Below are 57,671 nucleotides of genomic sequence, written 5' to 3'. Positions count from 1 at the left end.
TAGCTAAAATGCGTCATTACATAGAAAATATGCATTAGGCTAGTATAAACTGGATAAAAAGGTAATTTAGGAGGAAGAAATTAAATGGCAAAAACAAACAAAGGTCGTAAATTATTCGCGACAACTGCAACTGCTGCTTTAGTAGCATCTGCAATCGTTCCGGTAGCATCAGCTGCTCAAATTAATGACTTCAATACAATTTCATCATACGCACAAGAAGCGGTACAAGATTTAGTAGACCGCGGTGTGATCCAAGGTGATGAAAAGGGTAACTTCAACCCACGTAAATCAGTTACTCGTGCTGAAGCAGCTACTATCTTAGTAAACGCTTTAGAATTAGAGTCTACTGGTTCAATCAACTTCACTGACGTTAAAGCAGGCGCTTGGTACTACGATGCAATCAACGCTGCTGTTAACAACGGTATTTTCCAAGGTCAAGGCGCTGGTAAGTTCAACCCATCAGGTAACTTAACTCGTTCTGAAGCTGCAATCATCTTAGTTGATGCTTTCGGTTTAGAAGGTTCTGCTAGCCTATCTCAATTCTCAGATTCAGCATCTGTTAAAGCTTGGGCTCAAGAAGCTTTAGAAATCGCTGTAGCTAACGGCGTAATCAAAGGTGACAACGGTAAATTAAATCCAAACGCACCAATCACTCGCCAAGACTTCGCTGTAATGTACTCTCGTACTGAGGGCGTAGAAGCTCCAGTATCAGGTGCAATTAAAGCAATTAACAATACTACTGTAGAAGTAACATTCGAAGAGCCAGTAACTGACTTAGCTTCTTTAGACTTCAAAATTGAAGGTCTAGAAATTACTGGTAAAGTAGTAAAACAAACTGATAACACAACTGTAGTATTAACTACTGCTGCACAAACTGCTGGAACAACTTATACTTTATCTTTAGATGGTGAAGAAGTTGGTAAATTCACAGGTGTTGCTTCAGTAATTCCAACTGCTGTTAAAACAGTTGTTGCTTCTCAACAAGGTGTTATCGGGAAAGAAGTAACTTTAACTGCTGAAGTAACAGTTGCAGAAGGTCAATCTAAAGCAGGTATTCCTGTAACATTCAATATCGTTAACGATAAGTCTACAAACGCTAAAATCGAAGTTGAAGCATTAACTAACGATAAAGGTGTAGCAACTTACTCTTATACTCGTTACTATAACGGAATTGATGAAGTAGTAGCTTACGCTACAAGCAAATCAAGCGTTAAAGATAATGCTAGAGTTTACTGGGCTAATGCTGCTCAATTAACTATTAAAGAAGCTAAAGAAGACAAATCAGTAGCTAACGGTTCTAAGAAAACATACGAAATCACTGGTGCTAAAAACTCAGTAGTATTTGTAACGTTTGAAGAAAACTTAGGAGTTAAATCTAACAAAGTTGCTGATGGTGTTGTTGTAACAAGTGCAGTTGGTTCTGTTGACGAAAAAGGAAACTATACACCATATACTGGAAGTAAAGGACTTACTCCATACGAATTATCAACTGGTGCTGCTCAATACGTAGCTATTGAATTAGACAAAAATGGTAAAGGTTCATTAATCTTAACTGGATCAGATGATTCTGTAACTCCAATTGTTTATGAAGCTACTATCGGTGATTTAGACACTGACAAACTTGATAAAGCTCAAGACAAGGTTAAAAAATTAAACCCTGCATACGGCAAATTACTTCTTCAAGACAAAGCTGCTACAGTTAAATTCGAGCAAAATGATAAACTTGAACTTGCTGTAAAAGCATTAGGAACTGAAGATGCTGCTGAAGCAGGCGTATTACCAGCTGCTGGAACTGAAATTGACGAAGAAAATGATTTCGGTTATGGTGGTCGTGAGTACGAAGTGACAGTTAAAACTAAAACAGGTGAATTAGCTGATGCAGGAACTACAGCTTATGTAACATTCCCGAAATTCGATGGTGCTAGCCAAGTTATTATTGACGGCAAAGTATACGACATTAAAAAAGATGGAGTATATGCAATTAAAGTAGCAGGAAAAGAAGGTAAAGCTTCATTCCGTGTTATTGGTAAAGGTAAAAAATCTTATGTAACACCAACTGTATTCTTAAACACTGACGGTAAAACTGGTGCAGATACAGCACTTGATAAAAAAGATATTCAAGTTGAAGCAGAAACTACTTACTTCACAGAAGCAGAAGTAAAAGAAGCAGTTATTAAAGTATTAAATGCTGAGTTTGGTGCTGAAGTAGCATCATTACAAGCTGGTAAAACAGCATATGCAGTTTATCAATCAGTGGATCAAAACGGATTCGCATATGGAACTGGTAAAAAATATGATGTTACATTCGAATTATCTACAACATTTGGTGAGTTAAAAGTACAAGGTGGTACTAAAAATGTAGGTAGAACTTATACATTCGAAACTACATCTGATGCAAATGGTAGAGCAGTAGTAGAGTTCACTGCTGATTCGGCAACAACAGTAGAAATTGACATTTTAGGTTCAAGAAATGTCCTACCTTCTAAAGCAGCAACTGTTAAATTCACTCAATTTGCAACAGGTGAAACAACAGGTGTAGTTGCAAGTAAGAATACAGCTAACGATACTTTAACTATTGGTACAAATGTATATAGCTATGCTGATGCTAAAGAATACCAAGAAAAAGGTTCGAAGATCTCTAAAGCTGCATTTGAAACATTATTAAGTAATGAATATGTTCGTGTAGCAGTTACTAAAGATGCTGATGGAAAATTAACATTCAACGTTCTTGAAGCGGGTGCTGCACCAGTTGTTCCACCAGTAGCAGGAGGCTTAATCTCTAAAGCTGAAGTTACATCACCAACAACTATCGTTGTAACATTTAGTGAAGCTGTAACATTTGCTGATGATTCTCAATTCTGGTTCGACCTTGATAAAGATGGTGTAGTTGATGCAAATGAAACTACTTTAACTTCGGCTGGTACACCTTCTTCTGCAACTCATACATTTACTGTAGCAGCAGGTACTACTATTACATCTGATATTGGTAAAGTAGTTTATACTCCAGCATTAGCAAGTGCTGATCGTTTAACTAAAACTACTGGATCTATTGTAGTGTCTGAAACTATTACTCTAGATGATGCTAAAACTACTTTAGTAGCAGCAACTAACCCATTAGTATTAGTGGCAGCAACAGGTACTACAGCAACTCCTTCATTAGGAACTGCTGGTACTGAGCAAGTTGAAGAATTAACTTTAACAGCAGCAGCTGGCTTAGGGGATGGAACATTTACTGCACAATTTGCAGCAACAGGTGTTACTGTAGCTCCAATTACAATCACTACAGTATTAAATGAATCTTTACCATCTGTAGCTTCTCGTCTTGTTACTGCATTAAATAGCGATACTAACTTCAATGCTAAATATGTGGCTTCTACATCAGGTGCTAAAGTAGTTATTTCTGCTAAAACAGCAGCAGCTGAAGACACAGCGTTAAATCTTTCGATTGCAGAAGTAAACTCTGGTATTTCTCCAGTAGCTACTTCAACTTTAGTAGGTACTCCGGCAGCAGGTACTTCAGCTATCGCAACGGCTAACGTTTCAACGCCAGCTCTTGAAGCAACAGCGTTTAACAAAGTTGCAAAAGTTCGAGTTGCTCAAACTTCTACTACATTAGGAAACTTTGATAAAACAATTGAAGTTCCAGTAACTGGTGTAGTAACTGCTGCTCAAACAGCAACAGCAATCGTAAATGCATTAAATGCAGATACTACATTTAATGCTCGTTTCACAGCAACAGTTGATACAACTGTTAATACTGCAGTAGTTGTAACTAATAAAGAAACAGGAGTTGTAACTGCTACTGTTATTGAAGTTGCTAACTAATCAATAATACATTTTGTAAACAATTTGGCTCTACATGGCTTCGGCTATGTAGGGCTTTTCATTTTACCCTTTAGCCTACGCACATGTTCAGAGCCGTAAGAACTTAACTTTCATATAGTTATTATAACTATAAAGTATGATTCAATGCCTTTCATTACTAATGTGAAGTGAAGGGCTTTTCTATTTTGAAGGAGGAGTAACAAATGGAAGAGAAGCAAAAGAAAGTACCTGCAAAAAGAATTCAGTTGGTAGATGTGGTGTTGGAGAGAAAGGGATTGCAATTGTTCTTAGGAAGACGTGTTCCATCACCAGAGGATGTAGCAAACATCATCCGAGATTTCATTAGGGAAACGTCAGTGGCTTGATAAAGTACATCTGCAACATAAGAAGATTTCTGTTTTTATTGGCATACAAAGTATTGACTTTCTTGTCGCAAAAGATATTCCAGTAACTTATCTAACATTAGGAAGATTTCAATCTTTTGAATATAACGTTAAAGATATTCATATGAATACGATTAAGCGTAATGAGGAACTACATGCATATTATCAACAGCATAGTAGAACCTATAAAGTAAAGAATACGTATAAAAAGTCAGTAATGCCTTCTAAATTTGACATTAGACGAAGGAGCTTCCACATTTCAAATTTAGAGTATTAGAATCTATTATCAAGGTCGTTATCTAGTCTTTAATTTTATCTAGTTCGTTATGAACTTATATAAAATATAAAACTAATTGAATAAAGGTAAAGAAAACAGTTAACAATAGTGTGAACACATAGTGGAGGTGTGAGAATGAAAGAAAGGAAGGTAACATATGACCAATCATACAAGTAAATATTGGATAAGTACCCATGAAGCAATTCCCATACAAACGAGAATGATATTAAATGAATACTTGCTAAGTTTAAAACTAGCAAATAAAGCGGAAACAACGATTTCAAAATATCGTTCGATCTTAGAACGATTTTGCAGCGAGTGTTTAGTTCCATTGAGCTCGTTAACTTCCAAAGATGTATTGAAATGGGTGAATAAATTTTCGATTGGGAAAAAGGAATCAACAATGATTATTATACTTTCTATTTTATCTTCTTTTTTTAAGTCCTGTCTTGCAGAAGATTTATGGATAGTATGGTGATGAGAAAGCGATGGGTGCAGATTTATTTACGTTTTGTGTGAAGGGTTATGGAGAGGAAAAAGCTACTTTAGCTGTAACATGATCTGTTACTGGTGCAACTGGTTTAGGTCTTGGTACATAAATAAATATTGACATTTCTGATCCAGAAACGCATCAATATTTTTAGGAAGCTGTGTAAAGGTACAGTTAAAAAGGCTAGACTCAAAATTTTAATCAATCAAGTATTAGTTTTTTAATCAGGTTTTTCCCACTAACAGCATCAGAGAAAACCATAAAAAACCTACAGTTGTTATGGTCATCATTAGTAATTGTCAATTAACAAGTTATTAATATATTAGCTTATTCTATTATGCCTTTAATTCTTTGTTTAATATCATTTGATGAATTTGAGAAAAATGATTAAAAAACTACCATAATTTTCATATTAAGTGTATAATGTAAGTTATAAAATATAGTAGGGGTGATAAAATATGGAAAAAAAGATGTTTAAAAAGGCAGGTAAAGTTATTGCTTCAACGATGTTTGCTAGTTTATTAATTTTTTCACAAACAACTGTCTCTGAAGCTGCTGTCGTGTCGAAAAAAGTTGAGACTAACCCACAAATTAAGATTCTAAATAATAATGTTCAAGTGTCTGGTAATGTTGATCCAATCGTTATCGATGGAACTACTTATTTACCTGTGCGCGCCTTATCAGGAGTACTAAACAAAATTGTTACTTGGGATGGAAGAACTAAATCTATTTATATTTCAGATACTGTAGCTCCAAATGATTTAAAGAACGAAATTTCCAATTTAGAAAGATTTATTAAAACAAAAGATGCTAGTATTGCTAATTTAGAAACTTCAGTTAAAACAAAAGATGCTAAAATTGTAGAATTAGAAAACGCAATTAAAACAAAAGATGCTAAAATTGCAGAACTAGAAGCACAATTATTAGCAAAATCAAAATCTACTGTTTCTTTAAAAGAATTGGATAAGCAATTGAATAAAGACTACGGAGATTGGAATGGTATGGAATTCGAAATCACACTCAAAGGTGATAAGGATGATATCGAGGTAGAAATCGAAATCGACTTAAATAAAAGAAGTTACTATAGAGATTGGTATAATCTATCATCTACAAAGATAGAAAGATTCATAAATAGTATCGTTGATGATATTTGGGAAGAATACGAAGATGCTGAAATTACGGGTGAAGTGATTGATATCGATGAAGACGAGACATTAGTTACATTCTCCGGTAATGATGGGGATTTAAAAAGAATTAGAGTTTATGAAGAAAAGTAATGAATAACGGTCATTAATAGATATCGTGCTTTGGATGCACAAATATTTTCGACAATTCACTATAATTCTAGAATTGTAGAAGGGCTCTACATGGCTAAGGCTGTGTAGGGCTTTTTTTTGCCATCTGCTTGTGTCATGTAAATGGCCGTAACAACTCGAATTTTTTCGAATTGTTAATATAAATAAATATGAAGATTCTATTGAAGAAGGAGTAACGAATGGAAAAGAAGCGAAAGAAGATCCTGCAAAAAGAAGAAAGTTAGGTATAGGATAAATTACATAAAAATCCAGTAACACTTTATAAACGTTCTTCCAAAACTTATAATAAAAGAGACAATAGTTTAAATAAAGGGAGTCACAGCATGAATAAAAGAAAAATAGCAATAACGATCGGGTTTTTAGCAAGCCTAGTAGTTATTGCTTTAGTAATCAAATACATAACAGAACCAAAAATAATGGCGCAGTCCTATGAAAAGCCAGTCGCAGTACAAAAATTTGATGAGCAATATGATGTCATTGTCATTGGTGGGGAACCAGAGGGAGTTGCGGCAGCGGTAATGGCAGCACGTAGTGGTTCGAAGACTTTACTTATTGAAAAGCGTGAGGATTTAGGGGGGCTCTTTACGTTTGGGATGCTGAACTTTTTAGATATTCCAAAAAGTAAGAGTACAAGACATCTGAGTCGTGGTATTTATAAAGAGTGGCATGCATTAGTTGGTAACGACAATAGCTTTAATATTGAAGATGCTAAGGCTGCATTTAAGCAACTTGTTTTTGCCGAAGAAAACTTAACCTTGTCCGTCAATACATCGGTTGAGGAGACAATCCTAACAGGCACTACATTAACTGATGTAAAAATTAAAAATGTAAATGGTACATATACGGTAAAGGGAAGCGCCTTTATTGATGCTACTCAAGATGCTGATATTGCTGTTATGGCGAATGTGCCACACTTTATTGGTGGCAAGGATATTGGCATTGAAGATAAAAAAATGGCTGTTACTTTAATGCTCCATTTAAGAAATGTCGATTGGAAAAAGGTAAAGGAAACAGCGAAATCCGAGAAATTTGGCGAAGCTGAGGTAAAGAAATCAGTCGCTTGGGGATTCACAAAGCTCCATGATATGTATAAGCCAGTTGAGGAAAATACCCGATTACGCGGGCTGAACCTTGTAAAAGTGGGAGACGACTATTATATTAATGCATTACAAATTTTTGATGTGGATGGCTTGAGTGAAACAGCGAAATCCGATGCGATTGAAAAGGGAAAGCGCGAGACGAAGCATATTGTGAGTTATTTAAGACAGGAATTTGGTGGCTTTGAAAATGCAGTAATTGCAAGTTATCCAACAGAACTGTATGTACGTGAAACACGTCACATTTTAGCAGAGTACCAGCTTCCGATGTCAGATGTGTGGAAAAATAGCGATCATTGGGATAATATCGGCTACGGTGCCTATCCAGTAGATGTACAGGCACAAACACCACAGGATTATGGTTATGTCATTTCAACACCCAATCAATATGCCATTCCTTTCCGTTCGCTTGTGCCACTTGAAGTTGATGGGCTGTTAGTAGTCGGGCGTTCGGCAGGCTATTCGTCATTAGCGGCAGGAAGTACAAGAATTGTCCCAACAGGTATGGTAACTGGTGATGCAGCTGGAATTGCGGCCTCATTGGCGATTAAAGAGGGTGTAACGTTCCGCGAATTAAGTAAAGATGAAGCATTAATTGAACAACTGCGTACGCACTTAAAACAGCAAGGCGCATTTGTAAAGCCGATAAAAGCTTCCTATCCGTATGAAGACGAATGGTTTGATCAATCTGTACAAACACTTATTAACTACGGCTTAGTTATAGGTGGCTACGACAATGATTTAGCGGTTGATAAGCCAGTAACGACGCATAATTTTATGAACATGCTTAGGGCTTCAATGAGTCGACCACAAACGGAAAAATCTGCTGAACGAAGCGAGCAATTACAAACAACGTATAATGGCGTTTTTTACAAAGAAAATGAACCGCTTGATTTACATAAGGCGAGTAATCTTTTAGCTGAAATTTTACTAGACCAACCAGCAGATGAAGGCAATTGGATGAGGTTAATCGAGGCAGGTATCATTAGTAAATCTACTTCCGAAAATATTGATTCAGCAAACCATAACTTGGCGGCCAAGGAAATGTACGCGATATGCGCAGATGTTATAAAATATATTAGTTTATAAATAATCCTGCCAACAAATAGTAATGACGATCACTCCAAAAGGAAGGAATAAAGCCAAAGACTTTATTCCTTCCTTTCAATGTGTGTTGAATTGGTTTTCAAATAGAAGCTAGTGCCATGCCGTACGTTCACTCACAGGTTGATTAGGATTTGAGGATTTTTGTCTAGTCTCATACTGAGGTGAGCCTGGATTTTGCTCCATACCTAATTCTTCTTGAGGGTTTTTTTGACTTCTACCATTCACCTGTAATTTAGTTGCAGCTGGCTCTTTCTTACCGTTAACTTTGTTACGTTTCGTATTCATATTTGAAACCTCCAACTCCATTAAATTTTTGAAAAGTGTTAATTACATTAGTTGTTTTAACACGATTCATTCAAAGGTTTGACCGATTAAAGTAGTTTTATAAATATTTTCAATAAATATGTACGAAATACGCTAACAAGACTGTTCTATTTCTCTTTACTCCCAATTACCAATGAAAATAATGGTAAAAAAGTATAAAATATTATTAGAGTATAAGAGGGAGTGATAAGGTGGATAGAAAAATTATAGGTGTAATAGTTATTTTTTTAATCGTTACATTAACAGGTTTTACGTCAAATACATATGCAAAATTCGAAAAAAACGTAATTGTTCAGTATAGCTCAATGGAAGGAAAGCAGGCAGTGCTATCAAGTGCAACTGAAGTTTTGCTGGATCTCGAACAATTACAGATACTATCTATTAAGATCGCTGATGAAAAAATGGACCAATTAAAGAGTCATCCTGAAATTATATTAATAGAAGAAAACCAAACATTTTCAATTCAACAGCAGTTTAAAGTGGCAAGTAATTCTTCATCTGAAAAGGATTTGTGGAATTTAAAAGCCATTAATGCCAATAATGCTTGGGCAGAGGGAATCACAGGAAAAGGAATTAAAATTGCTATTATTGACTCGGGTGTTTCAAAGCATCCGGATTTGAACATTACGGATGGTGTTTCCTTTGTTGGGGATCATTATAATGATGGGCACGGTCATGGTACGCATATAGCGGGTATTATCGCAGCACAGCATAACGATTTTGGCGTGGCAGGAGTAGCGCCAAATGCAGAGATATATGTGGTGAAGGCAATTGAAGATGATGGCTTCGGCGGGGTAGATAAAATTATTCAAGGAATTGATTGGGCAATCAATAAGAAGATGGACTTAATCAATTTAAGCTTTGGTGACTTAGAATCCAGTGTTGCCTTACATGAAGCGATTAGGCTTGCGAAGCAAAAAGGGATATTAATTGTCGCAGCAAGTGGGAATGAAGGAACGGATCAAGGGATTGGTAATACGATGATTTACCCAGCACGTCATGAAGAAGTCATTGCAGTATCCTCGGTCAATCAATCCTTCCAGCGTTCTACATTTAGTAGTACGGGTGCTGCTAATGATTTTGCGGCACCAGGTGAAGAAATTTATAGTACATATTTGAATGGCGGGTACGCGACTTATCAAGGAACATCGCTAGCTGCGCCTCATATTGTTGGATTATTAGCATTACTAATGCAGCAATATGCTTATTTGACTGCGGATGAACTATATGAAGGGTTAAAGCTATATGCTGAGGACTTAGGAACGGTAGGTTTTGATGAATTGTATGGCTTTGGTATGCCAAAGTATCAAACAATTACCCAATCGACTAAACTTTTTTCTCTAAATGAATCAAATAAGCAAGCAATTGAGCAGGCAGTACAGGCATTCAACCAAAAGCCTACTACTATACAATTCACCAGTATTATGGATAAGTTAAATCAAGTTCGAGATAAGGCTTTCCGAGATCAAAAACAGAAGGAAATGGAAAAGGCAGTAGCGATATTAAGTAAGTCTGCCGAAAAAGTGCTAGTGACATTTGAACGGAGTCCAACGAAATATAATTATACAAAGGCTAGTGAAGCGCTACAATCACTACCCGAAACAGCGACGAAAGTAACATTGGATGAACGATTACAGGCAGGACTACTAGTATTAGCGAAGCCTGCGATTGAAAAGCTTGAACGTTATGAAAATAGCAAAACAAAGAGTAATTACTCGCAAGCAAAATTAGCAATTCAGCGACTTCCCAAATCTCCATTAAAATCAGAATTACAAGTTCGATTAAATCAATCGTGACAACAAAGCAATAATGGAGCGTTTAAAATGAAATGGTACCCTTTGTAATGAATTTACAAAGGGTTTTTTAATACTTACTTAATGAATTAGTGTATTGCTATAGAAATTCCTTAATTTTCTATTATACTAAAAAAGTACTAATTATTAAGGAGTGTTACTATGTTGAAAAAAATTATATCAGTGGGATTATTGCTACTAATTATTGCATTTCATTTCAGTCCAAAAGAAGTAAATGCAAGCTCGTATGGTGTGGTAGAGGATAATACGAATCGTACCCTTGTTCCATTACGAATGATTGCAGAAACATTTTCTGTACCAGTTGATTGGAATAATCAATCCAAAACTGTAACCATCGACAATAAATATAAATTAACGATGGGCAGTAAAATGATTAAGCATGAGGGTACGACAATAAAGCAAATGGATACGAAGCCAAAAATGCTTCAAAATGCAGTGTATGTTCCCGTTCGAGAAGTGGCGTTTTTATTCGATGTCCCGATGAATTGGAATCAAGCTACAAAAGAAGTTTCTTATAAAGTAGGTGCAAATACATACAAGGTTTCAGTATATCCAGAGTCGGTAATCAACAAGCCAAAAGTAACAGTTTCGAAAAAGAATATGAATGCAGGTGGGAAAAGTTTATCAGTCAATGTCGTGTCGATGAACTTATTAGCACCGAATACCTCACTCCATGTAGAGCTTGCGAAAAATCAATTAGGTTCAGTGGCTTCACTTGCATCAATTGCAAAAGCGCACAATGCAAAAGTAGCGATTAACGGGAATTACTTCGAGGCCTATTCAAATAACAGCTATCGTACGGTTTACAACGGTTTAGTAATGAACGGTGAGCGCGTAAAAGTATTTGATCCGAAATTCTCTGTTTTTTATGTACTAAAGGATGGAAATGTAGGAATTTTACCTGGTGCGAAGTTTATGACCTTATTTGCCGAAAGAAATGTGCAAGAGGCAATTCAAGTTGGCCCACGTTTATTAACGAATGGTGCTGTCACAGTGGATCCTATTGCAGAAGGCTTCTCGAGTCATAAAATTTTAAGCTCTCCAGGAGCGAGAAGTGCAATTGGAATATTACCAAATCGTCAGCTTGTGTTTGTCACAACTTCAGGGGCAACGGTTCAGCAGCTTGCCTCTGTGATGAAGCAATTAGGGGCTGTCGATGCAATGAATTCGGATGGTGGCGCATCAAGTGGTCTTTATGCAAATGGCAAAAATATTACTACACCAGGACGTGATATTGCTGTGGCATTATTATTAAAATAGAGTAAAGATTTATCCGTGTTGGAGTATCGAATCCTTCACGGATAATTTAATTTACTCGTTCATGCGCAAAGGATTCAAAAATTTCACACTTATTCCAATCGTTTACCCAAAGCGCTTTAAATATTTGATAAGATAATGGATAGAAGTATATATGAGATGAGGAAGCATATGAGAGTTTTAAAAATAGTGTTAGGGCTCGTCCTTTTTAGTGCGTTATTTCCAAATTCGAAGGTGATGGCGCAAGAGGAAGAGTCACTTTATATGGTGAATGCACAGGACGGTGCAGTGATGACAGCAAGTGCGAACGTCAATGGTATGGTTGTCGCAAAACTAAAACAAGGTACACGGGTAAAGTTAGTGCGCGAGCAGGGTGATTGGGTAAAAATTGACTATAATGGAAGACTCGGGTGGGTAAAGGGAGAACTTATCTCACCATTTACAAAGGAACTACTACCGATTTATTCGAGTTATTATAAGCTACTACAAAGTTTAGACCATATTATTTATGCGTTAGTGGCCGATTTTACACAGGATGGTGTTGAGGATTTATATGTCGTGTTAGATTCGAATCCATCAAAAGGGCAATACGAGGAAACTATTTATAGTGGCGACCAAGTTATTTATCAAAACAATAATACAAATGGATTAACCATTTTTAAAAATGCCAACGACTATTTTTTATATCACCATACTCAAACCAACTCAGATAAAAAGTTTAAGCTTTCACAATTAAATGAGCAGGCTAAAACCGATTATTATGAGGTGAGTGGAGGCAAAGATACTTATGAGATTACGGCCAATACATATTTAAAATCGTATTTTGTACTTAGCTCTGGTAACGGGAATGTAAGTGCACAAACGATTACGCAGGAGCAAATTGCCTCAAAGGATTTTTATGGAGCTGAGTATAAAAACGAATATGAGGAATCTATTTACTTAGAAAATTATGCATTATCGAAGAACGGAAAAACAGAATCCTTATTAGAACATGATTTTAAAGAGCTTTTTTCAACCTATGAAAAATCAAAAATTGTAAAGGTTATTTACGATGATGATTACAAATCTGCTTCTCTAAATGAACGATTTACTTTTGATGTGGCTCGTGTCCAAAAGGAACTCCTTGATTTAGCAGCTGCAGTATTACCAAGGAAACAAATTGAGTGGGATGCTATAGAGCTAGAGGTACTTCAGCAAAAGCTTGCCCAATCAGTTCTCCTCGAAATGCCGTATAGTGAGGCAATTTCGCGCAACGCGTTGAGCTATTTCCAAATGGTCGAGCAAGGGCTACAACAAGGTTTTGTAGGCTATAGCTCAAATGATTTTGGGATGAATATAAGTGAAAAAGAGACATCGTTCAAGCGCGGACAGGTTGATGGGTTAATTTATGATTTTTATGGCTTGAAAATGAATGAGGAAGCGTTTAACCGGTTGGGGAATAATGAGGGGTATTTAGTGGATGATGAAAATTATTCTGCACCTCTAATAGACGCGGAACCAACAGAAACATATACATATCGTCAGCTACAGGCAATTGAATCATTAGAAAATAATTATGTCGCACTAAAATATCAAGATTATGAAATGCCAAAAAATGTGATTGTAGCGGAAGCGAACGAAAGTGTCATTATTGGAGGGAATGAGTTAGGTAAGGGCTATGTACTATTCAAGCGTCTTCCTTTTAAAACGGGTGTGAAATGGATTTATATTGATACAGTGGAGCAATTAGAATACTTAAACAAAGCGCAATATGCAACGTATGAAAATTCATTGGATATCATTCAAAAATTTATTGCCGAGCAAGAAAAACAAAATAATGATGAGGAACAAAGTGAAGAAAAACTAGCAATGCCAATCAAATCGGATCTTGTAACATCAGATGAACAAACAAATAAAGGGGTATTTAATTTTGCAATTGGTATTATATTTGCCGCATTTATAGCTGGATCGTATTATGTGTATCGAAGAAAATATAGTTAATCGAAATGACCGACATGGCAAATGAATTTTACACAAAAAGAATAAATTATGTCTAAATTGTGACATTACCATGGTTAGAAAATGAAATATTGAGGGCATGTGATTTTAATCGACTCGTTAAAAATCACATGCTTTTTTATTGCATATTGGTCGGTTTTAAATAGTAAAAATTTAGCACTGTATAATAGTAGAAAAGCTAATACAATAATTTTGGGATTATATAATATAACCTTTTTTAGTATTTTATATGTATAATAAGGATTCTATGGATAACTTGCAATATATAGATATAAATCCCTTAAAGTTAATTAATTGTATTAAATTACCACTGTTTTTGACAAAATTATCTTATGATGTGATGTTGTAAACATAAAAATATAATAAAAAATGTTAATTTTTCTAATGAGCTGTGCTATAATTCAGATGTAATCAATTATTTAGAATTTTTCTAGATTAATTTATTACAGTTTCTGTTAACCATTGTTTTTTTGGATACATATAAAAATATATTAATAATGGTTTAATTAACAATGTTTTGCAATCGTATTAACTGTTTACAAAACGTTAATCTTAGGAGGAAATTATAATGTCAAAACAAAATACAGGTCGTAAATTTTTCGCAACAGCTGCAACAGCTGCATTAGTAGCTTCAGCAATCGTACCAGTAGCTTCAGCTGCTGAATTCACAGATGCTGATAAAATCGCATCTTGGGCTAAAGAATCAGTAGAAGCTTTAGCTGCTAAAGAAATCATCACTGGTAACCCAGATGGTTCTTTCGCTCCACAAGGTAACGTAACTCGTGCACAAGCTGCAAAAATGTTCACAGTTGCATTAGATTTATCAACTGAAGGTACTGAAAACTTCACAGACGTTAAAGATGGTCAATGGTTCCAAGGTGCTGTAGTAGCTGTAGTTAACGCTGGTATCGTAAACGGTATGAGCGCAACTGAATTCGCTCCTAATGCTAACTTAACTCGTGCGCAAGCTGCAAAAATGATCGTAGAAGCTTACGGTTTAGAAGGCGAAGCTGATCTTTCTAAATTTACTGATGCTAAAACAGTAGCAGGTAAATGGTCTGAAGCTTACCTTTCAACAGCTGTAGCTGCTGGCGTTATCAACGGTAAAGGCGACAAATTAGCTGCAAACGACTCAATCTCTCGTCAAGAGTTCGCTGTAATGTTAACTCGTGCAATCGACGCTGCTGATGCAGATAACTCTGCTGAATTAGTAGAAACATTAACTGAAGCAACAACTGCTTTAGAAACTGCTGTTAAAGCTTTAGACGCTGAAGTTAAAATCGAAACTATTGCTGATTCAAAAGCTGCAGTAGCTGCTGCTAAAGCTGCAATTACTGAAGTAGAAGTTGCATTAGAAGCTGCTAAAGAAGTAATTACTGAAGAAGAAGCTGCTAAAGTAACAGCTGCAATTACAGCTGCTAACGCAACTGTAAAAGCTACTGAAGAAAAAATCGCTAAAGTTGAAGAAGCTGCAAAAGCTCCAAAAGTAGAATCTATTTCTGCAATTAACCCTGTAGAAGTTAAAGTTGCTTTCAACAAAGCTGTTTACAAAGAAAGCTTAACAGCTGCTGATTTTGTTGTAACTGAAACTGCTGCTACTACTGCAGTAACAGTAAATGATGTTCAATTAGCTGAAGATGGCAAATCTGCAATCTTATTATTAGCTACAAACGTTCCTGCAACAGGTGTAAATGTTGAAATCGCTGAAGGTGCATTATTAGATACATTCTTCAACAAATTTGAAAAAATTAAAGTAGAAGAAGTAAAAGTTGCTAAAGATACAACTGCTCCAAAATTATTATCTGCTGTAGCAGAAGGTGCTAATGTAGTATTAACTTTTGATGAGCCAGTTAACTTCGGTACAAGCTACACAGGTGCTTCTATCGACCAAACTACTGCTACAACTCAACCAGTAAACTCTTCAAAAGCTGGTAAATATGTTTACACAATCGCTGCTGCTTCAGTATTAGCGAACGGTAAGCACACTGTAGACTTAACAAATGTTACTGACTTCGCTGGTAACGTGGATGTATTAGTATCTACTGAAGTAACTGTTACTGCTGATAACTCAGCAACTAAAGTTTCTTCTGTTAAAGCTGAAGATGCTAACTCATTCATCGTTGAATTCAGTAAACCAGTATCTACATTAGCAGCCGCTAACCTTGAAATCAAAAAAGGTAACTTAACAATTGATGCTACAAACTTCAATGTAACTACTGCATTAGTTGATGAAGATGGTAATGCTACAACTGGTTCTTCTAAATTTGTAAAAGTTAATGTTGTTGAAACTTCATCTAACACAACGAACTTATTATATGGTAAAGACGAAACTTCTGTTGCTTTATCTGTAAAAGTATTTGGTTACACTGACGCTGCTGGCGTATTAGGTACTGAATTTGCAGGCGCTGTAACTTTATCAAAAGATTTAACTGCTCCAGCAATTAAATCAGAAAAATTAATCTCATCTACTGCTACTACTATCGTTGTACCATTTGATAAAGCATTAGATAGCACAACTGCCAACACTATTACTGTTAAAGAAGGCAATGTTTTAGTTGCTCAAACTGCAGCTGTTTCTGGTAAAGACTTAACGCTTACTTTTGCTGCTGATACTTTAAAAGCAGGTAAAACTTACACAATTACTTTAGCAAAAGGCGCAGTAGTTTCAGGTAACAAATCAAGCGAAGCTACAACTATTTCTTACACAGTACCAACTGATGTAGTTACTTATACAACAACTGCACCAACAGTTGCATCTTCAGTGGTTAATGGTAAGAATGTTTTAACTGTAACTTACACTGGTAAAGTTAACGATGCTGCTGGTTTAGCTACAGCTTATAAATTAAACGGTGCTGATTTACCAGCTGGTTCTGATGTTTACTTCTCAAACTCTGATAAAAAAGTAGTAATCATTGAATTACCAACTTCTTACCAAGTTAATGAAGAAAATAAAGCTGCTAAATTCACAATCAATGCTGATACTGTTAAATATGATGCTACAGTAACTGCTGAAGCTAACAAATTTATCTCTGGTTCAGCTACAACTTCTAAAGCTTATGAGTCTGCAATTACATTAAAAGATAATGTAGCTCCAGCATTAGATAAAGCTGAGTATGTGAAAAATGCTGCTGGTTTAGCTACTGGTGTTAAATTAACATTCACTGAGTCTATCAAAGATTCAACTGTAGATGCAGCTAACTTTGTAATCACTCAAAATACAACTTCAGTATCATACACTGTTGCTACTGGTGTTGCTGGAACTACTGATTTAGTAGATGACAAAGTATTAGTATTAACATTCGCTCAACCTGTAGCTGTTGATGCAACTGGTCTAACTGTTAATACAAACACTGATAACACAAAATTAACTTTAACTGATGCATATGGTAACAAATTAGGCGTAATTGCTCAAAAATTAGTAGTAAACGCTGCTAACTAATATTTGTTTCTATAATTTGTTAATATAAATTTTTTGAAACTCCTATCCTCTAAAGAGGGTAGGAGTTTTGTTTTTATTTCTTTGGAAATCGGTAAAATAACACAATAATCTAACTTTGTAGTATAAGGAACTTACATAAAACACACCAATAATTACAAAATTATTTCAAAAAAATTACAAATACATTTTAAGGTTTTCCTACCCTCAATTCAAAAGACTATGTTATCATAGGAAGGGACTTTAAAAGAGTGAGGGGCGTTACGATGAAAAAATGGTTTACAATATTACTTCTAGCAGTACTTGTGACAACCGTGTTCAATCACGACCAAAGCTACGCAGCAACGAACAATAAAAACATTATCGAACAAAATAATGTAAAAGTGATTATAAATGGAAAATATATAACATTTAAAGATCCAATTTTAAATAATTCAGGAAGTCTTTTATTGCCGATGCGTGATTTTTACGAAGCAATCGGAGCAAAAGTTTCTTGGAATCAAACATCAAAAGTTGCATCAAGCGTACGTAATAACCAAACAATTGATTTAACAATTAACTCAAAAACAGCACTAGTCAATGGCAATAAAGTTCAAGTTACTGTACCACCAATCGTTTATAAAGACCGCACATACATTCCAATGCGTTTCGTTAGTGAAAACTCTGATGGACAAGTGTATTGGGATCAAGTAAATAAAGTGGTGGAAGTTGTTTTAAATGAAGATGTGGATGATGGGCAAAGTCCTGGACCTGGAGATGAAACGACTGAACCGTCAATTCCAGAAGTACCAAAGATTGAATACACTCTATATATGAACAACCAAAAAATTAAGATGGATCACGAAGTAATTACAAAAGATGGCCGTATGTATATTCCTTCATCTTACTTTAGAGATTATTTACAGGATACATATGAGCAGTGGTCTGCAAAGGATCGATTAGAGTTAACAATCTCAGGATTACATTTTGTTTTTACAAACAACAGTAACAAAATATACGTAAACAGTGAGTTGTATACAGGGGCAGAAAAGCCGTTTATGCAATCTGGCGAAATGTATGTACCAGTAAAATTTATTGTTGATTCATTTAAAAACGGAGGTACCCTTCGTTATGTACAAGATACAAGAACAATTTATATTTCACTCTATGATTACATAATGACGAGTGATTTCTTACAAAAATCTTATGGTTTTTTACCAGTACCAAAATCTGTAGAAAATGCCGCATTAGATGGTAAGCGTGAGCTATTTGTAAGTGATAACCCGGAAGAATTAATTCCGACGATTATTAAAGAGGCGAATGAAACTTTAGCGGAATATAAAGTACAAGGTTTATCAACGACTAAAGAACACCGAGTTTACGGTTGGCACATAAACAAATTAGGCGATAGAGCATCGATCGGTATTACTATTCAAAATACGTCGTCAACAACGCCTTTAGAAATTACAAACTCAAAAGGATTGTCGCAAACTTCAAGTAACAGCTGGAGTACATTTGATGTAGGGTTACCACTTTCAGATGCGGTGTTAACAGGAACATTAAAAAATGCAAAAGAAAGCACAATGACAATTGCGCCTGGAGAAACTAAAGTCATTCAAGCCTACGATATTGGTGCAAACTATTTATTAGGTTTTACACATGACTTTGATGTACGTCCGGTTAATGGTCAAGCGAGCTATACATTACGTACAGTAATTAGCTTGGATGTGGAAGGAAATTTAGCTTCCATTCATTCGCCGGCTGTACCGATTAATAAATATGCAGCACATCCACGTGGTGTATGGCCAAGCTCATCTATTAAAGCAACATTGCCAGCATATACAGTAGATACAGAGCAGGTCGGATACAATATTTCGAATGGTAAAACAGATCATTTCTTAACACCTGAAAGTTCATTAGACCCAATGAATGGCACAGTTGGTAACCCAGGTCACTTTGGGATGACATACAAGGTCGATATTCCAATTGTGAATGACACTGGAAAATTAAAGTATGTAGTCGTAAAAATTACTGGTCGCGGTGGCTTATATAGTGGGGCAGTGAAGATGAATGGCCGTACTTACTTAATTCCTACATTAAAGCCAGGTCAAGAATATGTACAACTTCCAGTGTTAAGAACGTCAAAACGTTCTGACATGATTAACTTAGAAATTATCCACGCTGGCGGTAGTAATCTACCAGTAGCAGTGTATGTGGAAACACGATAATTTAATTCATGCACGTAAGGAAATAAAATTTAATTACTATGAACAGTCACTACTTTTTAAAAGTAGTGGCTTTTTTGATTTGCGTTGGAATTAGTGTAGTGAATGCATGTTGGTGGATTTGATGTAGCAGGTGGGGTGTTATGTATGTGTCTTCAGTAGTGTAGGTTGCATTGGGTATGATGTGTGGGGTTGATATCGAAAAATAGCCTCAAATAAAGAAATTACAAGGTATCCCTAAATATTTAGAAACTATTAATTTTAAGTTACGTTTGTTTCAATTATAAGAAAACAACCTCTTTCTGTCATAATTATGATATATTCATTGAGTATCTTTAATTTTCATAAGATGGGAGAGACTAACATGTACAAAAAAATAGCTTCAGCAAGTTTAGTATTAATGGCTTTACCGGCCACAGTATATATAGCAGAAGGATCTGCAGCATTTGACCAAAAAGTCGATAGTAAGCAAACTACTATTTCACCAGGCGTTCAATACATAAAAGAGCAATATGAATCAAGTAATACAAAGGAAGTTGTCAACTTTTTAAATGTTGATTTGAATAATAGCTACACGTCATTAGAAATTGGTATTCCAGATCCAATTAATTCTTTAAAAACAACATCAGCAATTTCGAAAATACATAATTATGAAGGTCACCGCGTAGTAGGTGCCACAAACGCCTCTTATTTCCTAGGCAATGGTTATCCAGCGAATCTTTTAGTTAACAATAACGTCATCGTCAATTATGGGATTTTAGGTGAAAATTCAAATAGTCCAACGCAACAGCCAGTCGCATTTGGTATTTCAAAATCTGGACAAGCAATTGCAGATTATTACAAAACAGATTTATCGTTCACTGTAGCAGGTCAAAAATTTGAAATAAATCGAATTAATACCGAGCGTACAACTGCAACAACGGTTTTATATACAGCGAGTCAAGCATCAACAAACACAAATAACTGGGGACTTGAAATTGTCGTAACAGGTGCGTCTAAAAGTACAAAATCATTAAGCTTTGGTGATTCCATTTCAGGTACGGTAGCAAGTATGACAGAGTACGGTCAATCAGGGAATTCTGCGATTCCTGCAGATGGCTTCGTTCTTTCTGTGCAAGATAAAGCACTTGCAGAACAGCTAAAAGCTTCGATTCAAGTTGGTGTACCTATTCAAGTGGACTTAGCCATTGATGCAAAATGGCAAGATGCAAAATTTATTTTAGCAGCAGGACCTTTACTTGTAAAAGACGGACAAGTGAATATTTCAATGCCGAACAATGAATCTTTTGCAACAACACGTAGTGACCGCACAGCTATCGCAGTAGATGCGACAGGAAAAAAGGTGTTTATGGTAACTGTTGATGGTCGTCAAAGTGGATATAGTAACGGTGCGACGTTAAAGGATCTAGCTTCGTACTTAATTTCAAAAGGTGCTAAATATGCAATTAATTTAGATGGTGGCGGCTCTACTACAATGGTAGCGAGAACTCCGGGTATGGAGGCACCTGCCTTAGTGAATAGGCCATCGGGTGGTAGCGAGCGCCGAGTTTCTGCGACGTTACAAGTAGTGAATACAGCGCCGGCAGGAACGTTAAAGGCATTTTCAATTCAAGGTTTACCAAATTCAATGACCGTAGAAACATCCGCAAATGTGAGTGCATCGTTAGCCTACGATGAATATTTAAATCCAGTTGCTATACCCCAGGAAAATGTTAAATGGACGGTTGAAGGCGGTATTGGTCAAATGAATGGGGCAAACTTTACTGCCATGAAAATTGGTTCAGGGAAGATTGTAGCAACCTATAATGGCGTCCGATCAGAATTCCCAATTCAAGTAACAAAGGCACCAGAAGTAGTTGAAATGATTGATTCATTTGATGTGACGACAAACTGGGCAGTGAATACAGCGAAAGCTGCTGCGACAATTGTTAACGCATCAAAAGCAGAGCCATTCCGTGAAGGGGCTTCGTCGTTAAAATTAAACTATGATTTTACAACGGCTGAATCAGGAACAAAGGCAGCGTATGCAGTTGCGCAAAAGCCAAAAGCAATTGAAGGCTTACCGAAGCAAATTGGTGTATGGGTCTATGGAGATGCAGCGAAGCACTGGCTACGTGGTGTGATTATTGATGGTAAAGGTGAAAAACATACGGTAGATTTCACAGAACAAGGAAAGCTTGATTGGTCTGGTTGGAAATATGTAACAGCAGCTGTGCCGCAAAGTCTTGCATTACCGATTAAATTTGACCGTATTTATATAACAGAGCCAAATGCTACTAATCAAAACAAAGGCGTATTATATTTTGATAAGCTACAGGCGGTGTATAAGGATGGATATAAAGAGCCACTTTACACAGATTTAAAGGCATCGCACTGGGCAAGCTCGACAATTGAATATTTAAATACGAATGAATTAGTAAAAGGTTATCCAAACGGGACATTTAAGCCTGAAAGTACGATTACTCGCGCGGAAGCAGCAACAATTATTGCTCGTGCACTAGGTCTTTCAAAAACAAAGAATCCAGCATTTACAGACGTAAAAGCAAATCACTTCGCTTATGATGCGATTGCGGCAGTATCAGAAAAAGGCATTATTACTGGACGTGAGGCGAGCAAATTCAGTCCAGATGGGAAGTTAACACGTGCAGAAATGGCAACTATATTAAAACGTGCTTATAATTTATCAGGAACAACGGCGTTACCATTTAAAGATGTTCCATCATCTCACTGGGCATATGAAGCCATTCAAACTGTGTATCAAAATCAGTTAACAGGTGGGTACCCGGATAATACATTTAAGCCAAACAATAGTATTACACGTGCAGAGTTTGCTACATTCTTAACTAAAATATTGCAAAAACAGTAGATTCAAAACGAACCGTGGTAAGCTTGTTAGAGAATAGATGACTGGCGGCCACGGGGGAGAGGAAGATTGCATGAAATTAACTAAAAAACGATCACACTATTTTGCTGCGATGCTCGTGTTACCAGTGACAGTAGCGTTTGTCATCGATGCGCCGGCAACAGCTGCGACAAACCCTTACTCAGATGTAACGGTGAAGGATGGTCATTATGATGCAATAATCGAATTAACAGAGCAAGGGGTTGTTACAGGTGTAACAAAAACACTTTTTCAATCAACAAAACCGGCAACCCGCGGTGAAGCAGCGTTATTTATTGCGAATGCGTTAGGCTTTGATCAAACATCTGGTAAAAATCCGAATTTCAAAGATTTAACAACGAATAGTCCGTATTATGGGGCAGTCGTAGCATTGTATGAGCGAAATATAATTGGCGGCTATACGGACGGAACATTCCGACCTAATGCCATATTAAAGCGTTCAGAAATTGCCAAAATGCTGACGTTAGCGTTTGAACTAGAAGTAGCAAATGTAACGAAGACGAAGTTTGCTGATGTCAATGCAATTAAAGATGCAAATACAAAGCGTTATATTCAAACGTTAATTGACTATGGGATTACTATGGGTACAACAGCAACAACATTTAGTCCGTATGCAACATTAACACGCGGTCAGCTAACAACATTTTTACATCGTGCAATAACAGCGACCGATGATTTCACGATTATTAGTGTGGAGTAAAAGAGTAACTGAATTAAAAGAGATCGATTTACCATGCAGCGTTTATTTGGGGCGCTGCATGGTTTTTTGTGTTTTCAGGGTGTGGTGATTGAGGTACGGGCAGTGTGTATTGAATCTTACTTTGTCTGTATAAAAGAAAAGCATTGTGATTGTTAAGTTATATTTTTGTGTTTGCATAGTGTTGATGCTTGGAAAAAGATAAAGTTTATGTCTTTTATCAAGAAGAAATAGGTCGTTAATTAGAATATTTCGTCTTTAAAATCCGTCTTTGTCCATTAAATGTTAAAGATTGTCCTTTTTCGGATTGAAAATGTCCTAAATGACTCGAAAAATTTCTATTAACCAAAGAAAAAGTACCTTAACTATAAGCTTTTGTCTATTAAAAATTATCAGGTTTGCAAGAGAGGAATTGCTTGTCAAAATAACGATGCTATCGCCTGATTTTTGTCTAATATTGAGGAGCGTATGTCCACTAATCATATCATTTGGTCCAATACTGCCCTACACAATGCACCATCCAGCATTTAGCCCATTAAATACCCCCTCTTTATACAAGAAACCTCCAAAACTATAAAATGTAACATTATAAATAATTCCATTTATAGAATAAAAATAGAAACAATCCAAATTCAGTGTATTATTTGTGTGATTTTTGATAAAATGGTAGTTAATTATTAGCTGAGGGAGGATCACAGCGTGTTTATAAAGAAAATCAGCTTCATGTTAACGGTCATTGTCTTATCATTTTTCACAATTCACAGTGCACAGGCAGCAAACATTTCCTTTAAGGATCTTTCTTCATCGCATCCAGCGTATAAAGAAATTATGTATTTAGTAGAGCTTGGTGTCTTAGAAGGTTCTTTTGAAAACGGCAAGCGTGTATTTAAACCTTCTGAACAAGTAACCCGTGGACAAGCTGCAAAAATGGTGGTGGTAGCAACAGGGAAAACCCCATTAGTGGTGACGAAATCATCCTTCACGGATATTGATTTAAAAACGAATGCGGCATTATCAGGCTATGTTGAGCGGGCAGTGGAGCTTGGCTATTTTAGCGAATACTCTCCAGGCAAGTTTGGGCCGAAAGTTGCTTTATCTCGAAATGAAATGAGTAAAGTATTATCAAAAGCGTTCAATCTAAATATTGAAATAACAGCAAATTTAGATTTGCCGTTTACGGATGTTGCCAAAAACGATCCGTACTATAAGTATATTTCGGCAATCTACTATAACGGAATTACCAATGGTACTGGAGATGCAACAAAGTATAGCGCAAATGCTCCGGTAACAAGAGCCCAGTTTTCATCATTCGTTGCACGTGCATCATCTGAAAAGTTTCGATTAGATCTTCCGGTACATGGTGGACCAGCTCCGGATGTAGCGAATGCGATTGGGAAAGTTATTGTTGCAGTGGACGGATTAAATATACGTTCAAGTGCTGCAAGTGATAATAAAACAAATATTTTAGGTAAAGTAAATACTGGAAAAGAACTTTCTGTATTTGAAGATCAAGGCTATTGGTTAAAAGTTGCTTACAATGGTCAATTTGCCTTCGTTGCAAAGGAATATACGAAAACTGAAGAGCAAATTAAGCAAGAAAATCCTCCGTCAGAACAAAAGCCAACTGAACAAAAGCCAGCCGAGGAGCCAACAACAAAGCCAACTGAACCCGAGGTTGAAGAGCCAACAACAGCTCCGACGGATACAGAAAAACCGACTGAAGAGCCGAAAGTGGATATGCCACCTGTCCAAACATCGTCTATCGGTATTGCAACAGTTAATAACTTAAATATTCGAGAGCAAAGTTCTTCTAGCTCGACGTCCCTTGCCAAAATTAACCGCGGAACAGTTGTAGATGTATTATCACACAATGGCTACTGGGTTGAAGTATATTACGAAGGTACGGTTGGATATGTGGACAAACGTTATTTACGTTTAAAAAATACGGTTGGGAATGCTGTACAGGATCGCATTATTATCATTGACCCAGGTCATGGTGGGAAAGATCCTGGGGCAGTCAGTGGACAAGCAGTTGAAAAATCAATTGTTTTCAAAGTAAGTAACTTGGTAAAACAAAAGCTTGAAGCAGACGGAGCAAAGGTATTAATGTCACGTACGGGCGATACATATCCATCACTTGATGACCGGATAACGTTTGCAAAGAGTAATTATGGTGAAATGTTCATTAGTCTTCATGCCAACTCTTCGACGAATACATCACCAAAAGGCACGGAAACATATTATAGCATTACATCAAATGATAATGAAAAAGAAGATGTTGTTTTAGCGACAAATATTAATAATCAAATCGTCAAAAATGCCAACATGAGCAATCGTGGTGTTAAGCGTGAAGACTTTAAAGTTATTAGAAGCTTAACAATTCCAGCCGTGTTAGTAGAGCTAGGATTTGTAAGTAACGCAGAAGACCGCTCGAAGCTATTAGACGACCAATATATTGAGATTTTCGCACAGTCCATTTACAACGGCATTGTAGAATATTACGCGAGAAACTAATGAACAATCACTCTACTTTCATTTAGTAGGGTGATTTTTTAATTGAAAAATAGGAATATTTGTCGATATAACTGTTAGAAGTCTGAATATAAAGAACGTTTACATAGAACGAGAGGGTGACACGATGAAGAAAAATATGAAAATTGGCTTAATGGCCGGCCTATTAATTACACCGGCAGTTGTCGCACAAGCTGGAGAAGCAGAAGCAAGTGGTGCAGTTGCAGCAATTGGAGTAGATGCATTATTAAATCAAATTACTAATTTAAATGAGAGTACTAGTGCAACAGCGATTCAAGAGGCAAAACAATTATATAATGCCCAAATCAATGCAGATCCAGCAGCTATTAATGCAGATCTACAAACGGTTATTACAAAGAAATTTGCTTACTTAGAGGCTTTTATTGCTTCTAATCCTACAGGCAAGGCAGAAAGTGTAATTGCTTCAATCAAAGCCGCAAATTCAGATATTGAAGCAGCTAAAACGGCTGTTACAAATTTTGAGTCGGATTTTAACACATTAATTGCTGATTTAAGAGCTGTGCAAACAGGTGCAGGTGAGGAAGCATTAAAGATGTTATCAGCTTTAAAATATTTCGATGCAACAGCTGGTACTCAAAAGTATGTAACAGACTATATTAAATCAATAAATATGACTAGCTATAATACGGCAATGGAATCATTTGATGAAATCACTGCTGTCAAAGCATTAATCAATCCTTTGTTACCTACGAATAAAGAGACTGTTGATGTTGCAGGTTATAAAACTGCAGTCAATGACGCTGTTACAAAAATGAAAACAGCTAAAACAATTGTGAAAAATCAGCTGGTTTCAGTAAGTGATACAGAAAAAAAGACGATTTCAACGATTGTGGATGAAGCAAATAAAGAGCTTTCTGCCGCAACGACGTTAGAAACAGAAATTAAAAATTTCAGCACAAATATGCCTTCAACAGTAACGACGTATTTGAGTAAAGTGACTGATTTGGAAAAGAAAAGTGCTGCTTTATCAGAGTTCCAAAAGCGGTTTATAACTAATATTGGTGATGTTGAAAAGCTTACAAAAGCTAAAGCTGTAGTAAATCAAATTAAAGATTTAGATACGAAGCCCTTTAATACAGCCGACTACCGTACGAAGGTAACAGATGCGAGAACAGCCTATAATGCGCTGGGGAGTGAAGCACTTCAGCCACTGGTTATTAATACAGCCAAGCTAACGGAAGTAGAAAATATTATTACTGATGTAAAAACGGTGGAGGATAAAGTAGCAAGCGTTACAAATGGTAATTTAGCAACAGCGATTCCAGAGGCAGTAAAAGCTTATACAGGTCTTACTTCAACAAAGCAAGGCTATTTATTAGAAGACAAGCTTGCAACGTTAAAGAGCTGGGATACAGCAGTAAAATCTTCTGCAACGGTAATCAAGGATATTGATGCCATTTCAACAAATAATTTTGCTACGTGGGGTTCTGCTACGACAACGCAAAAAGTATCCACAACGAAAAGCTTTGTGTCAAAGGTTAATAGTGCCTTTGCAAAATATAATGCAATCGTATCCCCGACTTCTGAAGGAAGTATTGACCCGAAATCGCTTGTGACGAACAGTGCGCGTTTACTGGCATTAAAGGAAATTTCAGATATAGCGAATTCGATCGTTACGTTAACCGCATTAAGTGCACGAGATGAAGCAACATTGACAACTGCTAAAACTGTCTTAAATGGCTTTAAGTCTGATGCAGCTGGTTTATCAAATGAAGATAAGCTAAATCTACCTAATTTACAAACTTTCTTAGGGACAAATTTACAAGAAATTGAAGACGAACAGTTACGTATTAAAGAAGTAGAGAGCCTTATTGAAGGATTAAAAACAACGGTTGATTTAGTGAACTTAAGCAAGGCTCGTGAAGAATACAACAAATTATCAAGAGAAGGTCAAGGGTTAGTAGCAAATTATGCTACGCTGACGAATTTAGAGAGGGATTATAAAGTTGCGCTAACGGTAGTAAACCAAATTGAAGCATTAGATCCTACAGCAAAAGATTTTGCACGAAAAGTAGTATCTGCACAAATTGCTTATGATAAATTAGCAACGGCTTCATTAAAGGCAGCAGTTAGCAACTATTCGACATTGCAACAATTGCAGCCTATTGCACAGTTAATGCAAGAAATCGATGCATTACGTACGAACGCAAAAGAATTCCGAGCAAATCTGGAAAAGGCACAAAGTACTTTCAATACTCTCACAGCAGGTACGACGGCACCAGGAGAGGGCGCAGAGCAAACTGTACTAGACAAGCTAACAAGTGCAAAACAGCGCCTTGTTTCGGAATATGGCCCAAAACTTATTGCATTCCAGGAAATTATTAAAAAAGCAGATGAAATGGTAAATAAAATAACGGCATTAGGGTCAAAGTCTGGTAAAGAGTTTATGGATGAGCTTGCCCTAGTATCGGCAGAATACAAAAAGCTAGAGTCAGCGGTTAAAGGGAATGTTAGCAACGCAAGTGATTTAACCGCACTTGAAAAAGACTTCAATAGTTCATTAAAGGTTTATAATTTAATTGAGCAATTACCGGCTAATTCAGATAAGTCCTTTTCAAAAAAAGTAGTTGCAGCAGAGAAAACGTATCAAAAGCTGACAGAAAAGCAAAAAGCAAATGTCTATAATTATACGAAGCTAAGCCAAGTGCTTAAGGCAGCCGACCTAATTGAACGTATTGAAAAATTAAAAATTGGCAGCAAAACGTTCGAGATGGATGTAGCGGCTATTCGCGGGGAATTTAATGCATTATCAACAGCAGATCAAGCGTTAGTGCATAATATTGCAAAATTAACAGCGGCCGAAGACAATATGACGAGTGCAGAGAAAGTGATTGCACTTATTAATGAAGCTGTCCCAACTGCAACGAACTATATCGAAAAGCTAACAGAAGCACGTAAAGCGTTTGATGCATTAGATCGTTCGCAGCAAAAGCTAGTAACAAATGCAAAAGACTTAACAACACGCGAACGTTCTGTGAAACCAGTGTTAAAGCTAGATGAAGATATATTAAAGCTGGATCCTTCTAATGCTAAAACATACGTATCGAAATATAATAGTGCATTAAAGGCTTACGAAAAACTTTCATTAGTTGAACGTGGATTATTGTTAAATGCGGAGGCGTTTACCGGAGAACTAAAAACAATTTATGAAGTAATCAATGCCATCAACTCGATTAAAAATTCAAGTAAAACATTCATTGCAGATACGAAGGCTGCACGTACATTATATGAAGCTTTAACAGCAGAACAAAAAGCGAAAATTTCCAATTTATCTGTTCTCCAGGATCATGAGTTAAATGTGGAAGGTGGCGCAAAGGTTGATGAAATGATTCGTGCACTCAGCTCAGTCGATCCCCAGCAATTTATTGCAAAGGTAAAAGAGGCGAGTGATGCGTATAAAGCATTAAGCTCTACAAATAAAAAAGCCGTTTCGTTAATTAATGAGCTTAAGGCGCAGGAAAAATATATTAAGCCGGTTGAAAAGGCCATTACTGAAATTGAAGGCTTAAGTAATCCGAGAAATGATTTAACGCGCCAATTTACAAAGGTGAATTCTACATTACAAAAGTTAGATGAAAAGCAACGAAGCTATATTACAAATATGGACAAGTACTCGAATTTATCAAATGTTATTCATGTTTACCAATTAATCGATAAATTAAAGCCAAGTGACCGTTATTACCAGGGGAATTTAGAGGCAGCGAAGTTAGCTTACGATCGATTAACTCAGGATGAAAAGTTAAAAGTAACGAACTATTATAAATTACAAGAAGCACAAATGAATGTAGCTGAAGCGCAAGTGATGATTAATTTAATTGCTTCGTTATCAAGAAAATCAAGTACGTATGTTGCTGACGTGGAAAATGCACTTAAACAATATAAAGAATTACCTTCAGCATTAAAAAAGCAAATTTCAAATTATGATGTATTAAAACAAGCGGAGAAAGATATAAAGGCCGCTCAAAAAGTCATGAAGCAAATAGAAGAGCTTGATGCGACAGCAAGAAGCTATGAATCAAGAGTAAAATCAGCGGTAAAGGCGTATGAAAAATTAACAGAAGAGCAAAAGCAATTAGTTGCTAACTATAATCTACTACAAAATGCGGTATCTGAATTAGGGTTAGAGATATAGGAAGAATTACTTGTGTTTTTGTAAAACTTTGATACTATTAGAGGAGCATTTTCAGAAGTGAAATGGGCGCTCCTTTTCATTTGAAAAAGAGAATTTTAGCGGAAGTTGCCTTTTGTAATCTGTTACAGAGGGCATCTTTTTCTGATTTTTAATCATATCTATTTACGAATAAATTATTATTAAACATCAAGAAAATAGTTGACGTTTTTTAAGGGGATGTTATGGATGAAACGAATTTTAATTGCAGGATCAATGATTGTACTATTGATGCAATCAATTCCATCAATGACAGTGGCCGCAAATACAAACCAAATGTTTCGTGATGTTAAAAGCACACATTGGGCAGCATCAACGATCCATGATTTAGTGAATAAAGGCTATATGCAAGGATATCAAGACGGTACCTTTAAGCCGAATCAAATGACAACGCGCGGAGAAGCGGCTGTCATTATTGCAAGAACAATGGGGGTAGACCTTACTACTGAATTTAAACCGAAATTTCAGGATGTAACAGAGAATCATCCTTATTATAAGGCAATCAGTAAATTGACCGAAATAGGTGTGCTCGAAAATGGCAATAATTTTTATCCAAATGCGCCATTAAAGCGTTCTGAAATCTCAAAAATGATTGCACTTGCCTATGAGGTAGCAGTTGATAATAAAAATAAAACGCAATTCAAAGATTTACCAAAAACCTATTGGGCGAAGCATTATATCGAATCATTAGCAGATGTATCCATTGTACAAGGATTTACAGCAACAACTTTTGAGCCAAATCAATATGTCACACGCGCGCAAATTGCGTTATTAACGAAGCGTGGTATGGCTTTTAAAGGACAAGTGGAAAAGTTAGAGCTCATATATGACTTTTTACAAAAGGATTATATCAATACGACGAATAATTATAAAAGCTGGGAGCAAAAAATTGCTCTTTTAGTAAATGATATTCGCGCAAAGAACCAATTACAGCCAGTTCAATTAGATCCTCAGCTGACGCAAGTAGCGATTATTAAAGCGAAGGATATGGTAAAGCGGAATTATTTCGAGCATTATTCTCCGGTTTATGGGAACCCATGGGATTTAGCTTCGTTATTTGACTATGAGTATACGAGCTTCGGTGAAAATATTGCCCGTAACTATACAACACCAGAAGCGGCTGTTGATGCATGGATGGCGTCAACGAAACACCGCGCCAATATTTTAAAAAGTAGTTATACGTATATGGGAATTGGGATTGAACAAACAAAAAACGGAAAATATTACCTAGCGCAGCATTTTTCGAGTAAATAATTTGGTAAATAATAGTTTGTTATATTACAGTAATATTACACTTCATTTGCCTTTTGTAAGAATATATTAATTAAAGCACTGAATCTCTGCATTTTAGCAGGAATTCAGTGCTTTTTGTTTTTAGTGTGATTTTCATGTAACTGTTACAGAAGTGAAAAATTATAGTACAACAATATATGTTACCCTATTTGTAGGTTAAAAAAACCTGATTTTTGAAGGGAGTATCATCTAACGTGAAAAAGAGAGTCTTATTACCGATCTTTGCGGCATTAATGATCTTTGCAGGGACGGATACAAATACAGCACAAGCGGCATCAGTTTCAGAATTAACAGCAGTAGCTTCTAAATATATCGGTATACCATATGTATACGGAGGAACAACAACTAAAGGATTGGATTGCTCGGGCTATACACAGCTAGTATTCAAACAATTAGGTTATGATTTAAATCGTACTTCAGCAGCACAATACAAGCAAGGTACAGCAGTTTCTAAAGCCAACTTAAAAGCGGGAGACTTAGTATTCTTTAATACATCAGGTAGTGGCGTATCACATGTAGGGATCTCATTAGGAGGTTCTAAATTTATCCATGCTGGTGTAAGCACAGGTGTTACGGTAGCAAGCTTAAACACTTCTTACTGGAGCAATCGCTATATCGGTGCAAAACGTGTAGGTAGCTTTGGAAGCGGAGATAAAGTTGTTGCAGCTGTAGATAATGCAGAAGTAAAAGACTCAGCTATCGACTTCACAGTCTACGCATCTCGAGGTGAAGTAGCACTTCAATTAGCGAATGCATTAGGTCTTAATACATCTGATAAAAAAACAGTATTCCCAGATGTAAAAACTTCATCTAAATATGCAGGCGCAGCAAAGGCATTACACGATTTAGGAATCTTCACAGGTGATGAAAACGGCAAGTTTAATCCAGGTTCTCCATTAACACGTGCACAAATGGCAAAAGTTTTAGTAGCGGCATATAAATTAGAACAAAAACAATCATCATTAACATTTTCTGATGCACCATCATCACACTGGGCGCATAAGGACATTAAAATTTTAGCATCGCATGGTATTACAGTAGGTCTTGGTGACGGTACATTTGGTGTTAATCAAAATGTAAAACTAAAAGACTTAGCAACATTTATCAAACGAGCTCAGCAATAATAAACATCGCTTCTTTCTTTCTATCAATACATAGTAAGATGAATAGCAAAATGTAAATTGAATATGAGATTAATTATATGAAAAAGAAGAAAACGCAAATGTAGATTTGTGTTTTCTTCTTTTTTAGGTTCTACAATATTTGTTGGGGTGTTCATACAAATTCACATAAAAAAAGCACAAAATCACACTTTTTTATATACTTGAATTGACTAGAAACAAGATATAGAAAGGTGATTTGTGCTCTATGAATTTTACCATGAACATCCCAGGATTAAAAGAAGTAATCATCAATGAAATGACGGAACAGAAGAATCTAATTGTTCTCCATGTTTCGATGCCTCAAAAAGAACATACTTGCCCAGATTGTGGTCAATTAACAGATAAAGTTCACGATTATCGTATTCAAAAAATCAAACATTTAAAGTGGTTTGAACGTTTAACCGTTCTCTTTTATAAAAGACGCCGTTACCGCTGTTCTTGTGGCAAAAGATTTTGTGAAGATTCCCCTTTTGTCGAGCGTTACCAACGCTTTTCAAAGGAATGAAATCAGGTTGTTCGTATTCGTTCGGTTAAAGCGAAAACTTTTAAAGAAGCAGCAGATGTACTTGGTACATCTTCATCAACAGTGATTCGACGCTTTAAACAGCTTGTTCATCAATTACCAGAAAAGGTACGTTTACCAAAAGCGATTGCGATCGATGAATTTAAAGCAGATACAGATGCTGGAACTTATCAACTGATAATCGCAAACGCAGATACACATGAACCTATTGATATTTTGCCAAATCGTAGAAAAGAAACAATTAAACACTATCTTCAAGAAAATGGGGCAGATGTCGAAATCGTTGTGATGGATATGAATCCTAGCTTTAAAGCAGCAGTAAAGAAGGCTTTAAATCGTCCTGTTATTGTGGCTGACCGTTTTCATTACTGTCGCTATATTCATTGGGCTGTGGATGAAGTACGTCGGAAAGTCCAAAATGAATGGAATTCTTATGACCGTAAAAAGGCGAAGCGAATGCGCTATGTCTTGCATAAGGATGAACACAAATTAACCGAAAAAGAACGTTGGTACTTAAATCGTTATATCAATATGTCCACTGAATTGAAGGAAGCACATGAATTAAAAGAACTTTATAAGAAGTGGCAACGAGAATCGAAAAAAGAAAGTGTATCAGAAGTGAAAGTGAAATTATATGACTTCTACCGAAAGGTTGAAGAAACAAAAAATCCAGCCTTTTTAAAAGCAATAAAAACGTTTAAGAACTGGCAAAAAGAAATTCTAAATAGCTATGCATTTGGTTATTCTAATGGATTTTTAGAAGGGATTAAAAATACCTCCAAAGTATTAAAAAGGAATGCCTATGGATTCCGTAAATTTGAACACTATAAAGCAAAGATATTACTAAATCATGTATATAAAAATGTAGGGATTCACCTTGGTTAATAGAGAGTTGATTGGAATGGAGGGCGGCAGACTCCAGCGGGAACAGCACGACGCCTGAGACTACAGGCTCAGGCCGTGCCCGCGGAAAGCGTCCGCCCGTAATGGAAATCAACGGACTATATTAGAAACAACAAAAAGAGGCAGTGCCAATTGAAGAATCAATATGACACTACCCCAACATTTGACTTAGAACCTTTTTTATTGGGTGTTAATATCCGTTGATTTCTCTATTATGGGGGACCCGTTTCCCGCAGAAGTTGCCCCTATATTCCAATTAAACCTCTGTTAGCAAAGAAATGGAATTAAGTATTATTTAATAGAAGTATTTTTAAAAAGGCGATAGTTCAATGTGGTTCTTTAGAAACTAAAAGCCACTAGCATAGTACCTAAAGGAACTGTTTGCTAGTGGCTATTTTAGTTATTGAATTAGTTAGCTGTAAAAGGTTTTACTAGGTCTGAGCGTACCCATACGTATTTACTTGGTGGGTTGGCATCAGATAATAGCTTGTACCAAACGTAGCCGTCTGAGCCAGTTGTTTCTTCAACGATCACAACAGGATAGCCGAATGTTTTTGTTTCCCCAACATTTTTTGCCTTGTACGTATATACTTTTTCAGAGCTCGTTGTCGCGTCAGCACGTGTGTTAACTAAGTCTCCGTTGTTAATAACAAATGCTAATTTGGCTTGCTTGTAATCTTTGTTGCCGAATCGATTATTTATACGGAACATATGTCCAGCAATTTTACTGCCCCAGAATGGATCTGATGCATAGTGAACATTCATACCAGACGTTTTATTACCTGGCGCTGCACCTTTAGCGAAACCGCCAGATTGTGGAACATAGTTTAAGTTTACATAGTGATTTAAGAAGGCCATGACGCTGTCGTCACGTGATGCATAAGTTGTACCTAATGTTGTATCAGAATCGAATACTTTAATACCGAAAATGTTGTTTTTTTGCAAAGAGTTTGTACTAATTCCATAGTCACCCTCATGCATTGATGCTGCTAAAATGAAAAGCGCGTTAACGTTATGAGATGCCTCAACCTGCTTTAATAAAGCACCCATCCCGATTAGACGAGATTCCGTAGTTGCATTTGCATAGCGTGCTAAACCAGTTGCTTGACGCTCTTGTAATAATGTCATAATGATCGTATCCAATTCTTCTGCTGAATAGTTCGATGGCTGACGAACCGAAGCAAATTGGAAGTATGGATAATACGTACCGACTTGTGAAGTTAATAAAAAATCGCTATAAAAGTTCACACCATCTTGGCTGTAATAATTGACACCAGATTTCATAAACGATGGTGCAGGGCCAATTACATATTCTCCAACATACGCTTGCGTAATATGGTTATAAATTTTATGCGTTAAAAAGCCGCCAGCAATATAATAGTAGTTTTGCCCTTTTAATAAGCTAGAAGGGGTAAGTGTTACTTCATCTATTTTCGCGTAACCCTTTGTGTCTGCTAGTCGGACGATTGCATACTTATCATTACTTGAGTAATACTTAAATTCGCTACCTTCTACAGCATAGGTTAAAGCTGTTTTAAAGTTAGAATCAGCATAAATTGATACGGTATTGGCAGTAGTATCAGCGGCAGACACCATCCCACTTGGCATTTTAATAATCTTATCCCCTTTATAAATAAGATTTCCCTTTGAAGCATTTAGAGCTGCCTCTGCCTGCTCATACGTAAAGTAGATTGTAGGATTTTTTGTTACTTTTCCATTAGATATATTGCCAATATAATAATTCGATGGGTTAGCAACTGGTGGTGTTTCAGGAGTTTCCACTGAGTTGTCCGTGCTATATTGGTCGATTGTTGTATTCATACGGTATAAAAACGCTGCCGCATGGGCAATTGTAGCAGATCCTTTAGGCTCAAAGTAGATTCCCTTAGCTGTTTGAGATCCGCGAATAATATTGTAATAAACATTTGCAGCAACAGCAGGCTTAAATTCATTTCGGATTTTCTCGTTATCCTTGAAAGTAAGTGGAGCACCGTTTAATGGTACATTTTTATAAGTTAACGCTCGCAGTAATAAAGCTGACATTTGCTCACGCGTTATTTTTTCGTTGGGACGGAATGTTCCATCAGGATATCCACTTAAAATATTTGCACCAGCAGCAGCTTGAATTTCATTTGTAAGCTCCACTCCTGGTTTTAAGTCTTTAAATGTATGCGTGTCAGAAACAGGCAAATTAAGTATTCGTGCAATATAAGAAGCAAATTCTCCACGAGTTACTGCACGGTTCGGATTGTAATTTCCTTTTGCATCTGGACGAATTACATTTAAGCTGGACCAATAGGTAAGTTCATGGACCATTGGGTGATTTTTAATATCATTGGCATACGATGTAGATGGTATTGTCATGGACATCATTAAAAGGCAAATGACTGCTAAACTAATAATTTTTTTTGTCACAAATTAACACTCCCTTCATTCATTCCCTATTATTTTAACAATATTTTGTAATAAATAATAGATTGAATGTTCATACAAAATAATAAAAAAATACTTTTTTTCATTTTTTTATTAGTTCTTTTATACTATAAAATATCCATAATACTTTTAATTATTATATTTGAACTACTAAATATAAGGTAAAATGTTATTTTTATGACAGAAAACTTTATTTCGAAAAAAATTTAATATATAATAAATGTTAAATATTTGGTAATTACTGAGTACCAAACATCTAAAATAGAGATAGGGTGGAGAGGTATGGCAAGAGGACGTCGAGTTAATTCTAGTGGAGAGAAAAGTAAGAAATTATTATTAGAGAAAGCAATTGAGTTATTTTCTACATATGGCTATCATCAAACAAAAATTAGTGATATTGTGAAAGCTGCAAATTTAACACAGCCAACATTTTATTTATACTTTCATAGTAAAGAAACACTATTTAATGATTTAAATGAAAAGTTTCAAAATGATTTAATTGAGATTATGAATTGTAAGGGTAATTCAACAAATGGAAGTAAAGCAAGTGAAGTCATTCAAGGGCAATTAGAGCAAATTTTAGATTACTTTGTAGAGAATCCAAATTTAACGAAGATTGGGTTTTATGAAGCGGAGCAATCAGTTGTTGTAAAGCAAATGCTTGTGTCCAAATTAGAAGATATGGTTAAGACTGATCTACAAAATTCTGCTGTAGGAAAGCATGTTGATACAAATGTGCTTGCAGAAAGCTTGGTTGGATCAATTGAACGGTTAACTTTAACGAATTTATTATCGGAAAAATCAAGTGCGCATAAACTAGCAGAAGAGATTTGTAACATTTATTTTTCTGAAGAGCGAATGCTTGTACTTCAATAATTAGTAGATAAAAAAGAGACTCGGAATTTGCCACAACGGCTTTCCTAGTCTCTTTTTTTGAACTGGAATTATACAAATAGAAACTGTCATACAAACATTTTTATTTTGTAGCTGTCGTAATGTGCAAATATGCACCTTGCTTTAAAGTTTTTCCACTACTGTTCTTTACGTTTGGTTGAACAATTAGCATATATTCTTTTCCTGCAATTAATGAACTGTTCGGTGTAACCGATAGTTTTTGACCAGTCTGTTTTATTGTTGCTGCAACAGTATGACCACCTAATTCTACTAATTGAACAGAACTAGGATCAATTGACGAAGCAAGTTGTTTGGAGAAGTTAATTGTAAATGTTTTATTTAATGCCACATTTTTTAAGCTCGTAAGTTCTTTATATTTCGTTAAATTTGATGCAATCGCATCATAATGGGCCTTAAATAAAGGGTTGGTTACTGTCGGAATATTTGGCTTCACACCAATTTCATTAATTTGAGTATTGTTTGGGCCATAAAAATGACCAACTGTTAATTTTAAAAAGCTTCCATCCTCAAGCTCGAAAAATGCTTGCATAGAGCCTTTTCCATAAGTCGTTTGTCCGTATAACTTCGCTGCATTTTGATCAAGTAATGCAGCAGCTGTCATTTCAGAAGAGCTTGCACTGGATTTATTAATAAGAACTTTCGTATTAGTAGGGAAGGTTGTAGCTTGTTTTAATGAACGAATCGTTGAAATGCCGGCATTTTCTTTTAATTTATAAGCGTTTACCGCATTTGGAAACATCCCGATTAATTGCTCTGCAGCTGTCACATAGCCACCACCATTATTTTGTAAATCTAATATATAGGATGTGGCCCCTTGTTTTTTCAATTGTTGAATCGCTTTTGACATTAAGCTAGCTGTATCATTTGAAAATGAGGCTAATGAAATATAACCTACATTTCCATAAAGTAATTGCGTTGTACTGTTCGGTAGTGAAAATGCTTTACGCGTTAAGGATTTTGTCAAAATAGAGCCATCTTCGCGTAAAATTGTCACCGTAACAGCCGTATTTTCCTTCCCTTTAATGCGAGAAGAAGCTTGGTCGATTGTCAATGCTGCTATGGAAGTTCCGTCCACCGCAGTAATTATATCGCCAACCTTTAACCCAGCACTTTTTGCACTACCACCATCAATTAGCTCAGAAATTTTAACACCTTGATCGATTTTTTCGATCACAATTCCGATACCAACGGAAGTTAATTCAACGGAGTTAATAAAAGCTTCAAATTCTTCTTCTGTAAAGTACGTTGAATAAGGATCTAACATATCCATTAATGCTTGAACACTAGTTGCATGATCTAAATTGCCATTTACTTTTCCAACATAATGTTCCTTCACAATTTGCTTTGCTTCATCTAGTGGCGCTGCAAGTATTGTGAAAGGAGCCGTTAAACATAAAACAAAAAAGAGCAATATAGACAGTTGTTTCTTTAGCATGAGCTCACCTCATATTTTATTTGCTTACTATTATAATAGTTTATCACTTTAGTCTATAAAAACTATTCATAATTGTACATTTATGGGTAAAATTTAAAATTTTTTTGTGAATAAATAAATTAATAAAAAGGTTGTTAATTTAACCGAAGTGAAATTAACAACCCAAAAAGTAACCTATTCTAAATGCTATTTACGTTTTGCTAAATAGATGATATAGCCGATAACACCGCCTACTAAAGCAGGGACAACCCAGGCAATTCCTTGTTCATAGAACGGGAAAATAGAAAGGAATTTGTCATAGGCTTCAATTTTGAAGCCAGCTTGCTTAATTCCATCATATAAAGCAACAACACCTGTAAAAATTAATGCAACACCGTACACGCTAGGTGCATGGTTAAATAAGTTACCGAATAATGCAAAGACCATTAGTACGATCGCAATTGGATAAATTGCTACAAGTACTGGTAATGAAATATTAATTAAATCTGCTAAACCGAAGTTAGAAACCGCAAAACTAAATACCGCGAAAACAACTAAGTACACTTGGTACGAAATTTTCGGGAAAATTTTGTGGAAGAATGTCGCGTTTGCAGATAATAAACCAACCGAAGTTGTTAAACAAGCTAAAATGATTGTAGCCGATAAAATAATGTTACCAGCCTGTCCGTAAAGTTGCTGAGCGGCTAATGAAATAATTGTACCGCCGTCTTCATGGAAGCCGATTGCTGTTGTACTTGTTACACCAATATATCCTAGTGAAACATAAACGAACGCTAAACCTAAAGCTGCTACAATACCTGCGAAAATTGTAATTTTAATTTGTTTTGCTTTATCTGTAACCCCACGTGCTATTAAGGATTGAACGATTACTATTCCGAATACTAATGATGCAAGTACGTCCATTGTTAAGTAGCCTTGGATGAATGACTCACCAAATGCGTTATTAATATATGTTCCTTGTGCTTGACCAATTTCGCCCATTGGTGTAATAACCGCTTTAATTGTTAATAAGCAAATAACGATTAATAAAGCAGGTGTTAAAATTTTGCCAACACGGTCAACAATTTTCGTTGGATTATACGCCAAATAGAATGTAAGACCAAAGAAAATGAGTGTTGTAAAGAATAATGGAATCCAGCTTTCCTGCATTGCCTCAGATAAGAAGGGAGCTACACCGATTGAATAAGATACGGCACCTGTACGAGGAATTGCAAAGAAAGGACCAATCGATAAGTATACAATTGACGTAAAAATAATGCCGAAGTATGGATTAATACGTCCAGCTAGAACTTCTAAATCCCCGCCATTTTTTGCTACGGCGATTATACCTAAAAGAGGTAAGCCTACCCCTGTAATTAAAAATCCTATCATTGAGACTAAAATATTTTCCCCTGCTAATTGACCTAGCTGTGGTGGAAAAATGATATTACCTGCCCCTAAAAATAACGCAAATAACATAAAACCTATTGCGATATTCTCACGGATAAAAATTGTATTGCTCTTCATTTTTATTGTACTCCTTTAAATTTTAAAAATACTAAAATTTCTAAAAATTTTAACCATCACACAAGAACTCATTTTATCATAAAAATATTAAACATCAACCAGTAATTTTAAAAAAATTAGTTATTAATAGGAATGATGTGTTTTCGAGAAGAAATAAAAAAAATCGATTAGAATCATGTTATGAGACAAAATGTAAATATTTATACAAGAATCCACCTATTAGCATGTTGTTAAATTAATAGGTTATTAAGTAAAATAGAAGGGAGTATAAGTTTCACAGATAAGGAAGGAGTTTTCAAAATGAAGAATGGATGGAAAGTAATGCTTGCAGGAGTAGCTGTTTCTTCTATCGTATTTGTAGCGTCTACTGTAGAAGCAGCGTCGTATACAGTAGAAAAGGGAGACACTTTGACTAAAATTGCGAAAGCTCACAACACGACAATTCAACAGTTGAAACAATGGAATAACTTATCAAATGATCAAATCTACATTCAACAAAAATTAATCATTGCTTCTATTAATAAAGTAACTCCAACTAATAAAACAACAACAACGAAGGATAACGTTAAAGAGAATATTAATGTCGAAAAAAAAACTGTTATATATGTCGTGGCAAAGGGAGATAATTTAACGAAAATCGCAAAGCAATATAATACGTCCGTCAACGAATTGAAACAATGGAATGGCTTAAAATCAGATGCGATTAGTGTAGGGCAACAGCTTATGATTGAACAAAATGCAAAGTTAGTATCTCAGACGAATAAACCTAGTAATATTGGAAATGTAGATGGAACAAAGGCTGTTGAAAATGTTGAACCGATAATTCAATTTAAAGAAACAGCAGATGAAGCAATTGCGCGAAAATTAGCAAGTGAAAAAGAAATTACATCGAGTATTAGTGCAGCAACTGCAAGCAAATATGAGCAGCTTCTTTTAGTTGCCGAGCAAGCTTTAGGCATTCCATATAAATATAGTGGATCGACAATTGAAGGTTTTGATTGCAGTGGTTTTGTAAGCTATGTTTATAATTCAGTTGGCGTCAATTTACCAAGAAAGAGTAGTTTAATGTATTTTGAGGAAGATACGATAAAAGTAAAAAATCCTTTACCTGGGGATGTAGTGTTCTTTAAAAATACAATCATTCCAACGATTTCTCATATGGGAATTTATATAGGGAATGACGAATTTATTCATGCAGGAACAAATGGAATTGCGATCGCCAACTTAAATACCAAATATTGGTCAGAGCGTTTTGTCGCATTTAAGCGATTGAATGCATTGCAGTAAGAATTATTATTATGAAAATAGCATGCCTTCGGAATACATTGAGGGTATGCTTTTTCAATTGATTATTACAATTGTTACAAAAAATGTATTATATAACATTAATGTTACATTCAATTTCGGTTAAGCGTTAACAAAAGTAGGGAATTACCGTTATTTTACAAGGTATTTAGTAATATGTATATTAATTACATGATAGTATTTATGTAACTCTTTTGTTACATAACTGTAATGTTATAAAGTGGAATATCGTGTTAACCTTAAAACAATCAAGTTTTCAGAAAATTACCGAACGTTGGAGGAACACGATGAACTATTTTAAATTTATACGCAATACGTTATTAACTATTGCAGCAGCATTCGTCATATTCTTCGCTCCAGGAAATGAAAACGACGCTTCTGCAGCAACTGCATACTCAGTTGACGAATTAAAAACAATTTCTTCTAAATATATAGGTGTACGTTACGCGTATGGCGGAACTTCTTCTAAAGGATTTGACTGCTCAGGTTATGTTCGACATGTATTTAAGGAATTAGGCATTACATCATTAGATCGTACATCTTCAGGCATGTATCAACAAGGTACAGCAATTAAGAAAGCGGACTTACAGCCAGGCGATTTAGTATTCTTTAATACAGCTGGTAATCGTGTATCTCATGTAGGTATTTACATTGGTTCAGGAAAGTTCATTCACGCTTCTACAAGTAAAGGTGTAATTAAAACAGACATTAACGATAAATACTACTGGGGAAATAAGTACGTTGGTGCTAAACGAATCGCAAGCTTCTCAGCTTCAACTGTAGCTGCAGTAGAAGACCATAGCGATGTAGATAATACTCCAGAAGCAGAATAATACATAGCTTAGACACACTACAATTTAATCTTGCAGCCTAATTAATAGGTTGCGAGATTTTTATTTTGTTCAAAAAAGGGCTCATCTTGAGATAAAAATCAAGATGAGCCTTTTAGAATGTTATTGAGGTACGCGTGCAGTCCAGCGTGATAAGTCGATTCCTTCAGGAGTTACAAGCTGCTCTGGGAAGATGAATGTCCAAGGTTTCGTTGTATTTGGCTGTACAGTTAATACAGGGTTTAATTTAAATGACCCCTTTGCTACAACTACACCGCGAGCGTCCATAATTTCTAAAGGTAATTGCTCTAAGTTAATTGCCTTGTCATGACCATTACGGATGAAGATGGAAGCGTGTAAGCTGTTATCTTCATTTAACTTAGCTTGTAAGCCCGTAAAGTTTACTTCTGTTTTACCTAGCTTTGGTAATGTTTTTACGATTTCCGCTAATTTTTCCTGTTCTGTTTCAGGTAATTGCTTTTTCCATGTATCATCAAGATCTAATTGGTGCCCACGTAATGACAGTAGGTTGAATGAAATTTTCCAACCTTCTGCTGGTACTTCATCTGCAGTAATAGACGATTTAGGGAAAGTGAAAATCCAAGGACGTGCACTTTCTGCTGGAATGACACCAAGCTCTTTAAAATCAAAGTAATGTGAGGCTAAGCGATTATCATCTTTATCTAAAATTAAAAGCTCAATTTCACCAAGCTCAATTGCTTCTGCTAATGAAGAACGGAAAAAAGCTTTTACATTCCAAGAACCATTTGCTGGCTCAATATTGATAGCAGATAACGACAATTGATTTGGTTTTAATGGTGCTAGATCATTTGCTAAGAAATTAAACACATACTTTTGTTCTTGCGGTACATTCCAATCTGGATGGAATGAAAGCTTTGTTACGACATCACGATTTGCATCTTTGTTAGACGTTTTCGCTGATGATTTTACAACCGATGTTGAATCAACGGCACTATCTTTTCCGACCTTATCGCCCTTTTTAAATAAATCGAATAAACCCATGTTTTATTCCTCCACGTTTAACGTAATATTTTTCATAAATGTAACAAGCTCTTCTACAATTTGACGGCGAAGCTCTTGATAGTTTTTCCCGAATAGCTCTAAGCCCTCACGTTGATAAATTCGCATTGGATCCTCTTGTTGGTAATGACGAAGGCCGATTCCTTCTTTTAAGTGAGCCATTTGCTCTAAATGTCTTACCCACATGCGATCAATGAAGCTTAGCATTACTTTAGGGATGATCGCCATAATTTGTTCGTTCTGTTCGAATCCTTCAATAACTTCAGTTAGCTCTTTAATAGATGGATTCATAGATTCTAATAGCTTTTTCACTTTCGTTTCATCGCGATTTACTGTTACCGGTGTTAGGAATAATGAGTTAACTGTACGCTCCATTTTATCAAAATCCCACTCTAGAATATCTTTATCTTCCGGAGCATTTTCTCGTACAGCGAAATCAACTGTTTCTGTCATCATTTTCACTAATTGCTGAAGTAATTCTTCGTTTTTAAGAACTCTATCTCGCAAATCGTAGATAACGCGACGTTGATCATTAATAACATCATCTAATTTTAAGTTATACTCACGCATCGAGAAGTGCGCACCTTCAACAATACGCTGTGTACGATCAATTAATTCGATGACATCTTTATTTTCAATACGACCGATTTCGTTTGCCGTCATTTTCTTACGGAATTTTTCTACATCATCTTTGGCAAAGCGCTTAAACATATCATCTTCAATCGATAAAATGAATTGGCTTTCACCAGGGTCACCTTGACGTCCAGAACGACCTCGTAATTGATTGTCAACACGACGACTTTCGTGCTTCTCAGTACCGATGACATAAAGGCCACCTAATGCTTCTACGCCTTCTCCTAGTACAATATCCGTACCACGGCCGGCCATGTTTGTCGCTACTGTAATCCGATTTTTTTGCCCTGCTTCAGAGATTAATTCAACCTCTTGTTCTACGGTTTTAGCATTTAATAGTTGGAATTGAAGTCCATATTTTTTTAAATAGCTTGCTACTTTTTCAGATTGTAAAATAGAAGTTGTCCCAATAAGAACGGGTTGCCCTTTTTCGTGTCGGCGCAATGCTTCTTGCGCAACAAATTCGTATTTTTGTTCAATCTTTTCAAATACAATATCCGTTTGGTCCATACGTCGACGCGGACGATTCGTTGGAATTTGGATTACGCGCATGCCGTATACTTCTAAAATTTCTTTTTCTTGTGTTTTCGCAGTACCAGTCATCCCTGATAATTTCGGGTACATGCGGAAGTAGTTTTGGATCGTTACTTGTGCTTGTGCTTTATTTTCTTCAGTAATCGTTACGCCTTCTTTAGCTTCAATAGCTTGGTGTAGACCATCTGAAAGGGAACGTCCTTCCATAATACGGCCCGTAAACATATCGACTAATTCAATTTTATCTTCGCGCACAATATAATCGACGTCGCGCTCGAACATTACATGGGCACGAACAGCCTGAATTACGTAATGATAAAGAGTTTGGTGCTCTAAATCATATAAATTATCGATTCCAAATGCTGCTTCAACCTTTTCGATACCTTGATCGGTTAAAGAAGTTGCTTTCGTTTCATCGTCAAAATCGTAGTCTTCATCAATTTTGAAGCGTTTTGCTAGTGTAGAAGCGATATGGTGCAACTCTTCATTTGCGCCCATTTTACCTGCGATAATTAACGGTGTTTTTGCTTCGTCAATTAATACTGAGTCAACTTCATCAATAATGGCAAAGTGATATGGACGTTGAACTTTATCGCCAATTGTATGTGCCATATTATCACGTAAGTAGTCGAAGCCAAACTCTGTTCCAACACCATATGTAATATCTGCATTGTATGCTTCTTTTTTTGCATCAGGCTCCATCATTGGTACATTTAATCCAACTGTTAAGCCGAGGAAACGGTGAATTTGTCCGATTAATTCAAAGTCACGCTTTGCTAAGTAATCGTTCACTGTGATGACATGAACTCCTTTGCCTTCTAATGCACGTACATAGGAAGGTAGGGAAGCAACTAATGTTTTCCCTTCACCTGTTGGCATTTCAGCAATGTTTCCTTCTGTAAGTACAAGACCACCGATTAACTGTACATCAAAGTGGCGCATGTTTAATACACGTTTAGAAGCTTCACGAACGACTGCAAACGCATCAGGGATAATTGCTATTAGCTCTTCGCCATTTTCTAAACGTTCCTTAAATTTAAATGTCATATTTTGAAGTTCTTCATCAGACATAGGGCTATAAGTTGCTTCAAGCTTATTAATTTGTTCTACGGTTTTGTAGTACTTCTTTAACTCTTTAGCACTTGTCTGTTCTGTGTTACGTTTAAATATTGAGAACATGCTTTTACTCTCCTTTAAATTGGGCTACTTTCATATAGTAGACACACAATTATTTTATCAAATTTTCCTGGGTATGACTACTAGACAATAGGGAAATCATAGGAATTAAAGAAATAATATGGATTTATTAGTAACAAAAAGGTGATGTTTTTTTGATGTTAGTCGGAAAATTAAAAAAATCCTATTATTAAGATGAGTTGAAAAATGTGTGGAAAGTATTTGCAACCTTTTTGGAATGATTTATGTCTATATTTTATGAAGTGTACGTGCTATACTTATTTTGAATAAAAATGTAGACTTATTTGCACGAGAAGTAGTGAAATAAGGAATGGATACTACTATATTAAGGAGGAGAGACATGATTTACGTGTCTTTAATCGTGGCATTTGTTGCTGCCATTTTACTTACTCCGCTTGTGAAACGATTAGCGTTTCGTATTGGCGCTGTAGATGCCCCAAACTATCGAAAGGTTCATGCGCGCATAATGCCACGACTAGGTGGTTTAGCTATTTATGGTGCGTTCATGATTGGCATTATTTTATTAAAGGTTGTAACAAACTTCGAAAGAGATTATTTATATGCGATCTTACTCGCTGCTTCCATTATTGTATTTACTGGTATTATTGATGATATGCGCGAAATATCAGCTAAGGCAAAGCTACTAGGGCAAATTATTGCAGCCTGCATCGTAGTATTTGTTGGAGGCATTCAAATTGATATGATTAACCTACCATTCGGTGCAGGGGAGCTTGTATTCGGTTGGTTAGGAATTCCATTAACAATTATTTGGATTGTAGGAATTACAAATGCCATTAATTTAATTGATGGTTTAGATGGTCTTGCTGCAGGTGTTTCAACGATTGCGTTAATTACGTTAGCAGCGATGGCGATGATTATGGGGAACGGGATTGTCATTGCGATGGCAGCTATTTTAGCTGCTGCGACAATCGGCTTCTTATTCTTTAACTTCCATCCAGCGAAAATTTTCATGGGTGATACAGGTGCATTATTTTTAGGATTTATGATTGCAGTACTTGCATTATTAGGGTTTAAAAATGTCGCAATTATATCGTTCGTAATTCCTGTTATTATGCTAGGTGTACCAATATCTGATACATTCTTTGCAATTGTACGACGTTTACGTATGAAGAAAAAATGGTCAGATCCGGACAAGTCACATTTACACCACCGTTTATTAGATTTAGGATTCTCACATCGTCAAACGGTGCTAATTATTTATGCGATGGCGTCAGTGTTTGGGGTAGTTTCGATTTTATTCTCAATGTCAACAGTTTGGGGAGCAATTTTAATTGTTGCGGTATTACTAGTGGCAATTGAGTTGCTTGTAGAAATTATAGGTTTAGCAGGTAAAAACTATAGACCGCTGCTCAATTTAGTGAAAAATAATAATAAATAATCAAAAAACCGTTCACTAATTAGTGTGAGCGGTTTTTTTCTTGGTTCTATAATATTTGTTGGGGTATCTATTCAATTTGTGCAAAAAAAAGCACAAGATCATCCTATTCAAATGGTTTTTTAGAGGGCATTAATAACACTTCAAAAGTCATCAAGCGTAATTTATTTGGTTTTAGGAAGTATGACCACTTCAAAGCAAAAGTACTATTAGTAGAGTATATAATGAAGTAGGTATACACCTTTGTTAACAGAGAGTTGATTAGAATGGAGGGCGGCAGACTCCTGCGGGAACAGCATGTGCGGAAAATCCACTACCAACGGGACGCACCCCGTTGGTAGTTAGTTGGAGTCGTGCCCGCGGAAAGCGTCCGTCCGTAATGGAAATCAAAGGACTTGTTTAGAAATAACAAAAAGGTAGTGCCGATTGATGAATCATTATGACATTACCCCGACATTTGACTTAGAACCCTTTTTTATTAAAATAGCCTCTACACGATTAGTTGTAGAGGCTTTAAATGTATTTGCTATTCCGCAATATTCAATGAATTGTTTTCTGTTTGTGTCTGTTCAGAGTTTGATGAAGAATCTGTGCTTGAAACATCTGTTGAATCAGGAATTAACCCTAAATGGCTTTGTAAAATATGCTGTGTTTCATCTAAAGCTTCTTTATCTAACTTGTAATAATACGTTCCAGTAGACATATCGTCGTAACCTGTTAACGTAAGTGTGTCGATTCGAGGCATTCCGTCTGTTAAATAACTAAAGAACGATTTCATTTCGCTAAATGACATGTCAGTCTTCATATTATTTCCAACTGCTTCAAGTAAGTCATCGTATTTTGTAATGGATGAGAATGAAGCTGCTTTACTAGCAATCGCTTTTATAATCTCCTGTTGACGTTTACCACGTTCAATATCACTATCGAGCTTACGTGTGCGTGCTAAAGCTAATGCCTCACTACCGTTTAATTGTTGGAGACCTGGCTCTAAATTAATAGTACGTTTGTCGAATTCGTCTAACTCCACTAATTTATAAGGTACATCTGCTTCTATACCACCAAGTGCATCTACTACATCGATGAATGCTTCAAAGTTTAAGCGGAAATAGTAGTCAATTGGTATGTTAAATAATTCTTCCACAGTTTCAATTGTAGCTAATGTACCACCGAAAGCGTGAGCGTGATTGATTTTGTCGTTATCACTAATGTATGGGATATAAACATAGGAATCACGAGGTATACTTAAAAGCTTTACAGTTTTTGTCTTGTTATTTAATGTAGCAAGTAATAATGCATCTGTACGTGAATGTTCAGCACCTTGCCCGCGCTTTTCACTATCATCCACACCTAAAAATAGTATCGAAACATTATCTGTTGCAGGTTCTACTTTAACTTGACGCTTTTCAGGAGTTTTTCGATCTTCAATCTCTTCAAAAGCTATATTTGCAGTGTGCTCCGCTTTCTTTGTTAAATATACACCATATGCTGATGCAGAAATTGCTAAAGAAAGTGTAAGAAGCATTGCTACTTTTAAAAATAGCTTGAATTTCGATGACCCCTTCTTTTTAAATTGCCTATTTGCCATAAAAATTCTCCTCTAAGTTAGGATAATAAATAGATTAAAAAATAGATTTTAGTCGAATAAAAGAAAAAGTTTGATATCGACATTGAAAGGAACAGCATCTTACGTTCAAAACGTGTAAAATGCGTCTTATTAAACAATTAGTTTGCAATCTTATTTATTATACTACTTTCTACTTATGTCGTAAAATGAAAAAATTTATTCGCGGATAAACTCGATAAATTGGGCATCTTCTCGTGTTGTGACCGATTGTCCGTTTGATAATTCAGTCATCCATTTAATAAATTCTTCTTCGTTTTCTTTTAAAACAAATACATAAATTTCGACACCCTCTGCATACTGGATGTCACGTAATGTATAGTGCGAGCTACGGATTTCATTTTCTAATTTACCTAGCCAAACATAATCAACAGCAACTTTCATTATGTAATGAAGTTTCCGCTCGACAACTTGTGCTGCAGCAATGCCTTCGGTTGTTGCTTTTCCATAAGCGCGGATTAACCCCCCGCCACCAAGCTTAATTCCACCGAAATACCTTGTCACAACAACGACAGTATCCTTTAATCCTTGCTTTTTTAAAACTTCTAACATTGGGACGCCTGCGGTACCACTAGGTTCCCCATCATCATTTGCTTTTTGAATTTGATCGTGTTCCCCAATCATATAACATGAGCAATTATGCGTTGCATTGGCGTGGAGTTTTTTTATTTTATCAATAAACAATAGGGCATCTTCTTCAGTCTCAACACGCTCTATATACGTGATAAAGCGTGATTTAGAGATAATAATTTCAGACTCACCGTAGCCCTTGACAGTAAAATAGTTATTTCTCATTACTTTTCCTCCTTATATTTACAAAAAATGACTTATTTAGTAGTTATAATATAACTTAAAAAATGTTTAAATAATGCTATAATAGGTATGTACTATATTATTAGTAAAAAGAACAAAAAGATAGGACTAGATAACATTCTATTAAGTAAGGGTGGAAGGATGTTTGAAAATAATCGGATTGATATAGCCTCGCTAGACGTAATTTTTAATCGAATGTTAGAAACAATTACGAATTCAAAAGATGATATTTTTATTATAAGCGAACAAAGTCGCAGAAGCTTTGAAGAAATGCAACAGGAATTAGAGATTGTACGACAGGAAATTACGATTGCCATAGATGAGAGTGATAACTTAGAAAAGCTATTACAAATATCAAGACAGCGATTAGTAATTGTCAGTAAAAAATTCTCGGAGCAATCCGAAGAGCAAATTCGCACAGCATATGAAAATACGAATAAATTACAGTTAAAAGTATCGCTTAGTCGTGAACGTGAAAAACAATTACGAGATAAAAGGGATGATTTGGAAAGACGTTTACGAGAACTTTATGATACGATTGAAAGAGCGGATCATATTGTAAATCAAGTAAACGTAGTCATCACCTTCTTGACAACTGATTTAAAAGAAGTAGGCGTTGCATTAGAACAGGCTAAAATCAAACAAGAGTTTGGGATAAAAATTATTGCGTCTCAAGAAGAAGAGCGCAAACGACTTTCTAGAGAAATCCACGATGGTCCTGCTCAAATGATGGCGAATGTGTTAATGCGCTCTAATTTAATTGATCGTATATTTAGAGAAAAAGGCGCAGATGCAGCACTTAAAGAAATTAGTGATTTGAAGGTGAGCGTTCGCAATGCTCTTTCAGAGGTTCGACGTATCATCTATGATTTACGACCAATGGCACTTGATGATTTAGGGATAGGTCCTACATTGAAAAAATATTTATCGACGATTATGGAATACAATGCCGGAGTTGATATTCAATTCGTCAGCTATAACAATGAGCGACGTATATCCTCAGATTATGAAGTTGCGATTTTCCGCTTAGTGCAAGAAAGTGTTAATAATGCACTAAAACATGGAAAACCTAAAAATATTATTGTAAAATTTGAGTGGCTTCGTGACGAAATAAATGTTGTCGTAAAAGATGACGGAGCCGGGTTCGATACAGAGCATATCCGTGAAGGTTCATTTGGACTGATTGGTATGAATGAAAGAATTGAATTATTAAAAGGTAATTTAAAGATTACTAGTACAATCGGTAAAGGAACCACTATAATGATGAAAGTACCTTTACCATTAGAAGATGAAGAATTGTTATAACTGATCATTAGGGGGTATTTAAATGACGAAAATTATTATTGTAGATGACCATCAACTATTCCGCGAAGGAGTTAAACGTATTTTGGATTTTGAAGATACGTTTGAAGTAGTAGCAGAAGGTGATGACGGTACAGACATCTTGAGCCTATATGAAAAAAATTCACCAGATGTCGTACTAATGGACATTAACATGCCGGGCAAAAATGGTGTCGAAGCAACTGCTGACTTAATCGCAGAATATCCAGATGCAAAAGTAATGGTGTTATCAATCCATGACGATGAATCTTATGTTACACATGCATTAAAATCAGGTGCATTAGGTTATATGTTAAAGGAAATGGATGCAGATGAAATCGTAGAAGCAATTAAAGTTGTATCAAACGGTGGATCATACCTACATCCAAAAGTAACGAAAAATTTAGTAGCGGAATTCCGTCGTTTATCGGAGCATGAAAGCAAAGGAAACTTCCATCAAACTGAAATTCGCCGTCCTTTCCATTTATTAACGAAGCGTGAATGTGAAGTATTGCAATTATTAACGGATGGTCAATCTAACCGTACAATTGGTGAAACATTATACATTTCAGAAAAAACAGTTAAAAACCATGTATCAAGTATTTTACAAAAGATGAATGTAAACGACCGTACACAGGCGGTAGTAACGGCTATTAAAAATGGCTGGGTAGAAGTACGCTAAATTGGATAAATTAGAAAAGCAAGAGTGTTGCAAGATAGGCAACACTCTTGTTTTTAGTTTTGGGGAACATCTTATACATAGACACGTCTTATATTCGTATCGTGTCACAAAGTAGTGCTTTTGAGAAAGCATAGGTAGTATGCTAAAATGTTTTCCGGGAGGTTTGTAAAAATATGAAAAAATGGCTTGTTGCTGTAATGGCATTGTTTGTGCTTGCAGCCTGTGGGGATAATGAAAGTAATAACAATGCATCACCTAAAGAGTTAGAAAAGACAATTGATGATGGAACAGTTGGTTTTGAAGTTTTAGGAGATTCAATTCAAGAAGCAACGAACGTTCCGGAAGAAGAAAAAAATGAGATTTTATCTGCTTTTGATGAATATATTTCAGCCTTTAATGAAAAAGATTTAGAACGTTATAAAGAGATTATTTCAAAAAATGCTAAAGGCTTTAAATATGAAGAGGATATTCAAGCGGTTTCTGAAGTATTCAAACAATACGATGTTAATCGAGTTGCAGAGGATGTAACAATCGTAAAATATGAAAAAGATGAAGCACAAGTTTTCTCGAACTTAAAAACTGCCACAAAAGAAGTTGAATCAGGTGCAGAACTTTCCGGAGTTGGCCGTCAAGTAACCGTATTTGTGAAAGAAGGTCAGTGGAAAGTATCGAGCATTTATTATATTGGTAGCGAATAATTTTAAACAAAATACTGCATTAAAAGGAACATCTTCAGTGAAATTTCGCTAAGATGTTTTTTTCATATAATAAGCATGTAAATTGTAAGTAGGTTTCATATGACAAATGTCATTTTTCCATTCACAATTACATAGAGATACTGTAAGATAGTGAACATAGGAGAGTGGGAGAGCAATGAAAACTGCAATTGTTACAGATAGTACAGCCTATTTAACTCAGGAAGAACGAGAAAAATATAATATTAATATGATTCCTTTATGTGTCAACATCGAAGGAACAATTTATGATGAAGAAATCGATATTACAGCTTCTGAATTTTACGATCGTGTTCGTGGAGCAAAAGAGTTCCCAAAAACAACACAGCCGCCAATCGGAAAATTCGTAGAGCTTTATGAAAATTTAGCAAAAGAATATGAGGATATTGTTACAATCCATTTATCGAGTGGAATTAGTGGTACATTCCAAGGAGCTGTACAAGCAGGAGATATGGTTGAAAATGTAAACTTATTTGCATTTGACACAGAAGTAGCATGCTATGTACAAGCGATGTATGCTAAAGAGGCAGCAAAGCTCGCTCAAAAAGGTGCTTCTGGACAAGAAATTATGGCCCATTTAGAAGCACTACAAGACACGATGAATGCTTACTTTATTGTGGACGATTTATCACACCTACAGCGCGGTGGTCGACTTTCGGCAGCAGCCGCTTTAATTGGTGGGTTACTTCAAGTCAAACCGATTTTGCACTTCCAAGATAAAGTAATCGTCCCATTTGAAAAAATTCGTACGCGCAAAAAGGCAATGCGCAAAGTAGAAGAACAGTTAATTGCTGCAATCGAAAAGCACGGCTCACTTCAAGCGACAATTATCCATGCGAACTGCGAAGAAGAAGCACGCGAATGGATGAACACATTAGCAGCAACCTACCCAACCGTAGATTTCACACTCAGCTACTTTGGCCCCGTAATCGGCACCCACTTAGGCGAAGGCGCTATCGCAGTGGGCTGGATGAAGAAATAAGAAGCAAACAATCAGTCACTACTATTTTAAGGTAGTGGCTTTTTGTTTTTTGATGGATTGTGGAGTCGTGTTTGCTAATTACAGATTAATGGTGGATCTAAGAAAAGAACTTGTCCTAAAACGCTGAATATATGTCAATTAAGTAGTATGAAATGTCCGTTATTGATGAAGTTTTGTCCATAAAAACCTAACTTGTCTAATAACTATTTGCAATAGGCTATTAAGCAATCATTTTTTCCTAAATAACTTCTTAAATGTCCAATAACCACCTTAATTTGGCTTATTACTCGAGAAATCTGGACATTAACCCCAGTAACCTCATCCAATCCAATCCAATCCAATCCTCTGCACTAAACCACGCAATAAAAAGAGCATTACAATGCTGTGCAACACAATATAAAAATAAAATCCAATATAACTCAACCCATCAAAATAAAAAAACACTGAGGTGAAAATAGTTGATTAAACAATCATTCCGAAAGAAGACGAAAGCTGCTCACTATAAAGGTTTTATAGTAGAAAAAGCAATTCAAGATTTTTTCACAGGACGTATCTGGCCGAGAACAAATACTCCGTTTCCACAAGCTAAAATTGAATCCTATATTCAAAAAGGATATTTTGACGTAATGAAGGCAGTCACGATTACCCAGAAATTAAGCTGTAGGCGATGTCACAATACATCGCACCAAAAATTTGTTTCCTTTCATTGTGCAAAATGCCACCAAATTTGTACGTATTGTCGGCACTGTATTACGATGGGGCGTATGTGTAGCTGCGATGAGCTTATTATTTGGAATACAGACCCTCGGCAGCTACAACCATTAAAAACGAAGCACCAATTTTCATGGATAGGACAATTAACTCCTCACCAAGCCCGTGCAGCAAAGGAGCTGGCGAGTAGCATTGCGCAAAATAACAATCATTTAATTAGCGCAGTTTGTGGAGCGGGTAAAACAGAAATTTTATTTTCAGCAGTTTTTGAATCGCTACAAGCAGGAAAACGGATTTGTGTTGCGACACCGAGAACCGATGTCGTGCTCGAATTATTCCCTAGGTTTCAGCAAGTTTTTCCTAGTACTTGTATTCACGCATTATATGGAGGTGCACCAAAACAGCAAGGATTTGCACAGTTAGTTATTGCTACCACTCACCAGCTATACCGCTTTGAACAGGCATTCGATGTCATGATTGTGGACGAAGCAGATGCATTTCCGTACACATATGATGAGGCGCTTCAACGTGCTGTTATAAAAGCAAAAACGAAGGAAGCACCAATCGCCTTTGTAACTGCAACCCCCTCACAAGCACTATTTAATCGAAAGAATAAGGAAAATTGGGGTTATTCTTTTATCTCAAGGAGATTTCATGGCCACTCGCTTCCCGTGCCGACTTATCAATCCTTATGGAATTATGAAAAAATGTTTCGAAAGGGGCACATCCCTCAAAAACTTACGCGATGGGTAAAGCAAAAACTTGATAAAAATGAACCATTCTTAATCTTTTTCCCAACGATTGATTTCATGGAAACAGCGAAGCCACTTTTTATAGAAATAGAGCCTACCATTACGAGTGTGCATGCAGAAGATCCAACGAGGAAAGAAAAAGTGTTGGAGTTGCGAAACGAACAGCGAAAAGGCTTACTTACGACCACAATTTTAGAGCGGGGAATTACGATTAAAAACGTACAAGTAGCAGTGGTTGGAGCAGAAAACCCAATCTTCACCTCCAGTGCGCTTATTCAAATCAGTGGGCGAGTGGGACGAAACAGTCAATATCCAGATGGAGACATTGTCTTTTTCCATCATGGAAAAACTGTCGAAATGGACTTAGCAAAAGCGAAAATAATGGAGATGAATCGTCATGAATAAACCAATTACCCATTGCTTATTATGTGAGCGCGTTCTTGAAGTTAGGTTTGGCTGGAAGGAGCTACTACAAAAAACATTGCCACGAGCAATTTGTAATCGTTGTGAATCGAAATTTGAACGAATCGAAACTCAGCAAGAAACCGGTATTTTCTCGTTGTTTTATTATAATGAAGCAATGAAAGATTTTTTACATCGCTACAAGTTTATGCATGATGTGTTGTTAGCTCATGTGTTTAATGAAATCCTCCACCTACATTTAAAAAATGAAAAGCGTCTCATTATCCCCATCCCTATGCATCCTGAAAATTTGAACATCCGGACATTTGCTCATGTGGACGAATTATTGAATGCGGCAAAAATTCCTTTTGAACATCACCTAACAAAACGATCCTCTGACATTCAATCGTTAAAAACTAGAGATGAAAGACTTCAAACCTCGCAGCTATTCGATGTCATAGATTGTTCGAAAATAAAAGGTAGAAATATACTACTAATTGACGATATTTATACAACTGGAACGACAATGCGACATGCGAAAAAAGTGCTTGAAAATGCAGGTGCAATTGAGGTTTCAGGATTTACGTTAATTCATAGTTGACATTAGGAAAATTAACCTAAATTTCAAAGGTTTATAAAGTTATCAATGAAAAATTAGTCGTGTTATGTATAATGAATATAGAGTATTTCGTAGTAGATATGGAGGGGTATAAATGGCTGAATTAAGAAATTGCCCTATGTGCGATGCGTTTTTCAACTACACAGGAGTTAGAGACGTTTGTTACAATTGCGCACAAAAGGAAGAAGATATGTATCAAGTTGTATACCGATTTTTACGTAAACGTGAAAATCGGGCAGCGAATGTAGAACGTATAGAAGAAGCAACTGGTGTTGACCGTAATTTACTTTATAAATGGGTGCGTAAAGGTCGGTTACATCCAGCAGTGTTCCCAGGTTTAGGTTATCCATGTGATAACTGTGGTCATTTAACGAATAAAGGAAAGCTGTGTGAGAAGTGCCAAAGTATTATTAAATCAGATTTACGTACGTTCGAGGGGGCAAAAGAGTTTCGTGACGATATTATAAGACGGGATCGCGGTACTTACCATTCGGAAAAAAAATAACGCAGAAAACGAAGTCTACTATAAAAGTAACTTCGTTTTTATTTTTCTCAAAAAAAATATAAAATAATAAGGAAATGGATAGTCATTTAAACATGGAAAGTAGTTCACATAAATGACGTTTTTAAAAAGAAGGCGTAAACAATTGATTATTGCAGTCGAAATAAAATGTAGATAAAGGTTTAAACGAGGGGGGAAATAAATATGAAAATTAATCCAATAGGGTTACAAGCGATTAATTCTTATAAAAATCAAGCTCGTCCTGTAAAGCAAATAGATGCGAATAAATCATTTTCTGATCAAATTGAAATTTCTTCAAAAGCAAAGGAAATGCAAGCAACGTCTACTTATGCAAGTGAACGTGCTGAGCGTTTGCAAAAGATTAAAGAGGAAATCGAATCAGGAAATTACAAGGTCGATGCACGTCAAGTGGCGGAAGATATGCTGAAGTATTATCGCCGTTAATTTTAAAAAGATAACTCAAGTAAGGGAGAGCTCTTAACTATGTCTATAGCGAACATCGTAGCTACGCTTGAAAAGCTCGAAAAAATGCATAAAAGCTTACTTGAATTTGCGAATGCTAAAACAGAGTTCATAAAGCAAAACGATATGGAAAAGCTTAATGAAATCATTAAAAACGAGCAATCACACATAGCAGCTATTAATATACTTGAGCAACAGCGTCAGACGATGGTAACGGATTACCTTCGAGCAAAAGGAATTGCTCTCACTGACTCCACATCTGTTGCCGATGTGATTGAAGCAGCTAAATCTACCGAGTCAACGGAAGCTTTAGTTGGCGTACGAAAACGATTGGTTGTGCTACTTGAAAAACTGAAAATGCAAAATGATTTAAATCAAAAAATGGTCTTTAACTCATTACAAATTATTAATCTTACACTCGATTCCATACGCCCACAGCGCCAAGAGCAGTTTAACTACTCTGGAGCAGAAGTACGTGGCAATGCAGAAGTTATGAAGCGTTCATTTAATGAATTTAAAGCCTAAACGTAAATATTTCTATTAGTGGGGTGAGATAAACTTCCCCACTAATAGAATACTTTGTAAAATCCTTCGATAGCATCGTTCTATCGAGGGAGACTGCAACAATTTATACATATTATTGTTGAAATACTAAATAAATATTTCAGGAGGTACTATAATGCGTTCAACTTTTATGGGGTTAGAAACAAGTAAGCGAGGACTTTTCACGCAACAATCCGCTCTTTATACAACAGGTCATAACATTTCAAATGCCAATACAATAGGTTATTCTCGCCAACGAGTAAACATGGAAGCAACAGAAGGTTTTCCAGGTACTGGGCTAAATTCACCAACTACTGCTGGTCATATCGGTACAGGGGTACAAGCGCATTCGGTACAACGGATTCGTGACGAATTTGTCGATCGCCAATACCGTCAAGAAACGAACAAATTAGGCTACTGGGAGGCGACAACGAAGGCAATCTCTCAAATGGAAGATGTAATGTCGGAACCTTCTGAGTTTGGGATTAACCAGGCGTTTACAGAGTTTTGGAAGTCGATGGAAGATGTTGTAGACAATCCAAAAGATACAGC

At 36.1% G+C, this 57,671-nt stretch carries 38 protein-coding genes and 2 pseudogenes (1 of these 40 only partly in view); 32 read left to right on the top strand and 8 right to left on the bottom strand.

Features of this window, described 5'->3' with window-relative positions; genetic code table 11:
• The first annotated feature begins 84 nt into the window (after positions 1–84).
• From MKZ17_RS16950 to MKZ17_RS16930, 5 genes are all read left to right on the top strand, one after another.
• Positions 85–3,825 carry an S-layer homology domain-containing protein gene (locus tag MKZ17_RS16950; protein WP_340724910.1) on the top strand — a complete coding sequence of 1,247 codons (3,741 nt, stop codon included), beginning with the start codon at positions 85–87 and terminating at the stop codon, positions 3,823–3,825.
• A 203-nt stretch (positions 3,826–4,028) separates the two neighbouring features.
• Positions 4,029–4,190 (top strand): hypothetical protein, encoded by a 162-nt coding sequence (locus tag MKZ17_RS16945; protein ID WP_340724909.1) that lies wholly within the window; start codon positions 4,029–4,031, stop codon positions 4,188–4,190.
• 452 nt (positions 4,191–4,642) lie between these two features.
• Complete coding sequence (locus MKZ17_RS16940) at positions 4,643–4,963, top strand: phage integrase N-terminal SAM-like domain-containing protein (protein WP_340724908.1); 321 nt, start codon at positions 4,643–4,645, stop codon at positions 4,961–4,963.
• Positions 4,964–5,433: 470 nt separating this feature from the next.
• On the top strand, positions 5,434–6,252 hold the full coding sequence (locus tag MKZ17_RS16935; RefSeq protein WP_340724907.1) for a stalk domain-containing protein: 819 nt from the start codon (positions 5,434–5,436) through the stop codon (positions 6,250–6,252).
• Positions 6,253–6,614: 362 nt separating this feature from the next.
• Positions 6,615–8,477 (top strand): FAD-dependent oxidoreductase, encoded by a 1,863-nt coding sequence (locus MKZ17_RS16930; RefSeq protein ID WP_340724906.1) that lies wholly within the window; start codon positions 6,615–6,617, stop codon positions 8,475–8,477.
• A gap of 108 nt (positions 8,478–8,585) precedes the next feature.
• Here MKZ17_RS16930 and MKZ17_RS16925 read toward each other — a convergent pair whose 3' ends face one another.
• Positions 8,586–8,780, bottom strand: a complete 195-nt coding sequence (locus MKZ17_RS16925; protein ID WP_340724905.1) for a hypothetical protein — start codon at positions 8,778–8,780, stop codon at positions 8,586–8,588.
• A gap of 230 nt (positions 8,781–9,010) precedes the next feature.
• On the opposite strand from MKZ17_RS16925, the gene MKZ17_RS16920 reads away from it, so the two are divergent.
• The 12 genes and pseudogenes from MKZ17_RS16920 to MKZ17_RS16865 all read left to right on the top strand — a co-directional run bounded on the left by MKZ17_RS16920 (position 9,011) and on the right by MKZ17_RS16865 (position 33,712).
• The gene (locus tag MKZ17_RS16920) at positions 9,011–10,615 is read left to right on the top strand and encodes a S8 family peptidase (protein ID WP_340724904.1); all 1,605 of its coding nucleotides are present in this window, start codon (positions 9,011–9,013) and stop codon (positions 10,613–10,615) included.
• Positions 10,616–10,774: 159 nt separating this feature from the next.
• Entirely contained in the window at positions 10,775–11,893 is a 1,119-nt protein-coding gene (locus MKZ17_RS16915; RefSeq protein WP_340724903.1) for a phosphodiester glycosidase family protein, read from the top strand.
• 168 nt (positions 11,894–12,061) lie between these two features.
• On the top strand, positions 12,062–13,870 hold the full coding sequence (locus MKZ17_RS16910; protein ID WP_340724902.1) for an SH3 domain-containing protein: 1,809 nt from the start codon (positions 12,062–12,064) through the stop codon (positions 13,868–13,870).
• Positions 13,871–14,456: 586 nt separating this feature from the next.
• On the top strand, positions 14,457–17,327 hold the full coding sequence (locus MKZ17_RS16905) for an S-layer homology domain-containing protein (RefSeq protein WP_340724901.1): 2,871 nt from the start codon (positions 14,457–14,459) through the stop codon (positions 17,325–17,327).
• A 263-nt stretch (positions 17,328–17,590) separates the two neighbouring features.
• The gene (locus MKZ17_RS16900; RefSeq protein ID WP_340724900.1) at positions 17,591–19,531 is read left to right on the top strand and encodes a stalk domain-containing protein; all 1,941 of its coding nucleotides are present in this window, start codon (positions 17,591–17,593) and stop codon (positions 19,529–19,531) included.
• Between the two features lie 361 nt (positions 19,532–19,892).
• A complete protein-coding gene (locus MKZ17_RS16895; RefSeq protein WP_340724899.1) occupies positions 19,893–22,394 on the top strand; it encodes an S-layer homology domain-containing protein in 2,502 nt (833 codons plus the stop codon).
• 70 nt (positions 22,395–22,464) lie between these two features.
• On the top strand, positions 22,465–23,130 hold the full coding sequence (locus MKZ17_RS16890) for an S-layer homology domain-containing protein (RefSeq protein WP_340724898.1): 666 nt from the start codon (positions 22,465–22,467) through the stop codon (positions 23,128–23,130).
• Between the two features lie 696 nt (positions 23,131–23,826).
• Entirely contained in the window at positions 23,827–25,641 is a 1,815-nt protein-coding gene (locus MKZ17_RS16885; protein ID WP_340724897.1) for an N-acetylmuramoyl-L-alanine amidase, read from the top strand.
• Between the two features lie 124 nt (positions 25,642–25,765).
• A complete protein-coding gene (locus MKZ17_RS16880) occupies positions 25,766–29,812 on the top strand; it encodes a hypothetical protein (protein WP_340724896.1) in 4,047 nt (1,348 codons plus the stop codon).
• A 225-nt stretch (positions 29,813–30,037) separates the two neighbouring features.
• On the top strand, positions 30,038–31,102 hold the full coding sequence (locus tag MKZ17_RS16875) for a CAP and S-layer homology domain-containing protein (RefSeq protein WP_340724895.1): 1,065 nt from the start codon (positions 30,038–30,040) through the stop codon (positions 31,100–31,102).
• A gap of 233 nt (positions 31,103–31,335) precedes the next feature.
• Positions 31,336–32,265 (top strand): C40 family peptidase, encoded by a 930-nt coding sequence (locus MKZ17_RS16870; RefSeq protein ID WP_340724894.1) that lies wholly within the window; start codon positions 31,336–31,338, stop codon positions 32,263–32,265.
• 244 nt (positions 32,266–32,509) lie between these two features.
• Positions 32,510–33,712: pseudogene (locus MKZ17_RS16865) on the top strand (ISL3 family transposase).
• Positions 33,713–34,138: 426 nt separating this feature from the next.
• Here the strand turns inward: MKZ17_RS16865 and MKZ17_RS16860 are convergent.
• Positions 34,139–36,145, bottom strand: a complete 2,007-nt coding sequence (locus MKZ17_RS16860; protein ID WP_340724893.1) for an S-layer homology domain-containing protein — start codon at positions 36,143–36,145, stop codon at positions 34,139–34,141.
• 300 nt (positions 36,146–36,445) lie between these two features.
• Here MKZ17_RS16860 and MKZ17_RS16855 point away from each other — a divergent pair, with 300 nt between their 5' ends.
• Complete coding sequence (locus MKZ17_RS16855) at positions 36,446–37,039, top strand: TetR/AcrR family transcriptional regulator (RefSeq protein ID WP_340724892.1); 594 nt, start codon at positions 36,446–36,448, stop codon at positions 37,037–37,039.
• Between the two features lie 100 nt (positions 37,040–37,139).
• Here MKZ17_RS16855 and MKZ17_RS16850 read toward each other — a convergent pair whose 3' ends face one another.
• Both MKZ17_RS16850 and brnQ read right to left on the bottom strand, forming a co-directional pair.
• Positions 37,140–38,513 (bottom strand): S41 family peptidase, encoded by a 1,374-nt coding sequence (locus MKZ17_RS16850; RefSeq protein WP_340724891.1) that lies wholly within the window; start codon positions 38,511–38,513, stop codon positions 37,140–37,142.
• Between the two features lie 186 nt (positions 38,514–38,699).
• Positions 38,700–40,019: a branched-chain amino acid transport system II carrier protein gene (brnQ, locus tag MKZ17_RS16845; protein WP_340724890.1), complete on the bottom strand. Its 1,320-nt coding sequence runs from the start codon at positions 40,017–40,019 to the stop codon at positions 38,700–38,702.
• A 300-nt stretch (positions 40,020–40,319) separates the two neighbouring features.
• Here brnQ and MKZ17_RS16840 point away from each other — a divergent pair, with 300 nt between their 5' ends.
• Together MKZ17_RS16840 and MKZ17_RS16835 are read left to right on the top strand one after the other, a co-directional pair.
• Positions 40,320–41,306 (top strand): C40 family peptidase, encoded by a 987-nt coding sequence (locus MKZ17_RS16840; protein ID WP_340724889.1) that lies wholly within the window; start codon positions 40,320–40,322, stop codon positions 41,304–41,306.
• A gap of 305 nt (positions 41,307–41,611) precedes the next feature.
• Positions 41,612–42,157, top strand: a complete 546-nt coding sequence (locus tag MKZ17_RS16835) for a C40 family peptidase (RefSeq protein WP_340724888.1) — start codon at positions 41,612–41,614, stop codon at positions 42,155–42,157.
• 120 nt (positions 42,158–42,277) lie between these two features.
• On the opposite strand, the gene MKZ17_RS16830 is transcribed toward MKZ17_RS16835, so the two are convergent.
• Both MKZ17_RS16830 and secA2 read right to left on the bottom strand, forming a co-directional pair.
• On the bottom strand, positions 42,278–43,177 hold the full coding sequence (locus MKZ17_RS16830) for an accessory Sec system S-layer assembly protein (protein ID WP_340724887.1): 900 nt from the start codon (positions 43,175–43,177) through the stop codon (positions 42,278–42,280).
• A 3-nt stretch (positions 43,178–43,180) separates the two neighbouring features.
• A complete protein-coding gene (gene secA2 / locus MKZ17_RS16825; protein ID WP_340724886.1) occupies positions 43,181–45,541 on the bottom strand; it encodes an accessory Sec system translocase SecA2 in 2,361 nt (786 codons plus the stop codon).
• A 358-nt stretch (positions 45,542–45,899) separates the two neighbouring features.
• Here secA2 and MKZ17_RS16820 point away from each other — a divergent pair, with 358 nt between their 5' ends.
• The gene (locus MKZ17_RS16820; RefSeq protein WP_340724885.1) at positions 45,900–46,958 is read left to right on the top strand and encodes a glycosyltransferase family 4 protein; all 1,059 of its coding nucleotides are present in this window, start codon (positions 45,900–45,902) and stop codon (positions 46,956–46,958) included.
• Between the two features lie 101 nt (positions 46,959–47,059).
• Positions 47,060–47,205: pseudogene (locus tag MKZ17_RS20635) on the top strand (transposase); the annotation flags it as partial.
• 276 nt (positions 47,206–47,481) lie between these two features.
• Here MKZ17_RS20635 and MKZ17_RS16815 read toward each other — a convergent pair.
• Positions 47,482–48,540, bottom strand: coding sequence for an LCP family protein (locus MKZ17_RS16815; protein WP_340724884.1), 1,059 nt, complete (start codon positions 48,538–48,540; stop codon positions 47,482–47,484).
• Between the two features lie 195 nt (positions 48,541–48,735).
• On the bottom strand, positions 48,736–49,371 hold the full coding sequence (locus tag MKZ17_RS16810) for a YigZ family protein (RefSeq protein ID WP_340724883.1): 636 nt from the start codon (positions 49,369–49,371) through the stop codon (positions 48,736–48,738).
• A 159-nt stretch (positions 49,372–49,530) separates the two neighbouring features.
• Between MKZ17_RS16810 and MKZ17_RS16805 the strand changes: the two genes are divergently transcribed.
• The 10 genes from MKZ17_RS16805 to flgK all read left to right on the top strand — a co-directional run.
• Positions 49,531–50,694, top strand: coding sequence for a sensor histidine kinase (locus MKZ17_RS16805; protein ID WP_340724882.1), 1,164 nt, complete (start codon positions 49,531–49,533; stop codon positions 50,692–50,694).
• A 22-nt stretch (positions 50,695–50,716) separates the two neighbouring features.
• Positions 50,717–51,391, top strand: a complete 675-nt coding sequence (locus MKZ17_RS16800; RefSeq protein ID WP_340724881.1) for a response regulator transcription factor — start codon at positions 50,717–50,719, stop codon at positions 51,389–51,391.
• 173 nt (positions 51,392–51,564) lie between these two features.
• A complete protein-coding gene (locus MKZ17_RS16795) occupies positions 51,565–52,089 on the top strand; it encodes a nuclear transport factor 2 family protein (protein ID WP_340724880.1) in 525 nt (174 codons plus the stop codon).
• A gap of 175 nt (positions 52,090–52,264) precedes the next feature.
• The gene (locus MKZ17_RS16790; RefSeq protein ID WP_340724879.1) at positions 52,265–53,107 is read left to right on the top strand and encodes a DegV family protein; all 843 of its coding nucleotides are present in this window, start codon (positions 52,265–52,267) and stop codon (positions 53,105–53,107) included.
• A gap of 461 nt (positions 53,108–53,568) precedes the next feature.
• Positions 53,569–54,975, top strand: coding sequence for a DEAD/DEAH box helicase (locus MKZ17_RS16785; protein ID WP_340725575.1), 1,407 nt, complete (start codon positions 53,569–53,571; stop codon positions 54,973–54,975).
• Positions 54,968–55,573: a ComF family protein gene (locus MKZ17_RS16780; RefSeq protein WP_340724878.1), complete on the top strand. Its 606-nt coding sequence runs from the start codon at positions 54,968–54,970 to the stop codon at positions 55,571–55,573. The genes MKZ17_RS16785 and MKZ17_RS16780 overlap by 8 nt, the downstream gene beginning before the upstream one ends.
• Before the next feature lie 112 nt (positions 55,574–55,685).
• Complete coding sequence (locus tag MKZ17_RS16775; protein ID WP_340724877.1) at positions 55,686–56,096, top strand: TIGR03826 family flagellar region protein; 411 nt, start codon at positions 55,686–55,688, stop codon at positions 56,094–56,096.
• Positions 56,097–56,297: 201 nt separating this feature from the next.
• Positions 56,298–56,558: a flagellar biosynthesis anti-sigma factor FlgM gene (gene flgM, locus MKZ17_RS16770; protein WP_340724876.1), complete on the top strand. Its 261-nt coding sequence runs from the start codon at positions 56,298–56,300 to the stop codon at positions 56,556–56,558.
• 39 nt (positions 56,559–56,597) lie between these two features.
• Positions 56,598–57,101, top strand: coding sequence for a flagellar protein FlgN (locus tag MKZ17_RS16765; protein ID WP_340724875.1), 504 nt, complete (start codon positions 56,598–56,600; stop codon positions 57,099–57,101).
• Between the two features lie 154 nt (positions 57,102–57,255).
• Positions 57,256–57,671 carry the 5' end (the start) of a flagellar hook-associated protein FlgK gene (gene flgK / locus MKZ17_RS16760; protein WP_340724874.1) on the top strand. Its footprint extends 1,138 nt past the window's final position, so only the first 416 of its 1,554 coding nucleotides appear in the window; it begins with the start codon at positions 57,256–57,258; its stop codon lies off the right edge, out of view.

Origin of the sequence: Solibacillus sp. FSL R7-0682 (genome assembly GCF_038005985.1) — a bacterium.
Lineage (GTDB): Bacteria > Bacillota > Bacilli > Bacillales_A > Planococcaceae > Solibacillus.
The sequence above is the reverse complement of the archived record's forward strand: the minus strand, read 5'-3'. Positions and strand labels throughout refer to the sequence as shown.

What these genes read in the sequence shown, in the direction of transcription:
- MKZ17_RS16915 (WP_340724903.1), top strand. Translation starts at nt 10,775, where the DNA reads ATGTTGAAAAAAATTATATCAGTGGGATTATTGCTACTAATTATTGCA.
- MKZ17_RS16880 (WP_340724896.1), top strand. Translation starts at nt 25,766, where the DNA reads ATGAAGAAAAATATGAAAATTGGCTTAATGGCCGGCCTATTAATTACA.
- MKZ17_RS16895 (WP_340724899.1), top strand. Translation starts at nt 19,893, where the DNA reads ATGTACAAAAAAATAGCTTCAGCAAGTTTAGTATTAATGGCTTTACCG.
- brnQ (WP_340724890.1), bottom strand. Translation starts at nt 40,019, where the DNA reads ATGAAGAGCAATACAATTTTTATCCGTGAGAATATCGCAATAGGTTTT.
- MKZ17_RS16910 (WP_340724902.1), top strand. Translation starts at nt 12,062, where the DNA reads ATGAGAGTTTTAAAAATAGTGTTAGGGCTCGTCCTTTTTAGTGCGTTA.
- MKZ17_RS16800 (WP_340724881.1), top strand. Translation starts at nt 50,717, where the DNA reads ATGACGAAAATTATTATTGTAGATGACCATCAACTATTCCGCGAAGGA.
- MKZ17_RS16780 (WP_340724878.1), top strand. Translation starts at nt 54,968, where the DNA reads ATGAATAAACCAATTACCCATTGCTTATTATGTGAGCGCGTTCTTGAA.
- MKZ17_RS16820 (WP_340724885.1), top strand. Translation starts at nt 45,900, where the DNA reads ATGATTTACGTGTCTTTAATCGTGGCATTTGTTGCTGCCATTTTACTT.
- MKZ17_RS16850 (WP_340724891.1), bottom strand. Translation starts at nt 38,513, where the DNA reads ATGCTAAAGAAACAACTGTCTATATTGCTCTTTTTTGTTTTATGTTTA.
- MKZ17_RS16855 (WP_340724892.1), top strand. Translation starts at nt 36,446, where the DNA reads ATGGCAAGAGGACGTCGAGTTAATTCTAGTGGAGAGAAAAGTAAGAAA.
- MKZ17_RS16835 (WP_340724888.1), top strand. Translation starts at nt 41,612, where the DNA reads ATGAACTATTTTAAATTTATACGCAATACGTTATTAACTATTGCAGCA.
- MKZ17_RS16875 (WP_340724895.1), top strand. Translation starts at nt 30,038, where the DNA reads ATGAAACGAATTTTAATTGCAGGATCAATGATTGTACTATTGATGCAA.
- MKZ17_RS16935 (WP_340724907.1), top strand. Translation starts at nt 5,434, where the DNA reads ATGGAAAAAAAGATGTTTAAAAAGGCAGGTAAAGTTATTGCTTCAACG.
- MKZ17_RS16900 (WP_340724900.1), top strand. Translation starts at nt 17,591, where the DNA reads ATGAAAAAATGGTTTACAATATTACTTCTAGCAGTACTTGTGACAACC.
- MKZ17_RS16905 (WP_340724901.1), top strand. Translation starts at nt 14,457, where the DNA reads ATGTCAAAACAAAATACAGGTCGTAAATTTTTCGCAACAGCTGCAACA.
- MKZ17_RS16930 (WP_340724906.1), top strand. Translation starts at nt 6,615, where the DNA reads ATGAATAAAAGAAAAATAGCAATAACGATCGGGTTTTTAGCAAGCCTA.
- MKZ17_RS16805 (WP_340724882.1), top strand. Translation starts at nt 49,531, where the DNA reads ATGTTTGAAAATAATCGGATTGATATAGCCTCGCTAGACGTAATTTTT.
- MKZ17_RS16940 (WP_340724908.1), top strand. Translation starts at nt 4,643, where the DNA reads ATGACCAATCATACAAGTAAATATTGGATAAGTACCCATGAAGCAATT.
- MKZ17_RS16830 (WP_340724887.1), bottom strand. Translation starts at nt 43,177, where the DNA reads ATGGGTTTATTCGATTTATTTAAAAAGGGCGATAAGGTCGGAAAAGAT.
- MKZ17_RS16815 (WP_340724884.1), bottom strand. Translation starts at nt 48,540, where the DNA reads ATGGCAAATAGGCAATTTAAAAAGAAGGGGTCATCGAAATTCAAGCTA.
- MKZ17_RS16790 (WP_340724879.1), top strand. Translation starts at nt 52,265, where the DNA reads ATGAAAACTGCAATTGTTACAGATAGTACAGCCTATTTAACTCAGGAA.
- MKZ17_RS16950 (WP_340724910.1), top strand. Translation starts at nt 85, where the DNA reads ATGGCAAAAACAAACAAAGGTCGTAAATTATTCGCGACAACTGCAACT.
- secA2 (WP_340724886.1), bottom strand. Translation starts at nt 45,541, where the DNA reads ATGTTCTCAATATTTAAACGTAACACAGAACAGACAAGTGCTAAAGAG.
- MKZ17_RS16765 (WP_340724875.1), top strand. Translation starts at nt 56,598, where the DNA reads ATGTCTATAGCGAACATCGTAGCTACGCTTGAAAAGCTCGAAAAAATG.
- MKZ17_RS16945 (WP_340724909.1), top strand. Translation starts at nt 4,029, where the DNA reads ATGGAAGAGAAGCAAAAGAAAGTACCTGCAAAAAGAATTCAGTTGGTA.
- MKZ17_RS16795 (WP_340724880.1), top strand. Translation starts at nt 51,565, where the DNA reads ATGAAAAAATGGCTTGTTGCTGTAATGGCATTGTTTGTGCTTGCAGCC.
- MKZ17_RS16925 (WP_340724905.1), bottom strand. Translation starts at nt 8,780, where the DNA reads ATGAATACGAAACGTAACAAAGTTAACGGTAAGAAAGAGCCAGCTGCA.
- flgM (WP_340724876.1), top strand. Translation starts at nt 56,298, where the DNA reads ATGAAAATTAATCCAATAGGGTTACAAGCGATTAATTCTTATAAAAAT.
- MKZ17_RS16890 (WP_340724898.1), top strand. Translation starts at nt 22,465, where the DNA reads ATGAAATTAACTAAAAAACGATCACACTATTTTGCTGCGATGCTCGTG.
- MKZ17_RS16775 (WP_340724877.1), top strand. Translation starts at nt 55,686, where the DNA reads ATGGCTGAATTAAGAAATTGCCCTATGTGCGATGCGTTTTTCAACTAC.
- MKZ17_RS16840 (WP_340724889.1), top strand. Translation starts at nt 40,320, where the DNA reads ATGAAGAATGGATGGAAAGTAATGCTTGCAGGAGTAGCTGTTTCTTCT.
- MKZ17_RS16810 (WP_340724883.1), bottom strand. Translation starts at nt 49,371, where the DNA reads ATGAGAAATAACTATTTTACTGTCAAGGGCTACGGTGAGTCTGAAATT.